The organism is Amorphus coralli DSM 19760, assembly GCF_000374525.1.
GTDB classification, from domain to species: domain Bacteria; phylum Pseudomonadota; class Alphaproteobacteria; order Rhizobiales; family Amorphaceae; genus Amorphus; species Amorphus coralli.
Map to the genome: position 1 here is coordinate 56,934 of NZ_KB894570.1, position 56,896 is coordinate 113,829.

Consider the following 56,896-nt stretch of genomic DNA (forward strand, 5'->3'; position numbering starts at 1 on the left):
GCGCGCGCAGGCGCGACGGACGAGATGACAGCGCCGGTCGGGACCAGTCCCGGCATCGAGGCGACAGGAACGGCAGTGGGTACGATGAACGAAGCGGTGCGCGAGACGAAGCGCGGCTCTGTGATCAAGGGCGCGACGGGCGACTGGGAGATGGTGATCGGGCTGGAGGTCCACGCCCAGGTCCAGTCCGAATCGAAGCTCTTCTCCGGCGCCTCCACCGCTTTCGGCGGCGATCCCAACAGTCATGTCGCGCTGGTCGACGCGGCCATGCCCGGCATGCTGCCGGTCATCAACGCGGAATGCGTGCGCCAGGCTGTCCGCACCGGCCTCGGCCTGAAGGCGAAGATCAACCTGTTCTCGCGCTTCGACCGGAAGAACTATTTCTACCCGGACCTGCCGCAGGGCTACCAGATCTCCCAGTACCAGTACCCGGTGGTGGGCGAGGGCATCGTCTATGTCGACATGCCCGACGGCTCCACCGTGGAGGTCGGCATCGAGCGCGTGCATCTGGAGCAGGACGCCGGCAAGTCCATGCACGACCAGCATCCCTCCAAGAGCTTCGTTGACCTGAACCGCTCCGGCGTCGCGCTGATGGAGATCGTGTCGCGCCCCGACATGCGCTCTGCCGATGAGGCCAAGGCCTACATATCCAAGCTGCGCACCATCCTGCGCTATCTCGGCACCTCCGACGCCGACATGGAGAAGGGCAATCTGCGCGCCGACGTGAACGTCTCCGTGCGCCGCCCGGGCGAGGGCTTCGGCACGCGCTGCGAGATCAAGAACGTCAACTCCATCCGCTTCGCCGGTCAGGCCATCGAGTACGAGGCGCGCCGCCAGGTGGGCATCCTGGAGGACGGCGGCACCATCGACCAGGAAACCCGGCTGTTCGACGCCCGCACCGGCGAGACGCGCTCAATGCGCTCCAAGGAAGAAGCGCACGACTATCGCTACTTCCCCGACCCCGACCTCCTCCCGCTGGAGATCGAGCAGGCGGAGGTGGACGCGCTCGCCGCCGCGCTGCCGGAGCTTCCCGATGCCAAGAAGGCGCGCTTCGTCGCCGACTACGGCCTGTCGCCCTACGATGCCGGCGTGCTGATCTCCGACAAGGCGTCGGCCGTCTATTTCGAGCAGGTGGCTGAGGCCCGCGACGCCAAGCTTGCCGCCAACTGGGTCGTCAACGAGCTGTTCGGCCGCCTCAACAAGGAAGGCCACGACATCGAAGACAGCCCGGTCTCCGCGGCGCAGCTCGGCGGCATCGTCGACCTGATCGCCGACGGCACCATCTCAGGCAAGATCGCCAAGGACCTGTTCGAGATCGTCTGGACCGAGGGCGGCGACCCGGCGAAGCTGGTGGAAGAGCGCGGCCTGAAGCAGGTCACCGACACCGGCGCCATCGAGGCGGCCGTGGACGAGGTCATCGCCGCCAATCCCGATAAGGTCGAGCAGGCCAAGGCCAAGCCGTCCATGGCCGGCTGGTTCGTCGGTCAGGTGATGAAGGCCACCGGCGGCAAGGCCAACCCGCAGGCGGTCAACCAGATCGTCAAGGCGAAGCTGGGGGTGGACTGAGCAATCCCAGGAAAAGTGGGAACCGGTTTTCCGTCCGGGATTGCGGTCTGATGATATCCCTGGCGCCGAATTCGCTGACGCTCACCGGCTCCGGGTGGGCGGCCTGACTGCCATCTGCGGGAACCGCTCCGATGACCATCATCTACATCGACGCCGATGCGTGCCCGGTGAAGGCTGAGACCCTGAAGGTCGCCGAGCGCCACGGCGTCGAGGTTGTCATCGTCTCCAATGGCGGCATCCGGCCGAGCCGCGAGCCGATGGTGAAGACCGTCGTTGTGCCGGAAGGGCCGGACGCGGCGGACATGTGGATCGCCGAGCGCGCCGGACCCGGCGACATCTGCGTCACCGGCGACATACCGCTCGCCGCCCGCTGCCTGGAGGGCGGCGCCCAGGCGCTGAAGCACAATGGCGAGGCCTTCACGCCCGCCAACATCGGCACCATGCTCGGCATGCGCGACCTGATGGCGGACCTGCGCGCCGCCAATCCGCTCGGCATCCCCGGCGGCGGCAAGCCCTTCTCCCAGGCCGACCGCTCCCGCTTCCTGCAGTCGCTGGAACAGATGGTGCGCCGCGCCAAGCGCGGCTGATGCGGCCCCCGGCCTTGACCCGCGCGGCCTGAACCATCCGCCCGTTCCCCCGTTGCCGAAGGGAACGAGGAGGATGCCATGTTCTTTCAGGCCTGGTCGGACATCGCCCACACGCTGGTGGTCGGCGTGATCGCCTACATCGTCATCGTCGCCATGCTGCGCATCAGTGGCAAGCGGACGCTGGCCAAGATGAACGCCTTCGACCTGGTGGTGACCGTGGCGCTGGGCTCGACGCTTGCCACGGTGCTGCTGTCCACCGATGTGAGCGCCGTGCGCGGCGCGGTCGCCATGGCGCTGCTGGTCCTGGCGCAGTTCGTCGTGGCCACCCTGTCGACCCGCTCGGAGGCCTTTCAGGCGTTCGTGAAATCGCGGCCGCGGCTGCTCCTGGAGAATGGTGTCATGGACCGGGCCGCCCTGCGCGACGAGCGCGTCGCCACCGAGGAGGTGCTTGCCGCTGCCCGTGCCGGCGGCTATGCGCGGCTGGAGGATGTAGGCTACGTGGTGCTGGAGACCGACGGCTCCTTCTCGGTGCTGCCACGCGGCGAGGCCGAGCCGACGGCTCTCGCCAATGTTTCAGGGAAAGGCGTCCAATGACCGACACCGCATCGCAGGCATCGCTCGGACCCGAGGTGCCGGGCTGGGAGGCCCGCCCGCGGCCGCCGCGGCTTGCCATGGACGGGCGCACCTGCCGGCTAGAGCCGCTGGAGCCGATCCGTCACGGTGCCGACCTCCATGCGGCCAATTCCGCCGACCGCGACGGCGCCATGTGGACCTATCTGCCTTACGGTCCGTTCCCCGACGAAGCGACCTACACCGACTGGGTGAAGGACGCGGCCCTGTCGGAGAATCCGCTCTTCTTCGCCATCATCGACCGGGCGAGCGGCAAGGCGGTGGGCGTTGCCTCCTATCTGCGCATCGATCCGGACAACGGCTCGGTTGAGGTCGGCCATGTCGCCTATTCGCCGGCGCTGCAGCGGACCGTTGCCGCCACCGAGGCGCAATTCCTGATGATGAAGCGCGCGTTCGACGAGCTTGGCTACCGCCGCTACGAGTGGAAGTGCAACGCGCTTAACACGGCCTCCATGCGGGCGGCGGAGCGGCTGGGCTTCACCTACGAGGGCACCTTCCGCCAGGCTGCCGTGGTCAAGGGCCGCAACCGCGACACCGCCTGGTTCTCGCTCCTCGACACGGAATGGCCGACCGTCCGCGCCGGCTTCGAGGCCTTTCTCGATCCGGCGAACTTTGACAACGGCCAGCAGCGCCGGAGCCTCTCCGACCTGATCGCCGAAGCGCGCGCCGGCGAGGGGGCATCGCATGGCTGACGGCCTCACAATCCGGCGGCTGGAAGCCGGAGACCGCGCCGCCTGGGAGCCGCTCTGGGAGGGCTACAACACCTTCTACAAGCGCACGGTTCCGGCGGAAGTGACCGACACCACCTGGCGCCGGCTGATGGCGGAGGGCGCCGATCCGGGCGGCTTCGGCGCGGTGGATGCCTCCGGGCGGCTCATCGGCTTCACCCACTACTTTTTCCACGGCTCGACATCGCAGATCGGCCCGTCCTGCTATCTTCAGGACCTGTTCGTGTCCGAGCAGGCGCGCGGCACCGGCGCGGGACGCGCGCTGATCGAGGCGGTCTATTCGGCGGCCGACGCCGCCGGCGCCGAGCAGGTCTACTGGCTCACCCAGACCTTCAACGAGACGGCCCGCCGGCTCTATGACCGGGTCGCCAGCGTCACGCCCTTCATCAAGTATCGGCGCTGACCTTTTCACAGGGGATGGGCTGGCCATGACCGAACGAGAGATGCCGCGGTTCGAGCCGCGCGATCCGGACTACGACCGGCGCCTGCGCGCCAGTTTCGCGCGTCAGGGCTTCATGGAAACGCTCGGCGTGGAGATCGCCCGCATCGCGCCGGGTGAAGTCGATCTTGTGCTGCCCTACAAGCCGGGGCTGACCCAGCAGCACGGCTATTTCCACGCCGGGACGACGACCACCATCGCCGACACCGCCGCCGGCTACGCGGCGCTGTCGCTGTTTCCCGCCGGCACCGGCGTGCTGACCTCGGAGTTCAAGGTGAACCTGCTCAACCCGGCGGAAGGGGAGCGGGTGGTGGCGGAGGGGCGCGTGGTGAAGCCCGGCCGCCGGCTGACCATCTGCCGGGCCGACGTCTACGGCGAGAAGGCGGGCAGGCCGGTGCATATCCTCACGGGCCTTTTCACCATGGTCTGCATCGAGACCCTGGAGGGCTAGTCACCGGCGGAATCCGCCTCGTCCCGGTCTCGGGCATAGCTGTGGGCGAGGCCGAACGGCGGCAGGAAGGCTTCGCGGCGCTCGCACCAGCCCTCGTAGGTGGGCACGAACCGGTCCGGCGCGTCGAACGTGCCGAGATGCACCTCGATCTCGCCGCCGCTCTTCGCAAACACCGACGAGCCGCACAGGGGACAGAAGTGTCGGCCCGCATACTCCCGCGTCTCTCCCTCGACCGACACCGACCCTGCGGGAAAGATCGCCGCGGCGTAAAACAGCGCGCCGTGATGCTTGCGGCAGTCCATGCAGTGGCAGATCCCGACCCGGTCGGGCTGTCCCGTCACGACGATCCGGACTTCGCCGCACAGGCAGCCGCCGCTTTCCTGCGCCATGCCAATTCTCCTCGCCGGTTGCGCGTGTCTCAGTTGGACCGGGCGCGGCGCGAAGATCAATCGCAGTCGTGGGTGGAGTGTAGGGGAGGATGGGACGGAGCCGCACATCGGCTCGAAGTCGCCGGCCGGAGCCGCTCGGTGTCGCGGCGCGGCCTTGAAGCGGGGCCGACATCGTCCGGAGCGGATCAGTACCTGCTGAACACCGCCCGCTCCGGACGATTGTCGTTTAGCCCACGCGTATGAAATCGGTCGAAACGGCCCCGGCGCAACCGCGGTTCGCTCGAGGTGTGACGTGCGTCACACTTTTTCTGCGGCGGGTGCGCCCCTTGCCACTTCCGGTCAGCCGACGGCATGCTGCCGGCAACCGGGTCCGGCCCGCTCTCCCTCCGCCGGCAGCCCGGACAAGCGGTTCGAGGAAAGCCCCATGCGCAACGATCTGCCCGTCTTCGATTTCGGTCTCGGCGAGACCGCCGACATGCTGCGCGACACTGTCCGCACCTTCTCCGACGACCGCATCGCGCCGCTCGCCGAGGAGATCGACCGCACCAACGCGTTCCCGCGCGATCTCTGGCCGGAGATGGGCGCAATCGGTCTGCACGGGATCACCGTGGAGGAGGAGTTCGGCGGCTCCGGCCTCGGCTATCTGGAACACTGCATCGCGGTGGAGGAGGTGAGCCGTGGCTCCGCCTCCGTCGGACTCTCCTACGGCGCCCATTCCAACCTTTGCATCAACCAGATCCGCCGTAACGGCACCCAGGCGCAGAAGGAGAAATATCTGCCTGGCCTGATCTCCGGCGAGCACGTGGGCGCACTCGCCATGTCGGAGCCGGGGGCGGGTTCCGACGTGGTTTCCATGCGCACCCGCGCCGACAAGCGCGGCGACCGGTACGTCCTCAACGGCTCCAAGATGTGGATCACCAACGGCCCCGTGGCCGAGACGCTTGTCGTCTATGCCAAGACAGATCCGGAAGCCGGGGCGCGCGGCATCACCGCCTTCCTGATCGAGAAGGGCATGGCGGGCTTCAAGCCGGCCCAGAAGCTCGACAAGCTCGGCATGCGTGGCTCCGACACGTGCGAGTTGGTCTTCGAGGACTGCGAGGTGCCGGAGGAGAACGTGCTCGGCACGGTCGGGCGCGGCGTCAACGTCCTGATGTCGGGCCTCGACTACGAGCGCGTGGTGCTGGCCGCCGGGCCGCTCGGCATCATGCAGGCCGCGCTGGACGTGGTCGTTCCGTACCTGCACGAGCGCAAGCAGTTCGGCCAGGCGATCGGCGAATTCCAGCTCATGCAGGGAAAGCTCGCCGACATGTATGTCGCGCTGAACGCCTGCCGCTCCTACGTCTACGCGGTGGCGAAGGCGTGCGACGCCGGCCGCACGACGCGCGAGGACGCCGCCGGCGCCATCCTCTACGCGGCGGAACAGGCGACGAAGGTCGCGCTGGAGGCGATCCAGTGCCTGGGCGGCAACGGCTACATCAACGACTACCCCACCGGCCGGCTGCTGCGCGACGCCAAGCTCTACGAGATCGGCGCCGGCACCAGCGAGATCCGCCGCATGCTCATCGGCCGCGAGCTCTTCGAAAAAAGCGGTTGAACGGGTCACCTGCGGCTGAGCCAAGGCGAAGGGGCCCGGTTCGCCGTCCGGCCTTCCGACCGAGAAAGCGCCTTGGCCTTACAGATTTGTAATTGGACTTTCATGCGCTTGGCTTAGAATAGAAACGCTTGGGTTGTGGTGGGGGCGCCGCGGCCTGTTGCCGATGAGTGTGCCGATCGCTGGCAGGAGCGTCGCGATCCGGACGCAGTCCGACGTCTTCAGGCTTGGGCGCGCGGGACCCTCGGGCCGGACTGGAATGGGGTGGGGGATCCATGACGACACTCAATGTCGATCTGACGAGTACGCTGCAGACAACGCTCGGCCAGGCCGGTGTCTGGGCCTATGCCGTCTACTTCACGGACGGGGGCTCAACTCCGAACTGGACGTCGCTGGTCGAGAACGGCGTAATTCAGAACGGCGGCTCGAGCGCGATCGCCCTGCCGGCGCCTTATGTCTCGGGCAAGGTCTACTTCCTGGTGGTCAGCGGCAATCCCGACGGCACCACCCCAAGCCTCGGGATCACCCGTGAAAGCGACATCAACTGGGATGCCGCCGCGGACAACAACTACCGCTTCGACAGCTTCGAGGTGACGCTCAGCGCACCCACGACCACGGCGGCCAACGACCAGGGCAACCTGACGTCGGTGAACGCCTTCGGCCTGCCGATGGGCGTCCAGGTCAACTATTCTGACGGGTCGACCGCCACCCGCGGCTACAACATTTCCGGCAGCAGCCTTTTCACCGACCTTGCAGCGCTGAGCCCGGGCGGTGCGACGCCGTCCCCCGAGCAGCAGGTCGTCTTCACCTATGATGGCGGAGCACTCGACGGTCAGAACCGCATGGGCATCGCGCCTTCAACGGCGCTCGGCGAATCCAGCGGCCCGGGCAGCGAGGCCTTCGCCGCCAGCCACTGGGACGCCTATCTCGACGACGTCGGCGCCATCGCCGACCAGATCCAGATCGCCGGCTTCTTCAACGGCGCCAAGGACGCCGACGATGTCTGGCACAATGGCGGCTTCTACAATTACACGCTGAGCTACAGCGCCAGCACCGACATCTTCACGCTGAATCCGGCCGACAACAGCGAGATCAAGGGGTCGATCCAGCTCACCAGCGCCGATCTCGCCAACAGCATCTACTCCACGCTCGGGACGATGGACATCCTGACCGCGTCCGGGAGCACGTTCCTGTCGGAAAACAGCGGCTGGAACGACCAGTGGGGCGCGGTGATGACCCAGGTCCTCACCGGCTTCACGGCCGGCTACTACGGGACCACCGGCACCTACTCCGTCTCCGGCCAGTCGGTGGACCTGAATCAGAACTGGAACTGGGATCCCACCTTCGCCTTTGGTAGCAACCTGTCGGCGAAATCCGACAACAACACCTTCGATCCCTATGCCAAGGTCTTCTTCGACAACAGCAATTCCTACGGCGCAGGCTATTCCGACAACCTGACGGCGCAGTTCGACGAGGGCGGGCCGCTGGTGTCCGTTGCCGATTCCGCCAGCGCCGACGTCGCCTCCATCGACATCACCATCTTCGACGACAGCGAGGATCCCAGCAGCTTCTACACCGACACGGTGATCTACAATCAGATCGCCGAGCCGGTCGAAGGCTGGCAGACGCCGGACCAGACGTCGGGGCTGAACTTCAAGCTGAACTTCAGCTACCTCGACATGGTGCTCGATCCGGACACCGAGCTGTCCATCGACATCTACGAGGAGAACGGCAGCGGCGAACAGGTGTGGGTAAACATCCCGCTCGACACGACGGCCGCCGATCCCTGGGGCATCTGGACCATCGTCAAGGACCAGGCCGACAGTGATATGCCGTCCTTCAGCGCCAGCATGTCCGGGCCGAGCCAGGGCACCGGCGAACTCCTCATCGCCGGGCTGCCGGCGGACGCTGCCGGCACCTACTGGTACCGGATCAACGTCGGGTCGGGCGACGACAAGAAGACGTTCAATCTCTACGCCAAGATCGCCGACAACGGGGGCTCGCCCGCCTTCGAGAACCCGGCCTTCGCCGGCCAGGAAGGCAGCCTGGCCATCGACGGGCTTGCGAAGATCGCCCCCCAGGCCTCCACGGCGGCGACGATCGAGACCTTCACGGTCAACTTCATCGACGGCGGCACCATCGCGGTCGACCCCGACCTGCTGATGCGCGACACCGACCGGGTGATGAATCCCAACCAGCCCAACGCGCCCGTGGCCGGCACGTTGGACGACGAAGCCTTCTCCGCGCTGGACGGGCAGACCACCGCGGCCAACGTTACCACCGTCAGCGCGACCGACGGCGATATCGCCTTCGCCTGGACGGGGCAGAACAATTCGGCCGGCGCGGCAGCCTCCTCCTGGATCAGCAGCTACACCAACAAGATCGGCGCCACGAACACCGCGCTCGTCTCGATCGCCGCGGCATCGGGCGTCGGCATCGCGCCGCTCGCGGCGGTGGCCGGCCTCGATGGCGGCTGGACGACAGGAACCACGCATCTCTCCAACGGCACCTACACCGTCACCATGGCCGAATTCGCCGCGTCCGACGGATCGTACGAGACACCGCTTGGCGGGGCGACCTACAAGAGCCAGGCGCTGACGGTCGAGGTGGACATTCCGGAGCTGGGACTGCTCGCCAACGGGGACGGCTCGCTTTCGCTCGACACGTCGGCCTCGTCCGTCGGGGGTAACTGGCTCGGCTTCCAGTCGGTGAACGCGGCGTCCCTGCCGGTCGGGACGACCATCCTGCTTTACGCGACGGATGCGAACGGCGTGCTGGTCGATCCGCTGACGGGAGAAACCGGAAGCGGTGTGTCGCTCCAGGACGCCATTCTCGGGTCCATTGGCAACGTCCGCTCCGACAGCGGCACGCTCCTGATGAACGGTACGACGAACGTCTATCTCGACGCCGACCATCGGCTGAAGTTCGCCATCATGTCCGAAAACGGTACCGTCACGATGGACGCGCCGGTGTCCATCGTCCCCGGCAGCGAAGGCGGTCACGAGATCGACGTCGGCGGATACGCGTTGACCGTCGAGGCCGACAACGACCTCTCCGAAGAAGCCGTCCTGGCATCGGCGCAGCGCCAGTTGCAGGAGGAGCTGATCTACGTCGAGACCGGCCAGCAGCTGCAGCTGGAGGTGAGCGGCAGCGCGGCCAACGTCAACCAGCTCGGCTTCGTCGAGTTCGACATCGATCCGACGACCGGTGAGTGGAGCGTCGACGGGGTCGCCTATTCCGACGACCAGGCCTTCACCGACGCGGTTCTGGCCAATCTCGACGGCGGCACGCTGCTGTCGGCCGGCGGCGGCGACTTCAACGAGACGCTGGTGTGGACCGTGCAGGGCGACAGCGGCTTCTACACGCCGGTGCTGATCACGCCCGGCGGCGAACTGTTCGTCATCGGCGAGGCCAACCCCGGCGGCAACGAGCAGATCCGCAGCTTCGGCAACAATCTGTTCGGCTTCGAGGACATGACCGAGGATGAGGGATCGGACTTCGATTACAACGACATGGTCATGCAGATCTCTCCCTACGATCCTGGGATGATCTGACGCGGTTCCCGGCGAAAGGGACAGGGTCACGAGCAATCGCAGGAAAAGTGGGTACCGGATTTCCGTCCGCGATTGCGGTGTAAGTGGCCAATCGCAGGAAAAGTGGGTGCCGGTTTTCCGTCCGCGATTGCGTTGAAAAGACAGCCCCTCACGCCGAGTTCGCTTGCGCTCACCGGCTTCGGGTGGGCGGCCTGACCAGCCGGCGCGTGGTCACGCGCTGGGCAGAGCAAAGCCAGGCGAAGTGAGCACCGGTTCGCCGTCGGCGATTGGGGCTCGACACTCGGCCGGAACTCTGACGATCCCGGGATTGACGCAGGCGTCTAGAAGATCCCGAACCACCAGGCGGCCAGGCCGAGGAAGGCCAGGAAGCCGATCACGTCGGTCAGCGTCGTCAGGAACACGCTGGAGGCCACCGCCGGGTCCGCGCCCAGCTTGTTCAGCACCATGGGTGTCACCACCCCGAAGAAGCCGGCGCAGAAGACGTTGAACACCAGCGCCGTGGCGATCACGCCGCCCAGCTCCGGATTCTGGAACCACAGCCCCGCAACCAGCCCGACGATGACCGCAACGATCGTGCCGTTGGCCAGCGCCACCAGGATCTCGCGGCCGATGACGCGCGCGGCGTTGCGGCTGGAGATCGAGCGCGAGGCCAGCGCCCGCACGGTCACCGTCATCGCCTGGATGCCGGCGTTGCCGCCGATGGAGGCGACGATGGGCATCAGGATGGCCAGCGCCACCATCTCCTGGATGGTGCCGTCGAAGACGCCGATCACCGTGGCCGCCAGGAAGGCGGTGGCCATGTTGATGAGCAGCCACGGGATGCGGGTGCGGGCGGTGTAGTAGACCGTGTCGGAGAGCTCGGCGTCACCGGCGCCGGTGAGGTAGCGGATGTCTTCCTCCGCCTCTTCCTCGATGATGTCGACGATGTCGTCGATGGTCAGCACGCCCACCAGCCGGTCGTTGTCGTCGACCACGGCGGAGGAGACCAGATTGTAGCGCTGGAACTGGCGCGCCACGTCCTCCTGGTCGTCGACGGCGCGGATCGTGTGGTGCGCCTCGTCCATGATCTCCGACACGCGCGTCGTGCGCGGCGTGCGCAGGAGCTTGTCGAGCGCCACGGTGCCGAGCAGCCGGAAGGCCGGATCCACCACGAACACCTCGTAGAAGGAGTCCGGCAGGTCCTCTTCCTCGCGCAGCGCATCAATCACCTGGCCCACCGACCAGAAGGGCGGCAGCGCCACGAAGTCGGACTGCATGCGCCGGCCAGCCGTCTCTTCCGGATAGTCCAGCGAGCGGGCGAGGCGGTGGCGCTTGGCGAAGGGGAGGCGGGCGAGGATCGCCTGCTTCTCGTCCTCCTCCAGGTCTTCCAGAATGTAGACGGCGTCGTCGGAATCGAGCGCGGCCAGGCCCCGCGCCACCGTGTCCGGCGGCAGGTTGGCGAGGATCTGGAGCCGGATCGGCTCTTCCATCTCCGTCAGCGCGGTGTAGTCGAATTCCTCGCCCAGTGTGGCGACGAAGCGCACGCGGGCCTCCGGCGCCAGCGCCGTCAGAAGCTCGGCGACGTCGACCTCGTGCAGGTCTTCGGTGAGCTCTTCCAGGCGCGTGCGGTCGCCGGCGTCGAGGGCGGCCTCGACCGCCTCCAGAAACGCGGCGTCGAGATGGTCGTCCTCGTTGCGGAACGGCGGACGCACGTCGGTCGGGATCTCGGCGGCGGCGGTGTCTGCCATGTCGCGCGACCCTCCTGGAGCAGCCCCGGTCCGGGGCGACATTCGGCCAATGGCCGGGGGGCAGGGGCCTCCCGGCGTTCTCGATCACTTCGATTGTGAGAGGATCGCTTCCCCAGTCCGAAGTGTAAGGCAAACGCGGTTCGGCTCGTATCGTTCGACCGAGCGCACCCCGGCTGTGAGGCGGGTTCGATCGCGCCGACGCGCCGACTGTTAGCCCATCGCTGCGGAATTAGAAATCGCCCAATGCGCAAAAGCGCGTTCCCGTCGGCGGATGCGGGAAGGGGGATGCGGCGGCGCAACAGGGGCGGGGCCGGACGACCGCGCATCACGCCTTTGGCGCCCCTTTATCCCAAACTCGCGCCGGAGCAGTGCGCCGGACGGCGTCCGCCGCCCGGCCGCTGATCCTACGCGTCGGTGGGGAAGGCCCGGCGGCTGTGTTGCAGCGTCACCCACTGGTCGGTGGTGAAGGCATCCACCGCCCATTCGCCGCCGAACCGGCCGAGGCCGGAATTCTTCTCGCCGCCGAACGGGTTGTTGGCGATGTCGTTGACCGGCTGGTCGTTGACGTGCGCCATGCCCGCCTGAATGCGCCGGGCGAAGCGGGCACCGCGCTCCAGATCCTGGGTGAACACCGCGCTCGACAGGCCGTGCTCGGTGTCGTTGGCGATGGCCAGCGCGTCCTCCTCGTCCCGGGCCCGGATGATCGGCGCCACCGGACCGAAGATCTCGCTGGCGGCGATGTCCATGTCGTTGGTGACGTCGGCGAAGACGTGCGGCGGGATCACCCGGCCCTGCGGCTCGCCGCCGGCCAGCTCGCGCGCGCCGGTGCGGCGGGCGCCGTCGATCAGCGTGGTGATGTGCGCCACCTGGTCGTCGTTGATGATCGGCCCGATCACGGTGTCGGGGTCGTTCGGATCGCCTGCCTTGAGGCCCCGGGCGCGCTCCCCGAACCGTTCGCAGAACGCATCGTAGACGGGATCGGCGACGATCAGCCGGTTGGTGATCATGCAGATCTGGCCCTGGTGCAGGAACTTGCCGAAGATCGCCGCGTCGACGGCGTAGTCGATGTCGGCATCCTCCAGCACGACGAGCGGGCTGTTGCCGCCGAGCTCCAGCTCGGTGCGCTTGATGATCTCCGCGTCGGCTGCCGCGCGCGCCACGCCACGTCCCACCGGGGTCGATCCGGTGAACGACAGCACTCGCGGCACCGGGTGCTTGGAGAAGGTGTCGCCGATGTCGGAGCCCGAGCCCACCACCACCGACAGGAGGCCGTCCGGCAGCCCCGCCTCCTCGAAAATTTTCGCGAGGATCAGTCCGCCGGTGACGGGGGTGTCGCTGGCCGGCTTCACCACGACGCCGTTGCCGACGGCCAGCGCCGGCGCGACCGAGCGGTTGGTCAGCTGCAGCGGCCAGTTCCACGGGCTGATGACGCCGACGACGCCCACCGGCTTGCGGTAGGCGCGACCTTCCTTGCCGGGAATGTCCGTGAGCAGGATCCGCCCCTCGACCCGGTAGGCGGCGATGGCGGCCTCCTGCAGGCCGGCGAAGACCACGTCGCATTCCAGCCCGGCCTTCATCCGGGTGGAGCCGGATTCGCGGATCAGCCAGCCGATGACCTCCTCCCGGCGCGCCTTCAGGATCTGTGCCGCCGCCTGCATCACGCCGGCGCGCACCGACGGCGGCTGCGCGGCCCAGTCCTCCTGAGCAATCGCCGCCGCCCGGTAGGCCTGGTCGACGTCGTCGGCGTCGGCCTGCGGGATCTCCAGCAGCGTCTCGTCGGTAAAGGGGTTGATGTCGGCGCGAGCCTTGCCCGTACTGCCGGCGCGCCAGCGTCCGGCGATGGGCATGGTGTCGAAGCCGCCATAGGCGGCCGGGGCCGTGTCGGATGAGGCATCCATGGCGGATCTCCGTGGAATGGGGGAAGGAAGGCGCACCGGCCCGGACGGGGTCCTGCCCGCCGGCCGGCGCGCCCGGAAGTCCGTCAGCGCTCGTCGTCGGGGAGCTGGTTGTCCTCGTGATCGTGGCGCTGCAGGCTCTGGGTGTACTTGCTGTCGAGCCCCCGCTGATCGGAGTGCTGAGCCTTGTCGCGGTTGGACAGGATCGCGTCCTCCTCGACCATGTCCTTGGGCAGGTCGGTCATGGCGCCGGAGCCGTCATTCTTGCCCTGAGCGCCGGGTCCCATGCTCTTCTTCGAGGCGTTTGCCATCGTCTCGCTCCATCGCTGGGTGGCGGGTCGGCACGGCGGCGCAGGGCCGCCATGCGTGCTGCGACCCCAACGCCTGCGAGCGGCCTCGGTTCGCCCTGGAAGCGATTTCGATTGCGTGATCGACGGGTGAAGCGGTCAGCCGGCCCGGGCGGGGCGGTTCGTGGCGACCCCACGCCGCAGGGACATGAGCGCCACCGCCAGCCCGGCGACAAGAACCCAGAAGGCTGGGCGGGGCTCGGGCTCGATCGTGAGGTTGGCCGACAGCACCGCCTGCCACGGAATGCGCGTGGCGAGCCCGTACCAGGCCGCCTCCACGACCGCGGTCGAGCCGGCGGCGAGCACCGCGACGAGCGCCAGGACGGCCGGCGAGGTGAGGGGCGCGCCGAGCCGGTGCGCGATCCGGTAGCCCGCGAGAAGCAGGAACAGCCCGGCCATGAAGGCTGCCTGGCCGGCGTCGAGCTTCGACTGCATGAAGAAATGGACGAGTGCCAGCGCGGTGCAGGCGTAGACGATCCGGTGCAGCGTCTGCCAGCGCGGCCCCAGGCGGCGGATCCAGGCATCGGTGGAGGTTACCGCCAGCGCGGTCAGACCGATCAGCGCCACGAAGCCGATGGTCAGGTAGACGCGCGAGGCGATCTCGGTGGCAATGCGCGCCGGATCCCAAGCCTGGTCGGCGCAGTAGAGCGCGAAATGGCCGACGAGATAGGCGTAGGCGGCGAGCCCGATGAGGCGGCGGACGGTGACGAGCCGGGCGCGGCCGGTGATGCGCCTGAGCGGCGTTATTGCGAGCGAGAGAATGAGGAACCGGACAGCCCATTCGCCGGTCTCGTGAATGGCCGCGGTGAGCGGCTTCGCGCCGAGCCCGCCAAGCGCCGCTTTCGCGACGAGAAGCACAGCGGGAACGAGGACGAGCAGGAAGCAGGCCGCGCGCAGCTTGCTGAAGCGGCCTGCCCGGTCGTTCCACGGCATGTCTGACGCTGAGACGATCATCGGCCGGCCATCAGCCCCCGGCTACGTCCGGTGAGCCGGTTCATCCTTGTTCGACTGTCAGGACGGGAAGGGTGCGCGGTTGAGGAAGCAGGCACATCATGGTGCGGCGCACCACGCCCCGTCGGCATCGCTCCGGCCCCTGTGGGGACGGTGGGCGCAGCGACGAATTCGAACAGGATCGAAGGAAGTAAATGGTGCGGTCGAGAAGACTCGAACTTCCACGGGTTGCCCCACAGCGACCTCAACGCTGCGCGTCTACCAATTCCGCCACGACCGCACACTGGCGCCGCTCCGGAGCGCGTCCGAAGCAGCGAGCGAGGTGGCATGTAACAAATCGGGAAGGGGGTTTCAAGCAAGGCGCGCGTTCCCCATGATGAGTTTGAAAAACTCCTGTGGGCGAAATTGGAAATGCGTAGCGTGAGCGAGGGCGCCGAGGCGCTTGTCGAGGGCATGAAGGCGGCGCCGGATGCGCCTGCGGTCGAATGGGTCATCGAGCCCGAACCTGTCGGCTACGAGGATGCGCTGGCGGAAATGGAAAACCGCGCGGCCGCCATCCACGAGGGGCGCGCCGCCGAGCGGGTCTGGCTGGTGGAGCATCCGCCGCTTTACACCGCCGGCACCAGTGCGCGCCTGGAGGATCTCGTCGATCCGGAGCGGTTTCCGGTGCATCAGGCCGGACGGGGTGGGCAATTCACCTATCATGGGCCGGGCCAGCGGGTTGCGTATGTCATGCTCGACCTTTCGCGCCGGTCCAGGGACGTCCGGGCGTTCGTGTTCGCCCTGGAGCAATGGGTGATCGACGCGCTGTGGGACTTTCATGTGCGCGGCGAGCGGCGGGCGGACCGTGTCGGCGTCTGGGTTCGCCGTCCGGAAAAGAGCGCTACGGCGGAAGACAAGATTGCCGCCATCGGCATCCGCGTGCGTCGCTGGGTGACCTTCCACGGCATCTCGCTCAACGTCGACCCGGACCTCGATCACTATGACGGGATCGTTGCGTGCGGCGTGCGTGAACACGGTGTGACCAGCCTGGTCGATCTTGGCAGGCCGGTTTCCATGCCTGACGTGGATCTCGCCCTGCGCGCGCGGTTCGAGGCGCTGTTCGGCCCCACGACCCGTGCCGACGTCGATCGCACGGCCTCCACCGCCGCCTGAGGCTGCCTGGCGGAAGGGCAATCGCTTCTCTCCCCGCAAGCAATCCATTGGCGCGCCTTCCTCCCGTCGCTATTGTTGCGCCGCACACAGCCTGTGCCGAAGCAGTTCAAGTCTCAGGGGAGGGACGCAGTATGGCCATTTCGAAGATCCTGGTCGCAAACCGGTCGGAAATCGCAATCCGCGTGTTTCGGGCTGCCAACGAGCTGGGTCTGAAGACGGTGGCGATATTCGCGGAAGAGGACAAGCTCGCCCTTCACCGCTTCAAGGCTGACGAGGCCTACCAGGTCGGCAAGGGCAAGGGCCCGATCGAGGCCTATCTCGACATTCCGGACGTCATTCGGATCGCCGTCGAGGCGGGGGCCGATGCCATTCACCCCGGCTACGGCTTCCTGTCCGAGAATCCCGACTTCGCCGACGCGTGCGCGGCGGCCGGCATCACCTTCATCGGCCCGACGCCCGAGACCATGCGGGCACTGGGCGACAAGGTGTCGGCCCGCGAGATCGCGGTGGAGGCCGGTGTGCCGGTGATGCCGGCCACCGATCCGCTGCCCGACGATCCGGCCGAGATCATGCGGCTTGCCGAGGAGATCGGCTTCCCCGTCATGGTGAAGGCGTCCTGGGGCGGCGGCGGGCGCGGCATGCGCGTCGTCACCGATCCGGACCAGCTCGTCGGCGAGGTCACCACGGCCAAGCGCGAGGCCAAGGCCGCCTTCGGCCGCGACGAGGTCTATCTGGAAAAGCTCGTCGAGCGCGCCCGCCACGTCGAGGTTCAGATCCTCGGCGATTCGCACGGCACCCTGGTTCACCTCTTCGAGCGCGACTGCACCGTGCAGCGCCGCCACCAGAAGGTCGTGGAGCGGGCGCCGGCGCCTTATGTGGACGAAGGCTCGCGTCAGCTTCTGACCGACTACGCGCTCTCCATCGGCCGGGCCGTGGGCTATCGCAACGCCGGCACGGTGGAGTTCCTGATGGATGCCGATACCGGCGCCGTCTACTTCATCGAGGTCAATCCGCGCATCCAGGTCGAGCACACGGTGACGGAAGAGGTCACCGGCATCGATATCGTGAAGGCCCAGATCCACATCGCCGACGGCGAACGGATCGGCGAGCCGGCGTCCGGCGTGCCGCCGCAGGACGGGATCGTGCTGCACGGCCACGCCATCCAGTGCCGCATCACCACCGAAGACCCCGAGGCCAACTTCGTCCCGGACTATGGCCGCATCACCGCCTATCGCGGCGCGACCGGCTTCGGCATCCGGCTCGATGGTGGTACGGCCTATTCCGGCGCCGTCATCACCCGGTTCTACGATCCGCTGCTGGAGAAGGTGACTGCCTGGGCGCCGAGCCCTGAAGAGGCCACCCGCCGGATCGATCGCGCTCTGCGCGAGTTCCGGATTCGCGGCGTCGGCACCAACCTGACCTTCCTGGAAGCGGTCATCTCGCACCCGACCTTCCTCTCGGCCAGCTACACGACCCGCTTCATCGACGAGACGAAGAGCCTGTTCGAGCAGGTCGGCCGCCGCGACCGGGCCACCAAGCTCCTGACCTACCTGGCCGACGTGACCGTCAATGGCCACCCGGAGGCCCGCAACCGGCCGGCGCCGGATCCGCAGGCGGCGAAGCCGGCCCTGCCGGAGTTCCCCGGCGCCGTGCCGGACGGCACCAAGCAGCGCCTCGACGCTGAAGGTCCCGAGGCGTTCGCCCGCTGGATGCGGGAGCAGGAGCGGGTGCTCGTCACCGACACGACGCTGCGCGACGCCCACCAGTCGCTGCTCGCCACCCGCATGCGGACCGTCGATCTGGCCGAGGGCGCCCGGGCCTACGCCCGCGGCCTGCCTCAGCTCCTGTCGCTGGAGTGCTGGGGCGGCGCGACCTTCGATGTCGCCATGCGCTTCCTTACGGAGGATCCCTGGGTGCGGCTTGCCCGCATCCGCGAGGCGGCGCCGAACCTTCTCCTGCAGATGCTGCTGCGCGGAGCGAACGGTGTCGGCTATACGAGCTATCCAGACAACGCGGTGCGCTTCTTCATCAAGCAGGCGGCGGACAATGGCGTCGATCTCTTCCGGATCTTCGATTCGCTCAACTGGGTGGAGAACATGCGCGTCGCCATCGACGCGGTGTGCGAGGCCGGAAAGATCGCCGAGGGCACCATCTGCTACACCGGCGACCTGCTCGATCCGTCGCGGCCCACCTACGATCTCGCCTACTACCTGAAGCTCGCGGAAGAGCTCGACCGGGCCGGCTGCCACATGTTGGCGATCAAGGACATGGCCGGTCTTCTGAAGCCGGCCGCCGCGCGCGAACTCATCCGGGCGCTGCGCGAGGTGACCGACAAGCCGATCCATCTCCACACTCACGACACCTCCGGCGCCTCCGCTGCGACGCTCCTTGCCGCCGTGGAAGCGGGCGTCGATGCCATCGACATGGCGACCGACGCACTGTCCGGCCTGACCTCGCAGCCCTGCCTGGGGTCCGTGGTCGCAGCCCTTGCCCGCACGCCGCGCGATCCGGGCCTCGACGCCGATGCCATCCGGCGGATCTCGTTCTTCTGGGAGGCGGTGCGCAACCAGTACGCGGCGTTCGAGGCGGATCTGAAGGCGCCTGCCTCGGAGGTCTATCTGCACGAGATGCCGGGTGGGCAGTTCACCAACCTCAAGGAGCAGGCGCGGGCGCTTGGCCTGGAGCACCGCTGGCACGACGTGGCCAAGGCCTATGCCGCCGTGAATGAGATGTTCGGCGACATCGTCAAGGTGACGCCATCCTCCAAGGTGGTTGGCGACATGGCGCTCTCCATGGTCGCCTCCGATCTCACCCCGCAGGACGTGCTCGATCCCGACCGCGACGTGTCCTTCCCCGATTCGGTGATCCAGTTCTTCCGGGGCGATCTCGGCCAGCCGCCGAACGGCTTCCCGGCCGCGCTGCAGTCCAAGGTCCTGAAGGGCGAGGCGCCGATCACTGAGCGCCCGGGTGCGCTGCTTGAACCGGCGGACGTTGAGGCAACCCGCGCGGAAGCCGCGGAGAAGGCCGGCCGGCCCATCGGCGATGCCGATCTCGCCAGCTACCTGATGTATCCGAAGGTGTTCACCGAGTTCGCCAAGGCCGAGGCCACCTACGGCCCGACCGACGTGCTGCCGACGCCGCTCTATTTCTACGGCCTTGCGGTCGGCGAGGAGGCGATGGTCGAACTGGAGCCGGGCAAGACGCTGGTGGTCCGGTGCCTCGCCATCGGCGAGACCGACGACGAGGGGCAGGTGCGCGTCTTCTTCGAGCTGAATGGCCAGCCGCGGACGATTCGCGTGCCGGACCGGGCCCACGGCGGCGGTGCGGCCGGCGCCAAGCGCAAGGCGGAAGAGGGCAACGACGACCACGTCGCCGCCCCCATGCCGGGCGTCATCGCCACCCTCGCGGTGAAGCCGGGGCAGACGGTCTCCGCGGGCGACGTGCTCCTGTCTATCGAGGCCATGAAGATGGAAACCACGCTGCACGCGGAGCGCGACGGCACGGTGGCCGAGGTGCTGGTGGGGCCGGGCGCGGCCATCGACGCCAAGGATCTTCTGCTCACCTACGGGGCATAATGCGGCGCTGTCTGGGGCGTTGATTAGCGATGCATAAATGCATCGCCTCCAGACTACATGCCGTCCGTCGGCCCGAGAGACTCGCAACGCGCGATTTTCGAGGGCATAGAATGGCGATCCTGCATCGGCGCGTTCCGGCGCGGGAGCCGTTCGAGTGTCAGTGCGAACTGAAAACTGGAAGTTGAGCCCGTGATGCGTAAGTCCTCCGTTGTCCTCGCCTCGATCCTTCTCGCCTCGGCGAGCACGGCCGCGATCGCGCAGGAGAAGCTCACCACCGAGCAGGCCGGCAACCGAGACATCGTGTTCGATCTCGGTGTCGGCGCCAAGGTTCAGCCCAAGTTCGCCAGCTCCGACGACTACATCATCCTGCCGTACCCGCTGTTCGCCATCAGCTACCTGCGGCTGCCCGGTATCGGCGAGGTCGTCTCCGGACCGAAGCGGGCCTTCTCGATCTACCCGTCGATCAACTTCGTCGGTGCGCGCGAGTCCGACGATGCGTCCTACCTCAGGGGCATGGACGACGTGGACTTCGCCTTCGAACTCGGCCCGGGCGTTGCCTACCGCTACGGCATGGTCCGCGGCTTCGTCGAAGCCCGCTACGGCTTCACGGGCCACAACGGCATTGTCGGCCAGGCCGGCCTCGATCTCGTTCTGAACCCGTTCGACCGGCTGCAGGTCTCTGCCGGCCCGCGCGTCGGCTTCGCCAACGACGAATATGTCGAGACCTATTTCGGCGTCACCAACGCCGAGGCCGCCAGCTCGCAGTTCGCAGCCTACGACCCGTCCGGCGGTTTCACCGATGTCGGCGTCGGTGCGCTGGTCAGCTACGACTGGACGGATACGGTCAAGCTGCATCTGCAGGCCGACTATTCCCGCTACATCGACGACATCGCCGATTCGCCGGTGGTGAAGGCCGGCAGCGAGGATCAGTTCACCGTCGGCATCGGCATCACCTACCGCTTCGGCGCCGATCTCTACGACTGATTGCGGCCTCTGGCGCCCTCCGGCGCCGGGTGAGCCAGCTTCATAATCGATCCTGTCGAACCCGGCCGCGCACTTGCGCGGCCGTTTGCGTTGGCGCGCGAGACTGCGCAATTTCGCGCAGGTCTGCGCGCGATCGCGCACCTCGTCCAAGCTGCGCGATTTCCGCATGGCGGCTGCGCGGAATTTTCCTCAGAAGAAATCTTGTGTCCTGATAGGCAATATGGTTCTGTGCGCCAACGTCACGAACCAACCTCTGGGCACCCATCATGTGCGGTATAGTCGGTCTCTACCTGAAGAACCCGTCGCTCCGGCCGGAGCTCGGCGCGCTGTTTGCGCCGATGCTGACGGAAATGTCCGACCGCGGACCGGATTCCGCCGGCATCGCGGTCTATCGCGACGCCGAGGCAGCGGAGCCGAAGGTCGTGGTCTTCCATCCCGACGAGGCGTTCGACTGGGACACCGTCGCCAGCGGCCTGGCCGCCCGGGTGGGCGACGCGGTCTCGATCGAGCCCGTTGCCAACCACGCCATCGTCTCCGGCGGCGCGTCGGCCCTGGCGCTGCGCGACGCCATCTTCGAGGCCTATCCAGACGTCCGGGTGATGAGCGTCGGAACAGCGCTGGAGATCTACAAGGACGTCGGCCTGCCGAAGGACGTGCTGGCCCGCTTCCAGGTGGGTGGTATGGGCGGCAGCCACGCCGTTGGCCACACCCGCATGGCGACCGAGAGCGCCGTCTCTACGGAAGGCGCGCACCCGTTCAACACGGGCGACGATCTCTGCCTGGTGCACAACGGCTCCCTTTCCAACCACAACGGCCTGCGGGAGTGGCTCTCCACCCACAAGGGCATCCGGTTCCAGACTGAGAACGATTCGGAGGTCGCGGCCGCCTACCTGACCTGGCGCCTGTCGGAAGGCGCGAGCCTGTCGGAGGCGCTGGAGGCGGCCCTCGTCGATCTCGACGGCTTCTACACTTTCGCCGTCGGCACCAAGGACGGGTTTGCGGTGCTGCGCGACCCGGTCGCGTGCAAGCCCGCCGTCATGGCCGAGACCGACGATTGGGTGGCCATGGCCTCGGAATTCCGGGCGCTGGCCGGACTGCCGGGCATCGAGGGCGCGACCGTCTGGGAGCCGAAACCCGCCACCGTTTACACCTGGGGACGTGCCTGAGACCATGGAATCCATCGATCTCGCCTCCACCACCACCCGCGACCTGAACGCTCGCCTGCAGAGCGAAGCGGATGGCTCCAACGCTGCCTTCGAGGTGCTGCATCCCGGTGGCCGCCATGCGCTCGCCTGCGGCCTGACGGCCCCGATCGCGGTCACCCTGAGGGGGCATGTCGGCTACTACTGCGCCGGCATGAACCAGAACGCGACGGTGACGGTCCACGGCAATGCCGGCGTCGGCGTTGCGGAGAACATGATGTCCGGGCTGGTCCGGGTGATGGGCGACGCGAGCCAGTCGGCCGGCGCCAGCGGCCATGGTGGCCTCCTCGTCATTGAGGGCTCGGCCTCGGCGCGGTGCGGCATCTCCATGAAGGGGATCGACATCGTGGTGAAGGGCTCCGTCGGCCATAACTCGGCCTTCATGGCGCAGGCTGGCCATCTGGTGATCTGCGGCGATGCGGAGGACGGTCTCGGCGACTCCATCTACGAGGCGGTGATCTACGTCTCGGGCGAGACCGGAAAGCTGGGTGCCGACTGCGAGGAGCAGCCGATGACCGCAGACGATCGCCAGACGCTGACCGAGCTGCTCGCCCGGTCCGGCATCGAGGCCGACCCCGCCACCTTCCGCCGCTACGGCTCGGCGCGTTCCCTCTACAATTTCAAGATCGACAATCTCGGCAGCTACTGACCGGCCGCCGCGCCCGCCTTTTCAGTTGAGAGCTGGCCCGGGCGACTGCCGCCCGCCAATGCTCCGGAAGGACGAACAATGACCAAGCCAGCGCCGCACTTGCGGGAATCCCACATCTTCGACCGGGCCGCGATCCACGAGATCCAGCGTGCCGCCCGCGAGGGGATCTACAAGATCAGGGGCTTCGGGGCGAAGCGCGCCGTGCCGCACTTCGATGACCTCGTGTTTCTCGGAGCCAGCGTCTCGCGCTACCCGCTGGAGGGCTACCGGGAGCGCTGCGGCACCGACGTCGTGCTCGGCGCACGCAATGCCAGCAAGCCGATCCACCTCGACATCCCCATTACCATCGCAGGCATGAGCTTCGGCTCGCTCTCGGCCAACGCCAAGGAAGCGCTGGGGCGCGGCGCCAACGAAGTCGGCACCTCCACCACCACCGGCGACGGCGGCATGACGGACGAGGAGCGCGGACATTCCAACAAGCTCGTCTATCAGCTCCTGCCGTCGCGCTACGGCATGAACCCGGACCACCTGCGCAAGGCGGATGCCATCGAGGTGGTGATCGGGCAGGGCGCCAAGCCCGGCGGCGGCGGCATGCTGCTCGGCCAGAAGATCTCGCCGCGCGTGGCGGAGATGCGCACGTTGCCCGAAGACATCGACCAGCGTTCCGCCTGTCGTCATCCCGACTGGACCGGCCCGGACGACCTGGAGATCAAGATCGAGGAGCTGCGCGAGCTCACCGGCTGGGAAAAGCCGATCTACGTGAAGGTCGGCGCCTCGCGCACCTATTACGACACGCTGCTGGCGGTGAAGTCCGGCGCCGACGTGATCGTCGTCGACGGCATGCAGGGCGGCACCGGCGCCACCCAGGAATGCTTCATTGAACATGTCGGCATCCCGACGCTGCCGGCGGTGCGGCTGGCGAGCGACGCGCTCAAGGAACTCGGCGTGCACAGGCGGGGCGTGCAGCTCATCGTATCCGGCGGCATCCGGACCGGCGCCGACGTGGCGAAGGCGATCGCGCTGGGGGCCGACGCGGTTTCCATCGGCACGGCCGCCTTGATCGCGCTCGGCGACAACCGGCCGGAGCTGGCCGAGGAGTACGAGAAGCTCGGCACGGCGCCCGGCTTCTACGACGAATGGCAGGCAGGGCGCGATCCGGCCGGCATCACCACACAGGATCCGGAGCTGGAGCAGCGCCTGGACCCGGTGGCGGGCGGCCACAGGCTGGCGAACTATCTGCGCGTGCTCACCCTGGAGGCGCAGACCATCGCGCGCGCCTGCGGCAAGAGCCACGTCCACAATCTCGAGCCGGAAGACCTGCAGGCGCTGACGCTGGAGGCCGCCGCCATGGCGCGCGTGCCGCTGGCCGGAACCGGCTGGATTCCGGGGCAGGGCGGCTTCTAGGGCCCGAACCGGGCCCGATTCCTGCATCCGTACACGAACCGAACCACAGACCGGCCCAAGCCGGCGGACCAACCCTTCCTTCCAGAGGACCCTTCGTCGATGACCGACCTGGACGCATTCGCCCGCGAGAAAGGCGTGAAATACTTTCTCGTGAACTTCACCGACCTGAGAGGCGTGCAGCGCTCCAAGCTGGTGCCTGCGCCGGCGATCGCCGGTGTGCAGAAGAACGGGGCGGGGTTCGCGGGCTTCGCCACCTATCTCGACATGTCGCCGGCCGATCCGGACATGTTTGCGGTGCCGGATCCCGACACCGTGATCCAGCTTCCCTGGAACCCGGAGGTCGCCTGGGTGGCCAGCGACCTCGTCATGGACGGCAAGCCCGTCGAGCAGGCGCCGCGACGGGTTCTGAGGCGACTTCTGGATCAGGCCGCTGCGAAGGGCTTTTCCATGAAGGCCGGTATCGAGGCGGAGTATCACCTGATCGATCCCTCGGGCCAGGATATCTCCGATCCGCGCGATACCGATGCCAAGCCCTGCTACGACCAGTCCGCGGTGATGCGGCGCTACGATGTGGTGTCGGAAATTTGCGACGCCATGATCGACCTCGGCTGGGGGCCGTACCAGAACGACCACGAGGACGCGAACGGCCAGTTCGAGATGAACTGGGACTATGCCGACGCGATGGTGACGGCCGACCGGCACGCCTTCTTCAAGTTCATGGTCAAGTCCATTGCGGAGGAGCACGGGCTGCGCGCGACCTTCATGCCGAAGCCGTTCGCCCACCTGACCGGCAACGGCTGCCACTCCCATGTCTCGCTCTGGGATGAAAGCGGCGCCAACCTGTTCGCCGGCGACGACCATCCGCTCGGCCTCTCATCCATGGCGCTGGCCTTCGTCGGCGGCCTCATGGAACACGCGGAGGGCATCTGCGCGCTGACGAACCCGACGGTGAACAGCTACAAGCGGATCAATGCCGCCGTCACGCTGTCCGGCGCGACGTGGTCGCCGAGCTCCATCACATGGACCGGCAACAACCGCACCCACATGATCCGCGTGCCCGATCCCGGCCGGTTCGAGCTGCGGCTGCCGGATGGTTCCGCCAACCCGTACCTGTTGCAGGCGGCGATCCTGGCGGCCGGCCTCGACGGTATCGAGAAGGGGACCGATCCGGGCGAGCCGCTGACCGACGTCAACATGTACACCGACGGCGGCTCGGTGGAGGCGCGCAAGCTGCCGCTCTACCTGATCGACGCGATCCGCGCCTTCGAGGCGGACGCCGGCCTGAAGGCGACGCTGGGTGAGGCCTTCTCCGGCTCCTACGTGAAGATGAAGATGGCGGAGTGGAACGAGTATTCCCGCCACCTGACAGACTGGGAGCGCCAGGCGACGCTGGACTGCTGAGGGGGGACCGACGGCGATCCTGAGACAACTCCGGGTCACGTCTTGCGGAAAGCCGGCGCGCGGCAGCGCGCTGGCTTGACCCGTTTGGCACTGAAGCGCGAGCTCGGGCCGCCCACCCGGCGCCGGTGCGCGGTAGCGAACTCGGCGCGAGGGGATTGTTTTCACCGCAAAGCCGGACGGAAAACCGCAAGACCACTTTTCCTGGCTTTGTGGGATCAGCCCGCGACCGCGGGCCGGCCGGTCAGGCCGCCCACCCGGAGCCGGTGAGCGGTAGCGAACTCGGCGTGAGGGGTTTTTACCGCAAAGCCGGACGGAAAACCGCAAGACCACTTTTCCTGGCTTTGCTTCAATCCCGGCTGTCCAGATGCTGGATGCGCCGCAGGTCGGGGAACATCTTCGCCCACAGCGCGGCGACGGCCATTGTGCCCGCGCCGCCCACGACCACCGCGCCGACGGTGCCGATCATCGCCGCCATGACGCCGGCACGGAACTCGCCAAGCTCGTTCGACGCCCCGACGAACACCATGTTGACCGCGTTGACGCGGCCGCGCACCTCGTCGGGGGTCCACAGCTGGATGAGCGTCTCGCGGACGAAGACGGACACCATGTCGAGGGCGCCCATCATGGCGAGTGCCACGATGGACAGCCAGACGGTTTCGGATAGGCCGAAGACCACGGCGAACAGGCCGAAGCCGAACACGCAGACGAACATCATCGCTCCGGCGTGGGAGCGGATCGGCCGCATGGCGAGGAAAACCGCGACGGTTACCGCGCCGATCCCCGGAGCGGAGCGCAGCAGCCCCAGCCCCCACGGCCCGAGGTCGAGGATATCGCGGGCATAGACGGGCAGCAGGGCGGTGGTGCCGCCGAGAAGCACGGCGAAGAGGTCCAGCGAGATGGCGCCGAGCACGATCTTCTCGCGGCGGATGTAGCTTATGCCTGCGACAACGGCCTTCCAGCTCACGGGCTCCCGGACCGTCTTCTGGTCCGGCTGCGGGATCAGCAGAACAAGAGCGGTGGAGGCGAGAAACATGACCGCCGCGGTGCTGTAGGCGGCGAGCGGTCCGACCCCATAAAGCAGGCCTCCGGCGACCGGGCCCACGATGGCCGCGATCTGCCACGCCGACGAGTTCCAAGCGATCGCGTTGGAGAGCTCGGAGGCCGGCACGAGATTCACCACAAGCGAGCTCTGCGCGGGATTGAAGAAGGCGCGCGCGGCGCCGAACACCACCAGGGCGGCGAAAATCGGCAGCACGCTGCCGGATCCGCTCAGGGTGAAGGCGATCAGGAAGCCCGCGCAAAGCGCCTCGACCGAGGCGGCGACCGCCATGATGGTGCGCCGCTTGTGCCGATCGGCCGCGTGGCCCGTGACGAAAACCAGGAGCAGGGCCGGGAGGAACTGCAGCAGGCCCACGAAGCCGAGATCGAGCGGATTGCGGGTGATGTCGTAGACCTGCCAGCCCACCGAGACACTGACGATCTGCACGGCGAAGGTCGAGGCGAAGCGCGAGGTCCAGTAGAGCGCGAAGCTGCGATGCCGGAAGGCGGCAAACCGGGAGGCCGGTCCGGCACTGGGGGCGGGGATTGCCATGGGATCGCTGCGGGAGGAGCCGAAAAGCCGTGTTTATGCGATCGGCCGGGCGCCGGCCAGTCTGCGCTGCGGCATCAGGCGTCGCCCGGCGAGGCGATGATGGACAGATAGCGCGCCGGCTTGCTCAGGAGCTCCGCCGGGCCGTGCGGGGCGATGGCGTCGAAGAACAGCGAGTCGCCGGGGCCGAGGCGGAAGGAGCGGTCGCCGTGCCGGTAGGTGACCTCTCCCTCCAGCATGTAGATGAACTCGACGCCCTCGTGCTGGAACTCGGTAAACATTTCCGAGTGCTCGGTGAGGGTGATCAGGTAGGGCTCCACCGACACGCTGGACCGGATCATGTGGCCGAGAAGCTGGTAGATGTGGCCGGCCCTGGTGCCGCGCCGATCGATCTCCAGGCCCCGTCCGGCCGGCACGTAAGAGACGTCGCGGCTTTCCTCGAAGGATCGGAAAAAGGTCGATAGCGGCAGGTTGAGCGCGCTTGCCAGCCCCGTCAACGTCGAGAGCGACGGCGAGATCTGGCCGTTCTCGATCTTGGAGACCATGCCTGGCGACAGGCCGGTGGCCTGGGCCAGGTCAGCCAGCGTCATCTGCAGCCGGGTACGCTGGCGCCGGACCTCGCGCCCGATATGGCGCTCGATGGAGCGGGACTTCTCGCCGTCCGATTTGTCCGCAGCCGTGGCCATCGTGCCCGGTCGATGCTCCGCTTTCGCCGGCTCAGACGGCTTTCGGATAGACGATCTTCGGCTTGCGCCGCCAGTTGGAGACGCACGGGATCTTGGTGCGGTCGCAGCGCTCGGCGTAGGTCCGGGCGATGTCGGTGACTTCCGACATCAGGCCCTTTTCCAGGGTGATCGGCGACAGGCCCATGCCGAGGAAGCGGTCATTGGTGACGTGGAGGTCATTTTCCTCCGCCTCGTTGCGCGGATTGGGCACGTACTCCACCGGAACGTCGGTCATGTCCGAGATCATCTCCGCCAGCTTCCGGATCCGGTGGGTCTCGGTCATCTGGTTGAGGATGTTGACGCGCTCACCGGCCTGGGGCGGGTTGTCGATGGCCAACTCGATGCACTTGCAGGTGTCGCGAATGTGGATGAAGGCGCGGGTCTGCCCGCCGGTGCCGTGCACGGTCAGCGGATAGCCGATGGCGGCCTGCATCAGGAAGCGGTTGAGCACGGTGCCGTAGTCGCCGTCATAGTCGAAGCGGTTGATGAGCCGCTCGTCCATCGAGGTCTCGTCGGTCTGCGTGCCCCAGACGATGCCCTGATGCAGGTCGGTGATCTTCACCCCGTCGTTCTTGTTGTAATAGTGGAAGAACAGCTGATCCTGGGTCTTCGTCATGTGGTAGATCGAGCCCGGATTGGCCGGGTAAAGGATCTCGTGATCGACGAGGTTCTCGCCGGTGTCGATCTTGATCTGGAGGTAGCCCTCCGGAATCTTCATGCCGGCGGTGCCGTAACCGTAGACGCCCATGGTGCCGAGATGGACCAGGTGGATGTCGAGGCCGGACTCCACGATGGCGCACAGCACGTCGTGGGTGGCGCAGAGATTGTTGCGCACCGTGTAGCGCTTGTGGTGCGGCGTCTTCATGGAGTAGGGCGCCGCGCGCTGCTCGGCGAAGTGGATAATGACGTCCGGCTTCTCGGTCTGAATGAGCGTCAGCAGCCGGTGATAGTGCTCCCCGACGGAAAAGGATTCGTGCCGGATCTCCTTGCCGGTCAGCTCCTTCCAGACCGCGAGACGCTCGCCGAGCGGGCGGATCGGCGTCAGCGATTCGACTTCGAGCTCGACGTCGATCTTCCTGCGCGACAGGTTGTCGACGATGACGACGTCGTGGCCCCGTTTCGACAGGTAGAGGCTGGTCGGCCAGCCACAGAACCCGTCACCGCCGAGGACCAGCACCTTAGCCATGTTGCATGCACCCGCTTGCCTGTCGCCTTGCCGCGGGCCCGTGGCCGCTTCGGAAAGGCGTTCATCTGTCTGCGTCCGACGACCGGAACCACGCCGGAGAAAGGGCGGCGTCCGGTCGCTGCCCCAGGGCTTCGAATCCGCCGGGGAGGCGGCGAAGTCCAAGCCCGGCGGGCCCGATATGGTTACGTGGCTTAGCGCATCCGCCCGAGCGATGCCAGCCGCAGCCAGAGCCTAGCGCAGGCCCGTGCCGGGGCGGAAGCGCGATGCCAGTTGGGCGGCGGCGCGCATGTCGGTTTCACGACGGTCCCGGCGGGCCATGGCCTCCGCGTCGGCGCCCCAGAGCTTGATGTTCCAGTCCTCGTCGACATGCGCCGCCAGCCAGGCCTCGTCGACGGTAAGGTGGCCCTCCCAGACGGCGAGCGCGACGAGGACCGAGCCGGTCAGCGTTGTCATGGAATGCAGCGCGGTCAGGGCGAACGGATCGGCAAGCGGCATGCGCGCGCGCACGGCGGCGAGCGTGGTATCCGGCTGGGTGACCGGCATGACGCCTTCCACCAGCATGAAACGGGCGCCGAGCGCCCCCTCGGCCCAGGCGAGAATCGGGTCCCACACCTCGCGCTGGCGGGCGACGAGCCCTTCCGGCATGTCGGCGCGGTAGCACAGCATGTCGGTCCCGGCGAAGGCGGCGATGTCGGCAGCCACCGCCTCGCGGGCGTCGGCGACGCCGTCGATGGCGGCGTTGAGGAGCCGTGTCATCGGCATCAGCGACGGGTTGATCTCGGTTTCCTGGGCGTCCCATTCGCGCGCAACGGTCGCGGCGATCTCCTCGTCGGGCACGGCGAGCGGCCGCTTGGCAGGCGTGCGCACGGGGCGGCCGTCCAGCGTGATCTCGACGCCGTCGTCGCTCGGCCGTGTCGACACCTGCTTGTAGAAGCGCTTCGGAAGTTCCGGCTGCGTGAGTTTCCTGGCAAGGCCGGTCGGGTCCGTGTCCTTCGGCGGGACGTCGTGATCGGGGCTCATGGGGCCGTCCTTTCAAGGCTGACGAGGCTGGCGACCGCATCCGGGATGTCGGCGGCCCGGTCGACGACCGCATCGGCGCCGGCCGGTGCCAGAGTCTCCACCGGGTGGTAGCCCCAGGAGACGCCGAGCGCCGCCACGCCCGCGGCCTTTGCCATCTGCATGTCAAAGGTGGTGTCGCCGATCATCACGGCGGCGGCCGGCTCCGCGCCGGTCTCCGCGAGCGCGTTCAGGATCATCTGCGGGTGCGGCTTGGAGGGCGCGTCGTCGGCGGTCTGGATGGTGACGAAATGACCGTGAAAGCCGAAGCGCTCGACGATCACGTCGACCCCCCGGCGTGACTTGCCGGTGACAAGGCCCAGGAGCACATCGTCGCGGGCGACATAGCCGGCGAGCACGCTGTCCACGTCGGGAAACAGCGGCTCATGGTGGATCGCCTCTGAGCGCAGGTCCCGGAAGGAATCCTTGTAGGCTTCGACGACGGTGGGAACGGAGCCGGCGAAATCCGGCCCGACCAGCTGGCCGATGGCCTGCGGCAGCGACAGCCCGACGATGCCGAGGATGGCGCTGCGAGGCGGCACCGGAAGGCGCTCCGCAACGAAGGCGCGTTCCATCGCGGCGACGATAATGTGCTGGCTGTCGACGAGGGTGCCATCGCAGTCAAACAGAACGAGGCGCGGACCCCCGTCGCTGCGGGGGCTCACTGCCACGTCCGGAATCTCGGAAAGGGTCACGGCTGGTCCTGTGGGTTCTGGGGCGGCAGCACCGGCGCATGTGCCGGAACCGGCTCGCCGGTGCCGCCACGCATAGACCCGCCGGCGGTCTCCAATCAATCCGGAGCGATCAATCCAGGGCGCGGCTTCCGGCCACCACCATGCGCGCGGCGATGGCGGCGTAATCCTGGCGCGTCACGGGGCCGTTGGCCTTGAACCAGAGATAGTGCCAGTTGAGCATGCCGAACAGCGACATGGTAACCGGCTTGAGGAGATGGCGCCGGGTCGCGAGGTCGGGGTTTGCTGCGGCAAGCGCTTCGGCGAACACGTCGACCAGCCGACGCTCCATCGCCTTCAAGGCATCCTGCTTGTCGGCCGGCAGTCGGCTCAGATTGTTGATCTGAACCTTGTGCTCGGCGTCGGCGTCCCGATAGGCCTCGAGGATGACGGTGCAAAGGCCAACCAGCCGTTCTTCTGGGTCGCCGCTGGCATTCACGTCCTCCACCGCGCCCACAAGGTCCTCCAGGTGGGCCTCGATGACGTCGAAGAGCAATTGCTCCTTGTTGGCGTAGTAGTGATAGAGGAGCGCCTTGGACACGCCGCAGGCGAGCGCGATCTGGCTCATCGACGCGCCGTCGAAGCCGGTGTCGGCGAAGGCCTGCGCCGCCGCCGCGAGGATCGCGTTCCTCTTGTCGTCGTAGTCGACTGCGCGCGGCCGCGCCATGCACTCGCTCCTTCACCTGCCAGGGCCTGCCGGCGGCAAACCATCAGTCAGCCGGCCATGTTCGGCCGCGTCAGTCCTTCGGCCGGCGGTCGATGACCCGCCTGGCCTTGCCCATCGAGCGTTCAATGCCGCCCGGATCGGCAACCACGATCCGCGTCGACACGCCGATGTTGTTCTTGATGTGCGCCCTGAGTTCGGCGGCATGGGACGCCCGGCTTGCCTCGTCGGCGACGTCCGGCCGGGCCTCCACATGAACGGTGAGCTCGTCCATGCGGCTTTCTCGCGTTACCTCAAGAACATAGTGGGGGGCAAGGCCGGCGCAGCGCAGAAGCTGCTCTTCCACCTGGGTGGGGAAGACGTTGACGCCGCGAATGATCAGCATGTCGTCGGAGCGGCCGGTGATCTTCTCCATGCGCCGCATGGACCGGGCGGTACCCGGAAGGAGCCGGGTGAGGTCGCGGGTGCGGTAGCGGATGATCGGCAGCGCTTCCTTGGTAAGCGAGGTGAAAACGAGTTCGCCCACCTCGCCGTCGGCCACCGGCATGCCGGTGGCCGGATCGATGACCTCCGGATAGAAATGATCCTCCCAGATGTGCAGGCCGTCCTTGGTCTCCACGCATTCGTTGGCGACGCCCGGCCCCATCACTTCGGACAGGCCGTAGATGTCGACGGCGTGAATGTCGAAGGCCTTCTCGATCTCCTGACGCACCGAGTTGGTCCAGGGCTCAGCACCGAAGATGCCGACCTTCAGCGAGGAGGCTGCCGGGTCGAGGCCACGCTGGCGGAATTCATCGAGGATCGCCAGCATGTAGGACGGCGTGACCATGATGATCTCGGGACGGAAGTCCTCGATCAGCTGGACCTGGCGCTCGGTCATGCCACCGGACATGGGCACGACGGTGCACCCGAGCTTCTCCGCGCCATAGTGGGCGCCGAGGCCGCCGGTGAACAGCCCGTAGCCATAGGAGACGTGGCAGATCATGCCCGGCCGGCCGCCGGAGGCGCGGATCGAGCGCGCCATCACGGTGGCCCAGGTGTCGATGTCGCGCTGGGTGTAGCCGACAACGGTCGGCTTGCCGGTGGTGCCGGACGAGCCGTGGATGCGCACGACCTTCTCGCGTGGTACCGCGAACAGGCCGAACGGGTAGTTGTCGCGCAGGTCCTGCTTGGTGGTGAACGGGAACTTCGCCAGGTCCTCAAGTGACGTCAGATCGTCCGGATGGACACCGGCTGCGTCGAAGGATGCGCGGTAGTGGGGCACGTTCTCGTAGGCATGGGCGAGCGACCATTTCAGCCGCTCCAGCTGCAGCGCCGCAATCTCGTCGCGCGAGGCGATCTCGATCGGGTCGAGAGTGTCCCGGTCCGGGCTCAGGTCCAGCATGGCGTGTCCTCCGAATGTGACGGGCGGCGCGGGGAGGATTGTGTCCCCTCGGCGCCGGCCGGAAAGCGATGGCGGGCGGCTATTGGGTTGCCGCTTCCGCGCTTGAACCTTCGAGCAGTCGGCCGGCGATGGTGCGCGACTGGCCACGGAATTCCGCGACCGCGGCGCCGGACTGGTCGGCAACGGTGATGTCGTAGATGCCGGACCGGCCCTCGCGCCACCGCTCTGCCGCCGTGGCCGTCAACCGGTCGCCGAGCTTCACGGGCTTCAGGAAGCTGATCGCGCAGGACTGGGCGACGGTGCGCTGATCGTAGGTGTTGCAGGAGAAGGCGAAGGCCGAATCCGCCAACAGGAACATGAAGCCGCCGTGGCAGATGCCGTGGCCGTTCACCATGTCCTCGCGGATGGTCATCGCGAGGACGGCCTTGCCGGGCTCGACAGAGACGATCTCCATCCCGAGCCCCTGGGAGGCCTTGTCCTCCGCCCACATGGCGTCGGCGCAGGCACGGGCTGTTTCGAGAGCATCCATCAGCCGGACCCCTGTCAGCCCTTGCGGCCGGTGAAGGCCGGCGCACGCTTTTCCATGAAGGCGCGGACGCCCTCGGCGTAGTCGGGATGCTTGCCCAGACCGCGCTGGGTGTCGCGCTCCAGGTCGAGCTGGGCGTCGAGATCGTTGGTCTCGGCGGCGTCCAGGAGCTTCTTCTGCATGGCGAGCCCATCGGTGGGGGCGCTGGCGAACTTCTCCGCCATTTCGGTGGCGGTCGGCATCAGGGCCTCGCCGTCGACGGCCTTCCAGATCAGGCCCCAGGCTTCGGCGGTGTCGGCGTTGATCGGCTCTGCGAGCAGGCACATGGCCCGGGCCCGGGCCGAACCGACAAGACGCGGCAGCATCCAGGTGCCGCCGGAATCCGGCACCAGGCCGATCTTGGCGAAGGCCTGGATGAACTTAGCGGTGCGCGAGGCCAGCACGATGTCGCAGTTGAGCGCGATGTTGGCGCCGGCTCCCGCCGCCGTGCCGTTCACCGCCGCGATGACGGGGAAGGGCAGCGCGTGCAGCTTGCGCACCAGAGGATTGTAGTAGGTCTCGATGGTGCGGCCGAGATCAGGTGCCTCGCCACCGGCTGGCGTCACCCGGTCGGACAGGTCCTGGCCGGCGCAGAAGCCGCGACCGGCGCCGGTGAGCACGACAGCGCGGCAGGAGAGGTCGGCTTCGGCCTCTTCCAGGGCGGCGCGAAGCGCCAGGTGCATGGCTTCATTGAAGGAATTGAGCTTGTCGGGCCGGTTGAGCGTGATCAGCCGGTAGCCGTCGCGAACCTCGGTAAGGACCGGGGTCTCGTCCATGGCGCGTCTCCCAAATCATCTGACGATCATCGGGGAAGGGCATACCACGCCGATCCCCGTGCCGCTTCTCTGTCCGAAAATCAGGACTTGACTGACCGGACGGTTAATCAATTAGTATGAGCCAAAAGCCGGGCTGTCAACGCGATCAGGATGGACGCGAGGGCCGGCGGATCGCCGGCGACGAGACCGGCGGCGACAAGGGAGAGACGCCATGTCCGAGCTGTTCGACCGCCACCGCGAGACCCTTCAGCGCGCCGTCGAGGCCGCGCACACGCGGGGCTACTGGTCGCCCTATCCGGAAATGCCGTCCGGCCGGATCTACGGCGAGACGGCCAAGGCCGATGGCGAGGCCGCCTTCCAGGCGCTGCTCAACGCACCGTTCGAGATCGATCAGCCGACCACCGGCGCCACCGTGGGCAAGGAGGAGAGCCCCTACGGCTTCGCGCTGGGCACCACCTATCCGGCGACCGATCCCGTCGCGCTCGTGGCTGCGGCCCGCGCGGCCGGCAAGGCCTGGGCGCAGGCCTCGGTGGAGACGCGGGTGGGGATCTGCATGGAGGTCCTGGACCGGATCAACAAGCAGTCCTTCCTGATGGCCAACGCCGTGATGCACACGTCCGGCCAGTCCTTCATGATGGCCTTCCAGGCAGGCGGTCCGCACGCCCAGGATCGCGGGCTGGAGGCCGTCGCCTACGCCTATGACGAGATGGCCAAGGTGCCGGGTGCCGTGCGCTGGGAGAAGCCGCAGGGCAAGCAGCCGCCGGCCGTCCTCGACAAGACCTTCAAGGTCGTGCCGCGCGGCGTGGCGCTGGTCATCGGCTGCGCGACCTTCCCGAACTGGAATTCCTACTCGGCCTATTTCGCCGACCTTGCCACCGGCAATGCCGTGGTGGTGAAGCCGCATCCGATGGCGATCCTGCCGCTGGCGCTCACCGTGCGCATCACGCGCGAAGTGCTGGCCGAGCAGGGCTTCGACCCGAACGTGGTGGTGCTTGCCGCCGATGAGCCGGAGGCGCCCATCGCCCAGTCGCTGGTGAGCCATCCCGATGTCGCGATCGTCGACTTCACCGGCTCGCGGGCCTTCGGCGAGTGGATCCGAACCAATGCCGCCGGCAAGCAGGTCTTCACGGAAGAGGCCGGCGTGAACTCGGTGGTGGCGCTGTCTACGGACTCTTTCAAGGGTCTGTGTGGCAACCTGGCCTTCTCTCTGTCGCTCTATTCCGGCCAGATGTGCACCGCCCCACAGAACATCTTCGTGCCGCGCGAGGGCATCCAGACCGATGACGGTCACAAGAGCGTCGACGATGTCGCCAAGGGTATCGCGACGGCGCTCGACAAGCTTCTCGGCGATCCCGACCGCGCCATCGGCATTCTGGGTGCGGTGCAGAATCCCGATACGCTCGCCCGGGTCGACGACGCCCGCGCGCTGGGCAAGGTCGTGCACGACTCCGCGCCGGTCTCCGGCGGCACGATCCCGGAAGGGGCCCGGACCGCGACGCCGCTGCTGGTACAGCTCGATGCGGAGGACGAGGCGGCCTACCTGGAAGAGCGCTTCGGACCGATCGCCTTCGTGATCGCCACCGACGATGCGGAGGACGCGATCACCCGGGCCGCAGGGTCGGCGCGGACGAAGGGGGCTATCACTGCCGCCATCTATTCCACCGACGAGAGCCAGATCGACGAGGCGGCCGCGGCCTTTGCCGAGGCCGGCGCGCCGCTTTCGGTCAACCTGACCGGTCAGATCCTGGTCAACCAGTCGGCTGCGTTCTCCGATTATCACGTGACGGGAGCCAACCCGGCGGGCACCGCGTGCCTGACCGACGCGGCCTTCGTTGCCAATCGCTTCCGCGTCGCCACGGTCCGCAGGCAGGGGGCCTAGATCTCACGACAACTGGGATCGAAAGAGCGCCGGAAAGAGTGCTCGACAGTCCAACCAAAAAATCCAACGGGAGGAAACGACATGACGAAGTTTCAACGCCTTGCACGTCTGGCCGCGGTGTCCGCCGCGAGCCTGGCGCTCGGACTGACGGCCGTCTCGGCCGCCGATCCGATCAAGATCGGTTCCGTGCTCGCGGTGACCGGCCCGGCGTCCTTCCTCGGCGATCCCGAGGATAAGACGCTGAAGATGTACGTGGACAAGATCAACGAAGAGGGCGGCGTGCTTGGCCGTCCGCTGGAACTGATCGTCTACGACTCCGGCGGCGACGCCAACAAGGCGCGCACGTTCGCCACTCGCCTGATCGAGGATGACGAGGTGGTCGCGATCGTCGGCGGCGCGACCACCGGCACAACCATGGCGATGGTCCCGCTCGTGGAAGACGCCGAGATCCCCTTCATCTCCCTCGGCGGTGCGGTGGTCATCATCGATCCGGTGAAGGAGTGGGTGTTCAAGACGCCGCACACCGACCGCATGGCCTGCCAGAAGATCTTCGAGGACATGAAGGCCAACGGCTACACCAAGATCGGCATGATCTCGGGCACCGGCGGCTTCGGCAAGTCCATGCGCCAGCAGTGTCTCGACGTGATCGGCGACTACGGCATCGAAGTCGTGGCGGACGAGACCTATGGCCCGTCCGATGCCGACATGACGCCGCAGCTCACCAAGATCAAGAATGCCGACGGCGTGCAGGCGGTGGTCAATCCGGGCTTCGGCCAGGGCCCCGCGATCGTCACCCGCAACTATCGCCAGCTCGGCATCGAGGTGCCGCTCTACCAGAGCCACGGCGTCGCCTCGAAGAGCTTCATCGAGCTTGCCGGTGACTCTGCCAACGGCGTCCGCCTGCCGGCCGCCGCGCTTCTGGTCGCCGACAAGCTGCCGGACAACGACCCGCAGAAGGCCGTCGTGGTCGACTACAAGACCATGTACGAGGACCAGACCGGCGAGGACGTGTCGACCTTCGGCGGACACGCCTATGACGGCCTGATGATCCTGGTCGAGGCGATCAAGAAGGCGGGCTCCGACGATCCGGCGGCGATCCGGGACGCCATCGAGGCGACCACCGGCTTCGTCGGAACCGGTGGCGAGGTCAACATGTCGGCGGACGACCATCTCGGCCTGGACGTCTCGGCGTTCAAGATGCTCGAGATCCAGGACGGCGACTGGACCATCGTCGGCGGAAACTGATTGCCCTTCACCATCCCCTGACCGTCGGCCGGAGCTGCTCCGGCCGACGGGTTTCGCCGGAGCTTCCGCTCCGGAAGCGACCGGCGGTCGCGCTCTGCGCGCGCCGTCCCTCGCGCCACCCGGGCTGATGCGATGGCTGAATTCCTGCAGTTTGCTTTTTCGGGGCTGACGGTCGGCGCGGTCTACGCGCTCGTGGCGATCGGCTTCACCCTCATCTACAACGCCTCCGACGTCGTGAACTTTGCCCAGGGCGAGTTCGTCATGATCGGCGGAATGGCGACCGTTTTCATCATGGCGGCGGGCGTCCCCATGCCGCTGGCGGCGGGCGGCGCCATCGTGATTGCGGTCGCGGTCGGGCTGCTCCTGCACCGGCTGGCCATCGAGCCCGCGCGCGGCGCGGACGCGGTGACGCTGATCATCATCACCATCGGCGCATCGATCTTCCTGCGGTCGGCCGCAAGCATCGTCTTCGACAAGCAGTTCCACACGCTGCCGCCCTTCACCGGCGAGACCCCGATCGTGATCGGTGGCGCGGCGATTCTGCCGCAGAGCCTGTGGGTGCTGGGCGGGGGCGTGGTCATCGTGACCATCCTGTGGGCCTTCCTGACCCACACAATCCTCGGCAAGGCGATCCTGGCCACCGCCGCCAACCGGCTGGCAGCCAAGCTGGTCGGCATCAACACCAGCTACGTGGTGGGCCTCTCCTTCGCAGTGTCGGCGGCCATCGGCGCCATTGCCGGCATCCTGGTTTCGCCGGTCACGCTGACCCGTTACGACGTCGGCACGTTGCTGGCGCTGAAGGGCTTTGCCGCAGCCATGGTCGGCGGCATGGGAAGCCCCATTGGCGCGATCGTCGGCGGACTGCTGATCGGGCTCCTGGAAGCGTTCGGCGCCGGCTACATCTCGTCGGACTACAAGGACGCCATCGCCTTCCTGGTGATCCTGGCGGTGCTGTTCTTCATGCCGACGGGCCTGTTCGGCCGCGCCAGCGTGGAGCGCGTCTGATGGGGCGGCTCTTCAATCATCCGCTCGCCGCGCCGGCCCTGATTGCGCTCATCGTGATCGCGTGCGGGTTCGGCCTCGGCTCCAATTTCTACCTGCGCGTGGCGGCGCTGGTCTGGATCTCGGCGCTTGCCGCCATCGGCCTCAACCTGCTGATGGGCTTTGCTGGCCAGGTCAGCCTCGGTCATGCCGGCTTCTTCGGGATCGGCGCGTACGCCGTGGCGGTCGGGCCCAACGTCCTGCCGGTGTCGCCGCTTCTGGCGCTCGTTCTCGGCATCGCGCTCGCCGCCGTGATCGCCTACCTGGTGGGGCGTCCCATCCTGAAGCTCAAGGGTCACTACCTGGCTGTGGCGACGTTGGGGTTCGGCATCCTCGTCTACATGGTGCTTTCGAACGAATCCGGCCTCACCGGCGGCCCCGACGGCATGCCGGTGTCGCGGGCCACGCTGTTCGGCTGGCGGCTGAAGGGCGTCGACACCTGGTACTGGATCACCGGCGGCGTGCTGGTGGTGGGGGCGTGGGTCGCCGTCAACCTGGTACGCTCGCCGACCGGCCGGGCGCTGCGCGCGCTGCACGATTCCGAGGTCGCCGCTCGCGTCGTGGGCGTTGACGTCGCCCGCTACAAGCTCGTGGCCTTCGTGGTGTCCGCGGTCTACACGGCGCTCGCCGGCGGCCTTCTGGCACTGTTCAACGGGTTCATCACGCCGGACGTCGCCGGCTTCATGCACTCCATCGAGTTCGTGGTGATGGTGGTGCTCGGCGGCATGGGGTCCATCGTCGGATCCCTGGTCGGGGCGGCGATCCTGATCGCGCTGCCGCAGGCGCTCTCGGCCTTCCAGGAATATGAACACCTGGCCCTCGGCCTGATCCTCATGGTGTTCATGATCTTCCTGAGGAAGGGCATCGTGCCCAGCCTCGTCGCGCTCGCGGGGAGGGGCCGATGACTGCGCTGTCCGTCCGGGATATCGGGATTTCCTTCGGGGGCGTGAAGGCGGTCGATTCCGTCTCCTTCGACGTCGAGGAAGGGTCGATCTTCTCCATCATCGGTCCGAACGGTGCCGGCAAGACGACGCTCTTCAACCTGATCTCGGGGGTCTACCTGCCCAAGGCGGGCACCGTGTCGCTGTTCGGCGAGGACGTCACTGGCGTTGCCCCGAACCGGCTGGTGGCGCGGGGGCTGTCGCGCACCTTCCAGAACCTGCAGATCTTCTTCCGCATGACGGTGGCGGAGAACGTCATGGTCGGGCGGCACCTGAAGGAAGCGCGCGGGATTGTACCGCACCTTCTCTCGCTTCCCTCCGTGGTGCGCCAGAACCGGGACAGCCGAACCGAGGCTATCCGCCTTCTGGATCGCATCGGGCTAGCCGGTCGGGCCGACGACCTGGCGGCGAACCTGCCCTATGGCGAACTGAAGCGGCTGGAGATCGCCCGCGCACTCGCCACCGAGCCGAAAATCCTGCTTCTCGACGAGCCGGCTGCGGGCTGCAATCCGAAGGAAACGGAAGACATCGAGCGCCTGATCGAGGCGATCGCCGCGGACGGGGTCACGGTGGTGCTTGTGGAGCACGACATGCGGCTCGTCATGCGCATCTCGAACCGTTTGCACGTGCTGGACTATGGCAAGACGCTCGCGTCCGGCACGGCGGAGGACGTGCGCACAAATCCGGAGGTCATCAAGGCCTATCTGGGAACCCATGGAGCGGAGGAGGCGGCCCGTGCTCGGCGTTGAGGACCTGCGGTCCGGCTACGGCCGCATCGAGGCGCTGCACGGCGTCTCGCTGGAGGTGAGGGCGGGCGAGATCGTCACCCTCGTTGGGGGCAACGGGGCCGGCAAGACGACGCTGCTCCGCGCCATCTCCGGCGTGCAGCCGGTTACCGGCGGCCGCGTCCTCTTCGAAGGGGCCGACGTGACACGCCTGTCGCCCCATCGGCGTGTGGAACTCGGCATCGCCCAGGTGCCGGAAGGACGGCAGATCTTCGGGCCGCTGTCGGTGGAAGACAATCTGCGGCTCGGCGCCTATCGAAAGACCCACGGCGCGGCGGAGGTCGGCAAGGATCTCGACAAGATCTTCGCCATGTTCCCGATCCTGGCGGAGCGCCGCCGCAATCCGGCCGGCGGCCTCTCCGGCGGCCAGCAGCAGATGCTGGCCATCGGTCGCGCGCTGATGGGCCGGCCAAGGCTGCTCCTTCTCGACGAGCCCTCGATGGGGCTCGCGCCGATCCTCGTCGACCAGATCCTCGCGGCCATCGTCGATCTCAGAAGCGAGGGCGTCACGGTATTCCTGGTGGAGCAGAACGCCTTCGCCGCGCTGTCCATCGCCGATCGCGGCTATGTCATCGAGACGGGAACCATCGCCAAGGAAGGCAGCGGCAAGGCGTTGATCGAGGACCCCGCGGTGCGCGAGGCCTATCTGGGGGTCTGATCGGCCTGAAGATCGGCGGTGATCTGAGCGAACACGGCTTCGAACATCTCCGGAGTCAGTCGGCGCGTGTTCGTGTTGTAGCGCGAGCAGTGATAGCTGTCGTAGATCGCCGGAACGCCATCGAGACGGTGAACGGCGCCGTGCGCGAACTTGTGGCGCGAGGGCTTGCCGCCGAGCCCCGCGATGGTCGCATCGTGGGCGATCTTGCCGAGAACGAGGATCGCCTCGATCCCGGGGCGCGCGGCAAGCGTCTCCCTCAGGAAGGAAAGGCAGGTGCGGATTTCCGCCGGCGTCGGCTTGTTCTGGGGCGGAACACAGCGCACCGCGTTGGTGATGGCGACACCGCGAAGCTCAAGCCCGTCGTCCGGACGGGCTCGATAGGTGCCCCGCGACAGGCCAAACTTGTCGAGCGTTGCGTAGAGCAGGTCGCCCGCATAGTCCCCGGTGAAAGGGCGCCCGGTCTGGTTGGCGCCTCTCAATCCCGGCGCTAGGCCGACGATCAGCAGACGCGCGTTGGGGTCTCCGAAGGTCAGAACGGGCGCATTGAACCAGTCCGGATGCGCGGCACGGTTGTCCGTACGGAAGGCAACCAGGCGCGGACACAGCGGGCAATCGAGCGGCGGCTCGGTGACGGATGTCCGACCCGGATCGGCGAAGCCCACCTTAGAGATCGTGGTCGTCGTCGGCCGGCTCGCGCGCCTGGCGGTCGGCCCGCTCCTGGGCCCGAGCGACGCGCTCGGCCGGATCGCGACCGATCTTGCCCTCCAGGGTGGTAAGGTCGAGGAAGTGGTCGGCCTGACGGCGGAGGTCGTCGGCGATCATCGGCGGCTGGGTCTGCAGAGTGGAAACGACGGAAACCTTGCGGCCGCGGCGCTGGATCGCCTCGACCAGACGCCGGAAGTCGCCGTCGCCGGAGAACAGGACGATATGGTCGACGTGCTCGGCCATCTCCATGGCATCGACCACGAGCTCGATGTCCATGTTGCCCTTGACCTTGCGCCGGCCGTTCTGGTCGTAAAACTCCTTCATCGGCTTGGTCACGACGTTGTAGCCGTTGTAGTCAAGCCAGTCGACCAGCGGCCGAAGGGTCGAATATTCCTGATCCTCAATCATCGCCGTGTAGTAATAGGCGCGGAGGAGGAAGCCTTTCGATCCGAATTCCTTCAGAAGACGGCGATAGTCGATGTCGAATCCGAGGGCCTTGGCGGTGGAATAAAGATTGGCGCCATCGATGAACAGCGCAATACGCTCGCGATCGTCAAACATGGGGTCTTTCTTCACGCATCTACAATGAATCTGAATACAGGTCGTGAAATTGTCGGAGGGCCGAGGGGAGGGGAATGTGCAAGTGTCTCGCCGCGCGACGGCCCTGTCTGTCAAAGTGATGCGGACTGTTCCGCCAGCATCGATTCGTCGCCCATATTCGGGACATATTGCACAATAGAATGTGTTTCAAGAACGGCGATTCGGGGCGCGTCCTACGCTCTCGCCGTCGTGAATGCAGAAATTGAAGCAAAATGGACGATGCCGCGCTCCGCTGTGCGGCTTTGTCTTGCATTTCCAAGAGCCGACCTGATATTCCCAGCGGCTTCCCGGACTGAGACAGGAGTTTAGGCAATGGCCCGCGTTACGGTCGAAGATTGCATCGACAAGGTCGATAACCGGTTTGAGCTGGTGCTGCTCGCCGCGCACCGCGCCCGGATGATTTCCAGCGGGTCCCAGATCTCCGTCGATCGCGACAACGACAAGAACCCGGTCGTGTCGCTGCGCGAGATCGCCGAGCAGACGGTCAGCCCCGGCGACCTGAAGGAAGAGCTGATCCATTCGCTGCAGAAATATGTCGAGGTGGACGAGCCCGAGGCGGAAGCCGTGCCAATGATCGGCTCCGACAGTGCCGCGGCAGGATCCTCCGAGGACGAGGTCGACCTGACCTTCAACAGCATGAGCGAAGAAGAGCTCCTCAAGGGTCTCGAGGGCATGGTGCCCCCGGACAAGAGCGACGATCTCTAAGCCGCTTTTCTGACGGCCCGCGCAGCCGTCCGGGGCTGACGCGGGGCGTGCGGCCCCGCCGTTCGGGGCAGTAAAATCATGATGCGTCAGTACGAGCTCCTCGAACGGGTGAACCGGTACAACCCGGCCGCCGACGAGGCGCTGCTGAACAAGGCGTACGTCTATGCCATGCACAAGCATGGCACGCAGGTTCGCGCGTCCGGCGATCCCTATTTCTCGCACCCGTTGGAAGTCGCGGCGATCCTGACCGATCTCCGCCTGGACGACGCGACCATCGCCGTCGCGCTGCTGCACGACACGATCGAGGACACCGACGCGACACGCGCCGAGATCGACGAGATGTTCGGTCCGGAGATCGGCAAGCTCGTCGAGGGCCTCACCAAGATCAAGCGGCTCGACCTGGTGTCGACCCGGGCCAAGCAGGCGGAGAATTTCCGCAAACTCCTGCTCGCGATTGCCGACGATGTCCGGGTGCTGCTGGTCAAGCTGGCGGATCGCCTGCACAACATGCGGACCATCCGCTACGTGCCGCCGCACAAGCGCATCGCCGTTGCCGAAGAGACGATGGAGATCTATGGCCCCCTTGCCGGCCGGATGGGCATGCAGGAGGTGCGCGAGGAGCTGGAGGAGCTCGCCTTCCGGGTCCTCAACCCGGAGGCCTACGAGGCGATCACCGCGCGGCTGGAGAATATGCGCACGCGCAATGCCAGCCTGATCCAGGACATCGAGAGCGACCTGACCACCCGGCTTGCCGAGAACGGCATGCAGGCGCGCGTCAGCGGCCGTGAAAAGCGGCCCTATTCGATCTTCCGGAAGATGCAGCGAAAGTCGGTGAGCTTCGAGCAGCTCTCCGATCTCTACGGCTTCCGCGTCGTGGTCGACACGATCGACGACTGCTACCGAGTGCTCGGGGTGATTCACACGACCTGGCCGACGGTGCCGGGCCGGTTCAAGGATTACATTTCGACCCCGAAACAGAACGACTATCGCTCCATCCACACGACCGTCGTCGGTCCGAGCCGTCAGCGAGTGGAGCTGCAGATCCGCACCCGCGGGATGCACCGGGTGGCCGAATACGGCATCGCCGCCCACGCGCTCTATACCGACCGCGAGGGCGGCGGTCGCAACATCGCCCGCTTGACCGCCGACAGCCGCGCCTACGAGTGGCTGCGCCACACCATCGATCTCCTGTCGGAAGGCGACAATCCGGAAGAGTTTCTCGAGAACACCAAGCTTGAGCTCTTCCACGACCAGGTCTTCTGCTTCACGCCGAAGGGCCGCCTGATCGCCCTGCCGCGCGGCGCCACGGCGATCGACTTCGCCTACGCCGTGCACACCGACGTCGGCAACACCTGCGTGGGCTGCAAGGTCAACGGCCGGATCATGCCGATCATGACCGAGCTGAAGAACGGCGACGAGGTGGAGATCATCCGCTCCAAGGCGCAGACGCCACCGGCCGCATGGGAAGCGCTTGCGGTGACCGGCAAGGCGCGCGCGGCGATCCGGCGGGCCACCCGCGAAGCGGTGCGGCAGCAATATTCCGGCCTCGGGCGGCATATCGTCGAGCGGGCCTTCCAGCGCAGCGGCAAGCCGCTCGGTACGGAAGACCTGGAGCACGCCGTCTCGCGACTGGGTCAGCCCGGAGTTGAGGACCTCCTGTCCGCGGTGGGGCGGGGCGAGCTTTCCTCCAATGACGTCCTGCGCGCCGTTTACCCGATCGACGTCGCGGAGACCGAGGCCAGACCGGCCAAGAAAGCGCCGGTGCGCAAGCCGAAGCCAGCCGCTTCGGAACAAGGGGGGTCGCTGCCCATTCGCGGCATCGAAGGCGACCTGCCGGTGCGCTTCTCGCCGGACGTTGGCGCGGTGCCCGGCGACCGGATCGTCGGCATCCTGATGCCGGGCGAGGGGGTGACGATCTACCCGATCCAGTCGCCGGCGCTGAAGGAATTCGACGACCAGTCGGAGCGCTGGATCGATGTGCGCTGGGATATCGACGAGTCCGATCCGCCGCGCTTTCCGACCCAGATCTCCGTGGCTGCCATCAACGAGCCGGGATCGCTGGCGCAGATCACTCAGGCCATCAGCGAGGCGGATGGCAACATCGACAACATCAAGATGCTCGCCAGGGGCAACGACTTCCACGAGATGATCATCGACCTGGAAGTGCACGATCTGAAGCACCTCACGCGGATCATTCAGGGGTTGAGGGCCTTGCCGGTGATCTCCGAGGCGCAGCGCGTCAACGGATGAACGCGGCCACTTGCGGCATCTGGGTGATTGGCGCGGCGGCCGCGATCACCTAAGGAAGACATGGAAACGGATTAAGGGGCGGAACGACATGACGCGGGACGAAGTGCTCGACATCTTTCGGGAGTGCGGTGCCATCCTGGAAGGGCACTTCGTGCTGACGTCGGGCCTGCACAGCCCGGTCTTCCTGCAGAAGGCGCGGGTCTTCCAATATCCCTGGAAGACGGAGATCCTGTGCAAGGCGCTGGCGGAGAAGATCCGCGCCGAGGTGGGCCAGGGCGTCGACATGGTGGTGGCGCCTGCCGTCGGTGGGATCGTGCCCGGCTACGAGACGGCGCGCCATCTCGGCATCCCCGGTGTCTGGGTGGAGCGCGAGCAGGGCCAGTTCCGGCTGCGCCGCTTCGAGATGCCGGAAAACGCTCGGGTGGTGATCGTCGAGGATATCCTGACCACGGGGCTGTCCATTCGCGAGACCATCACCGCGGTGGAGGCCCTTGGCGCGACGGTGGTTGCGGCCTCGGTGCTGATCGATCGATCCGGCGGCACGGTGAACGTGGGCGTCCCGCTGGTCTCGCTCGCCGACTATGCGGTCCCAGCCTATCCGGCCGACCAGCTTCCGCCGGAGCTGGAGGCCCTTCCGGCCGTGAAGCCGGGCAGCCGGGGCCTTGCATAAGGCGGTGCCGCTCGCCACTTCCGGACGGCAGGCGCAGGGTCAGCCGCGTCTAGCGCCTACCTTTGGAGGCGTCAGGCCAGACTGCGAAGGGCGCGAACCGGCTCGCGGCCGCCCCGAGTAAGACGTCGAACGAGCCGCGGGTGCGAAGTCCGACCATGCTGTTCAACCGTCGCGATAGACCACCGCTGAGGGAGCGGATGCGCGTGGCCCTGTGGCCGCGCCGCTCATGGTCGCGCTCTGCGACCTACTTCAAGAAGCGCGTCATGCGCCTGTCGGCCTCGCCTCACGCGATCGCCGCCGGAGTTGCCGCCGGCATCTTCGCCTCGTTCACGCCGTTCGTCGGCCTGCACTTCTTCCTGAGTTTCGTTGTGGCGTTCATCGTCGCCGGCAATATGCTGGCGGCCGCCCTGGGGACGGCGGTGGGCAATCCGCTGACCTTTCCCTTCATCTGGGCGGCGTCCTTCAAGATCGGTAGCGCCGTGCTCGGCGGTCATGCGCCGGGAACGGAGGCCTTCCTCAAGACGGAGATGTCGGCGGGGCTTCTCAGCCACTCCTTCGAGAAGATCTGGCCGCTCATCGTGCCGATGGTGGTCGGCGGTGCCATGCTGGGCCTCGTCGCAGGCTTGATCGGCTACTTCGTCACGCGCTACGCAGTCGCGACCTACCAGAAGGCGCGCAAGGCCCGGCTCGCGCAGCGGTCCAAGGCCGCGCGCGGCGCTTCCCGCTCCGGGCTGGGTCCCGAATTCTGACGTCTCCGATCGAGCATCCAACCATGAGCCCCGGTATGCAGCGTCCGCTTCGCCTTGGCGTGAACATCGATCACGTGGCCACTCTCCGCAACGCGCGCGGCGGGACAGCGCCCGATCCGGTGCGCGCGGCACAGGTTGCGATCGAGGTCGGTGCCCACGGCATCACCGCGCATCTGCGCGAGGACCGGCGCCACATCGTCGACACCGACATTGCCCGCCTGATCCGCGAGATCACGAAGCCGCTCAACCTTGAAATGGCGGCCACGGACGAGATGGTCGCCATCGCCCTTCACACGGCGCCGCATGCGGTCTGTCTGGTGCCGGAAAACCGGACCGAGCGCACGACAGAAGGCGGCCTGGATGTGGTTGGCGGGCACGCCCGGCTGGCCACGCCGGTGAAGCTCCTGCGCGACAACGGATCGCGCGTCTCTCTCTTCATCGAGGCGGACCGGGGACAGCTCGAAGCCTCACGGGACATCGGCGCTGCCGTGGTCGAACTGCACACCGGACGTTATTGCGACCTGGCGATTGCCGGGGAGACGGACGCCGCCAACGACGAACTGGCGCGGCTGTCGGAGGCAGCGGCCTATGGGGACGAGATCGGGCTGGAAGTTCACGCCGGCCATGGCCTCACCTTCGACACGGTCGGACCCATCGCCGCCATACCGGAAATCGCCGAGTTGAACATCGGCCACTTTCTGGTGGGCGAGGCGGTCTTCATCGGCTTCGCCGCGGCCATCGGCGAGATGCGACGACGCATGGATGCCGCCCGAGCCGGCACGGCGGAGAGTGTCCGATGATCGTCGGCATCGGCTCTGACCTGATCGACATCCGTCGCATCGAGAAGACGCTGGACCGTTTCGGCGACCGGTTCGTGGAGCGCGTCTTCACCGAGGTGGAACGGGCGCGCTCTGAACGGCGCAAGAATCGCGCGGCCTCCTACGCGAAGCGCTTCGCGGCCAAGGAAGCCTGCTCCAAGGCGCTCGGCACCGGTATCCGCATGGGCGTGAAGTGGCGCGAGATGGGCGTGGTCAACCTGCGCACCGGCAAGCCGACCATGCAGCTTCTCGGCAGTTCAGCGGTCCGGCTTCGGGAGATCACCCCGGTCGGCTATGAGCCGGTCATCGACCTCACCATCACCGACGACTGGCCGCTCGCCCAGGCCTTCGTGGTCATTTCGGCGCTCAGCGAGGCGGACGCCCGGGCGCTTGCCGCGCATACGGGCGCGGGGTCGCAGCAGTGAATGGCGCGTTGCGCCCCATCCGGCGAGCCGATATCAAGGCGCGGACGTCGGCAACCGATGTGCACAGCGTTTTAGGGACACGATGAGCGTGGCAAGCGACAAACCCGCGAAGCAAGGCGGCCTATTCGAGACCGTGAAGGTGGTCGTCCAGGCGCTGCTGATCGCGCTCGTCATCCGCACCTTCCTCTTTCAGCCGTTCAACATCCCGTCCGGCTCGATGATGGATACGCTGCTGATCGGCGACTACCTCTTCGTCAACAAGTACAGCTACGGCTATAGCCGTTATTCGTTCCCGTTCGGGATCGTGCCACTGTCCGGCCGCGTGATGGAGTCGGAACCCGAACGCGGCGACGTCGCGGTCTTCAAGCTGCCCGCCGACAACTCGACCGATTTCATCAAGCGGGTGATTGGGCTTCCGGGCGACAAGATCCAGATGATCGACGGCGTCCTGCACATCAACGGCGAAGCCATTGCGAAGGAGCGTATCGACGACTTCGTCGATACCGATCCGTCGGGCAACGAGATCCGCATCCCACGCTTTGTCGAGACGCTTCCAAACGGCGTCTCCTATCAGGTTCTGGACGCCGATCCGGACGGTTTCTGGGACAACACGCGCGTCTACGAGGTGCCGGCCGGTCATTATTTCATGATGGGCGACAACCGGGACAATTCCTCCGACAGCCGCGTGCTCAGCTACGTGGGCTACGTGCCGTTCGAGAACTTCGTCGGCCGGGCCTCCATCATCTTCTTCTCCATCAAGGATGAAGCTCCCGTCTGGCAGATCTGGCGCTGGCCCTGGGACGTGCGCTGGAACCGGATCTTCGACACCCTATGAGCGGCGGCGACCGCGAGGCGCTTGCCGGCGTCGAGGCCGTCCTCGACCACAGCTTCTCCAACCGCGCCCTGCTGCGCCAGGCGTTGACCCACGCCAGCGCGCTGTCGCCCGGAGACCTGCAGACCGAAAGCTACCAGCGGCTGGAGTTCCTGGGCGACCGGGTGCTCGGCCTGTGCGTGGCGTCGCTGCTGTTCCGGGCGTATCCTGACGCTGACGAGGGCGAACTCGCTCAGCGCTACAATCAGCTCGTGCGCGGCAAGACCTGCGCCGAGGTCGCCGCGGACTGGCGTCTCGACCGGGCCATGGTGATGGGAGCCGGCGAAAGCCAGAGCGGCGGCCGCAAGCGCACGGCGATCCTGGCCGACATCTGCGAGGCGGTTCTGGGCGCCCTCTATATCGATGGCGGTTTTGCTGCGGCGGAGCGGACGATCGAGCGCTACTGGGGGCCGAAGATGCGGATGGCGGCGCGTCCGGTGCGCGATGCCAAGACGACGCTGCAGGAGTGGGTGCAGGGCCGCGGCGCGCCGACACCGTCCTACCGGGAGGTGGAGCGCAGCGGGCCGGACCATGCGCCGAGCTTCACCGTGGAGGTTTCGGTCGCGGGACTGGCGGCAGGCATTGGTGCCGGGCGTTCGAAGCGCGAGGCAGAGCAGGAGGCGGCCACGGCCGTTCTTGTGCGCGAAGGGGTTTGGAACGATGAGCGAAACGGCGACTGAGACCGGCGAGGCGGCCGGCACAAGCTGCGGGATCGTGGCGCTGATCGGCGCGCCGAATGCCGGCAAGTCGACGCTGGTGAACGCGCTCGTCGGCATGAAGGTGTCGATCGTCACCCACAAGGTGCAGACAACGCGCGCGGTGGTGCGCGGCATCATGCTGGAGGGCGACACCCAGGTCATTCTGGTCGACACGCCCGGCATCTTTGCGCCCAAGCGCCGGCTCGACCGGGCGATGGTCCGCACCGCATGGGGATCGGCCCAGGATGCCGATCTCGTCTGCCCGCTGATCGACGCCAAGCGCGGTATCGACGAAGCCGCGGAAAAGATCCTGGCCGGGCTAGAAAACATTCACGGTCCAAAGTGCCTGATCCTCAACAAGGTCGACCTGGTGGACAAGACGGAGCTTCTCGGCCTGGCCCAGGAGGCGAACGCGCGGGCCAGTTTCGACGAGACCTTCATGATCTCCGCCCAGACCGGCAGCGGCATCGAGACCCTCAAGGCCGGGCTGTGCTCGCGCATGCCCAAGGGACCTTGGCTTTACCCGGAAGACCAGATCTCAGACCTGCCGGAACGGATGCTTGCGGCCGAGATCACCCGGGAAAAGCTGATGCTGCGGCTCCACGACGAGCTGCCGTACGCCTCCACTGTCGAGACGGAACAGTGGAAGCGCCTGCGCAACAACAGCATCCGCATCGAACAGACGATCTACGTGGAGCGCGAGAGCCAGAAGAAGATCGTGCTGGGGCAGGGCGGCCAGACCATCCGCGCCATTTCCCAGGCCGCGCGCGAGGAGATCGCCCAGATGGTCGAGCATCCGGTGCACTTGTTCCTCTTCGTGAAGGTCCGCTCGCGCTGGGCCGACGATCCCGAGCGCTACCGCGAGATGGGGCTGGATTTTTCCAACTAGCCGGCATCAGCCTGCCGGCCGGAGGCGGCTAGACCCATGGAGTGGCGGGACGAGGGGATCGTGCTGCAGGTGCGCCCGTTCGGCGAGACGAGCGTGATCCTCGACGTGCTGACCAAGGATCACGGCCGGGCCAGCGGCCTGGTGCGCGGTGGGCGGTCGCGGCGGATGCGCCCGAGCCTGCAGGCGGGAAATTCCCTCGATCTGACCTGGCGGGCTCGGCTTGATGACCAGCTCGGCAATTTCGCGGTCGAGCTCGGGCGGGCGCGGGCCGGCCTGCTGATGGAAACGGCGCTTGGCACCTTCGGCATCCAGGCGCTTGCGGGCCTGTTGCGCCACCTGCCGGACCGCGATCCGCATCCGCGCCTTTATGAGGCGCTCGATCTGGTTCTCGACCATCTCGACGAGCCGCATGCCGCCGGCGCCATCATGGTGCGCTTCGAGCTTGCGTACCTGGAGGAGGCGGGCTTCGGGCTCGACCTCACCGCGTGTGCCGCGACCGGCGTGACCGACGATCTCGTCTGGGTGTCGCCGCGCTCTGGCCGTGCCGTCTCGCGCGAAGCGGGCGCGCCCTATGCCGACAAGCTGTTGGGACTGCCGGGCTTTCTGGTGGACGGCGGGGTGGCCGGACCAGCGACCTTGGCGGACTTGCGCACCGCATTCGACCTGACCGGGCATTTTCTCGATGTCTGCATCCTGGGGCCGGTGGACAAGCGTTTGCCTGCCGCGCGCGAGCATTTCGTCTCGGCGGTTGCGCGCGGGCTTGTGGAGAGCGGTTGAAAGTCCAGCGAAGCTGCGGGTTTCACGCCCTTTCGCCTTGCCACCTCGACGCCGCGCGTCTACCCATCCAGCATGGGTGAAACACTGATTCCCGACGGCGAGGGCATCGAAGAGGTCGACCTGAAGTCGGCACTCGAAGAGCGCTATCTCGCGTACGCGCTGTCCACGATCATGCACCGGGCACTGCCCGACGTGCGCGACGGCATGAAGCCCGTGCACCGGCGCATCCTGTTCGGGATGCGGCAGCTGCGGCTCGACCCCGGCACGGCGTTCAAGAAGTCCGCCCGCGTGGTCGGCGACGTGATGGGTAAGTTCCACCCGCACGGCGACCAGGCCATCTACGACGCGCTGGTGCGTCTCGCCCAGGATTTCGCGGTCCGCTATCCGCTGGTGGACGGCCAGGGCAACTTCGGCACCATCGACGGCGACGGTGCGGCGGCCATGCGCTACACCGAGGCGCGGATGACGGCGGTCGCAGGCCTCATCCTGGAAGGCCTCGACGAGGACGCGGTCGACTTCCGCGAGACCTATGACGGGCTGGAGCAGGAACCGGTGGTGCTGCCGGGCTCGTTCCCGAACCTGCTCGCCAACGGCGCCACCGGTATTGCGGTCGGCATGGCGACCAGCGTGCCGCCGCACAACGTGGCGGAACTCGCGGATGCCGCGCTCCACCTCATCAAGCACCCGGACGCCGCCACCGAAACCCTCGTCAAGATGGTGCCCGGTCCGGACTTCCCGACCGGCGGCGTCATCGTCGAGGATCCGTCGGTGATCCTGGAGTGCTACAAGACCGGCCGTGGCGGCATGCGCGTGCGGGCCCGCTGGGAGAAAGAGGATCTCGGCCGGGGCACTTGGCAGATCGTTGTCACCGAAATCCCCTACATGGTCCAGAAGGGCCGGCTGGTGGAGCGCATCGCCGACCTGCTGACGGCGAAGAAGCTGCCGCTTCTCGACGACGTGCGCGACGAGTCGGCCGAGGATATCCGCCTCGTGCTGGTGCCGCGCTCCAAGACCGTCGATCCGGACCTCCTGATGGGGTCGCTGTTTCGGCTGACGGACCTGGAATCCCGTGTGCCCATGAACATGAACGTGCTGATGGGCGGCACGGTGCCAAAGGTCGTCGGCCTGAAGGACGCGCTGAAGGCCTGGCTCGACCACGTCAAGGACGTGCTCGTTCGCCGCTCGCGCCACCGGCTCGACAAGATCACTCGGCGCCTGGAAATCCTCGACGGCTTCCTGGTCGTCTATCTCGATCTCGACCGGGTCATCCAGATCGTCCGCGAGGAGGACGACCCGAAGGCGGAACTGATCAAGGCCTTCGATCTGACCGAAGTCCAGGCGGAAGCCATCCTCAACATGCGGCTGCGTTCGTTGCGCCGGCTGGAGGAGATGGAGATCCGCAAGGAGCACACCACTCTTACCGAGGAGAAGGCAGGCCTGGAGGCTCTGCTGGCCGATGAGGACGCCCAGTGGTCGCGCGTCGGCGACAAGGTGAAGGGGCTGAAGAAGACCTTTGGCCAGGATACCGATCTCGGCCGCCGCCGGACCAGCTTCGGCGAGGCCCCGGTGGTCACCGCCGACTTCGCCGTCGAGGCGATGATCGAGCGTGAGCCGATCACCGTCGTGGTGTCGGAGAAGGGCTGGATCCGGGCGCTGAAGGGCCATCTGCAGGACGTTTCGCAGATCGCCTTCAAGCAGGACGACCGGCTGAAGCGCGTGCTGCACGCGGAGACCACCGACAAGCTGCTGATCGTTTCCACCGCCGGCCGCTTCTACACGATCGGCGCCGACAAGCTGCCGGGCGGACGCGGCCACGGCGAGCCGATCCGGCTGATGGTCGACATGGAGCAGGGCCACGACGTGGTCGACGTGCTGGTCCATGTGACCGACCGCACGCTGCTGGTGGCCTCCACCGCCGGCCGCGGCTTCGTGGTGGCCGAAAGCGAGGTCGTGGCCAACACCAAGCGCGGCAAGCAGGTGCTCACCGTCGGCGCGACCGAAGAGGCATACCGCGTGGTGCCGGCCGCCGGAGACACGGTTGCGGTGCTCGGCGAAAACCGCAAGCTCTTGATCTTCCCGAAGGCGCAGATCCCGCAGATGACAAAGGGCCGTGGCGTGCGCCTGCAGCGCTACAAGGACGGCGGACTGGCGGACCTGAAGGTCTTCACGGCCGAAGAGGGGCTTACCTGGACCGACTCCTCCGGCCGCCGCCACGTGCGCACCATGGAGGAGCTGCGCGACTGGCTCGGCGATCGCGCCCAGGCCGGCCGCCTGCCGCCGCCGAAATTCCCGCGCGGCAACCGGTTCGATGCGAACTGAACCCTGACCTGCGGACTGGCTGAGCTCGTATCGGCTCCGTTTCGCCTCGACGGGGCGGCGTCCGCGTGCAAGGCTTGCGGTATTGGGGGCTGCGCGTCCGAGGCCAATCGATGATGCCGGGCGCGGGCCGATTGCAGGCGTGGGGTCCGGATGGCCGCGACCGGTCAAGCCTCGAAGCTGATACTGGCCGCCTCGCTGAGCGTGGTGGCGGGAATCGGTATCTGGGGTGTCGTCGACACCGAAGGCCTTCTCCGCATCGCGACCCTGATCGTCGAGCGCTACTTCGACAGCCGCGCATGGTTCGTCATGCTCACCGTCACGGGCATGCTGGTGCTGTGCTTTGCGCTCGCCTTCTCCCGCTACGGCGATATCCGGCTTGGCGCGGACGACGACCGGCCGGAATTCTCCACCGTCTCCTGGCTGACCATGCTGTTTGCGGCCGGAATGGGGGTGGGGCTCCTGTTCTGGGCGGTGGCTGAACCGCTCACCCATTTCGGCTTCGCGCGCGAGACGATGGCCGATCCGCTCGCCGCCAAGCAGGCAATGATCGCCACCAACTTCCATTGGGGCATCCATGCCTGGGCGATCTATGGCTCGACAGCGCTGACCATCGCCTATTTCAGCTTTCGCCGCGGTACCGCCATGCTGGTGAGCGCGCCGATCACCGATCTGTTCGCCGGCCAGGCGTGGGCGCGGGTCGTCGGCTCGCTCTCCGATTTCCTCGCCATCGTCGCCATTGCCATCGGGGTTGGCGGGTCGATGGCGATGGGCGTGTTCCAGGTGGCCGACGGCATCGACGTGCTGATGGGCGGCGACAAAGCGCCGGTCTGGGTGGTGGTGGCCGTGTTCGTGGTGATGGTCGTGTGCTATCTGCCGGCGCTGCTGGCCGATCTCGGCTCGGGGATGGCGCGGCTTTCCAACATCGCCATGGCGATCGCGCTCGCGCTGGTCGTGTTCGTTCTCCTGTTCGGGCCGACCCACACCCTGGCGAACTCCGTGGTGGCGACCTTTGGCGATTATCTCGCCGCGGTCGTCCCGAAAGGGCTCGACACCTATGCCTTCTTCGACGACGGGGCCCAGCGCTGGTTCAAGGACTGGACGCTGACCTACATGGTCTGGTGGATCGCCTGGGGACCGTTCGTCGGGGTGTTCATCGCGCGGATCTCCAAGGGCCGCACGATCCGCGAGTTCGTGCTCGGCGTGCTGATCGGGCCGACGCTGTTCTCGGTGGTCTGGTTCGGCGTGTTCGGCGGGATCGGCTTGTACGAGGCGCTGAACGGATCGGGTGCGCTGCTTGCCCAGACCGCGACCAACGTGGAAAGGGTCACGTTCGCGCTTCTGCAGCGGCTGCCGATGCCGCTCGTGACCATGACCGCGACCATCCTCGCCGCCTTCCTGTTCATCGTCACCAGCGTCGTCAGCGCAGCCTTCGTGCTTGGGACTTTCTCCACCGGCGGCGACCCGAACCCGAGTCGCCGCGTGCGGCTGATCTGGGGCGGGCTTCTGGCCATCGTGGGCGCCGCGATGATCCTCGCCGGGTCGGTCGACGCGGTGAAGAAGCTGATCGCGCTCGGAGCGCTGCCCTTCGTCTTCATCCTCGTGCTGTTGCTGGTCTGCCTGATCCGGGCTCTCAGGCAGGAGACGCTGGAGGACAAACGATGCTGACCGGCGATCTCGTCGACACGGTGCTGAACTTGATCACATTCGTGTTCATGGCGGCGATGATCGCTCTCGCGATGCGCTGACCGACGGGGAGGGGGATGGCGACGCCGCGACGGGATCTCGTCACTGTCTGTCTGCGCGGGGCAGGGCAGGTCTTCTTCATGGAAAACGCGGTGACGGGTGCGTTTTTTCTGGCGGCGATTGCTTACGCCTCCCATGCGACTGGCACCTGGGCGATCCTGGCGGGTGCACTCCTTGGGCTGGTGGTGTCGACCCTGACGGCCCGCCTGCTCGACTACGACCGCAAGACCATCGATGCCGGCCTTTTTGGCTTCAACGGCATCCTGGTCGGGGTGGCCGTTCCGAGCTTCCTTGCCATCACCCCGCAGCTCTGGGTCTGCGTCGTGGTCGGCGCCGCAGCGAGCACGGTCTTTGCGTCCGCGTTTTCTGCGACGCTGACCCGGCAGTGGGGCATTCCGGCCTCCACCGGACCGTTCGTCCTCACCGGCTGGCTGATCGTTGCTGCCGCCTATTCGTTCGGTGGGCTGAAAGTGGCCGCCGGGGCGCCGGAATTCGCGACTGATTATCTGCGTGGCGTGTCGGCGATGCCGGCTCCGATGGAATTCGGCCGGATCCTCCTGCGCAACATCGGCCAGGTCTTCCTTCTGGGGAGCGAGGTCTCCGGCGCGCTGGTTCTGGCCGGCATCCTTGTCGCCTCGGTGCCGGCGGGGATCGCGGCCCTGACCGGATCGGGGGTCGCAACGCTGGTGGCGGTGGGCATGGGGGCGGACCCCGTGCTGGTGAGCCAGGGGCTTTACGGGTTCAGCGCTGTTCTGACCGCGATTGCCGTTGGGGTGGTGTTCTTTCCGCCCTCGGTGAAGGGGGCGCTTTATGCGTCGCTTGCCACCGTGGTCACGGTGTTCGTGGAAGGGGCGCTCAACGTCATGGTCGCGCCAGACGGCATCCCGTCGTTCACAGCCCCGTACGTGCTCACCATGTACCTCTTCGTCGCCGCAGCGTCGGGCAGCGGAGGCGATGGCAACCGGGGCGCTGTTGACACCGATGCCAGCGCTGTCTAACCAGAACGGGTCAGGTCACTGACCGTAAGCGTCTAACGTCAAGCAACGCACTCATCGATCCTCATCGGTCGAAGTGCGTTTTTTTGTACTTTGACGATCGAGGAACAGCCCCGAGGCTCCGACCATGGCTTTCCTCTCGACGCCGGCAACGCCCCAGATCCGACTGTGGCTGCTCACCGCCGTCCTCTTCCTGTCCTATCTCTGCGTCGCCATCGCCCTTCCGATCGTCCCGCTGTTCGTGGCGGACCGGCTCGGTCTCAACAGCGCATGGGCGGGCCTCGCCGTTGGGATCTCGTTTCTCAGCACCGTCCTGACGCGCGGTTATGCCGGGAGCCTGTCCGACCGGATTGGGCCCAAGGTGTCGGTCGTCCGAGGTCTGACCTGCTATGCGTTCGGCGCGGCGATCTGCATGCTTCCGGCCTTGATGCCAGCTTCACCGATGACCGGCTACGGGATACTGCTCGCCGGGCGGTTGCTCGTCGGCCTGGGCGAAAGCCTCGTCGTCGTCGGCGTGATCGCGTGGGGTATCAGCATCGTTGGCCCGTCCCGGTCGGGCCGCGCCTTGTCGCTGCTCGGCGCCGCGCTCTACGGGGCACTTGCCGTCGGGGCTCCGATCGGTGTGTTTCTTGCCGATCGCAGTGGTTTCGTCGGCGCGATGGCGGCAAGCAGCGTCCTGCCGGTTCTGGGCCTGCTGGCGATCTGGCCCATGACGAAGGTCGTGCCTGTCCGAGCCGGCGACCGGCCGTCCTATCTGCGAGTGATCCGCCAGATCTGGGCGCATGGCCTGATCGTCGCCCTGCAGGGCATCGGCTTTGCCGCCATCGGCGCCTTTTTCGTCCTCAGCTTTCACGAACAGGGCTGGGCCAATGCGGCCCTGGGCCTCACGGCGTTCGGCGGCGGGTTCGTTCTGGTGCGGGCGCTCCTGGGGCATTTGCCGGACAGGTTCGGCGGCCTGCCGGTGGCCATAGGCTCGCTGGCGGTGGAGACGGTCGGCCAGGTGCTGATCTGGTTGGCGCCGGGACCGGAATTTGCTCTTGCGGGCGCGTTCCTGACGGGGCTCGGCTGTTCGCTCGTCTTTCCCGCGATGGGCCGCGAGGTCGTCCACATCGTCGCGCCGCACCTGCGGGCGACCGCGCTCGGAGGATATTCGGCTTTTCAGGATCTCGCCTACGGCCTGACCGGTCCGCTTGCCGGGCTTCTCGCCTTGCAGGCGGGCTATGACAGCGTTTT

At 67.0% G+C, this 56,896-nt stretch carries 51 protein-coding genes and 1 tRNA gene (1 of these 52 running past the window's edge); 35 read left to right on the forward strand and 17 right to left on the reverse strand.

Features of this window, described 5'->3' with window-relative positions:
• Positions 1-84: 84 nt before the first annotated feature.
• The 6 genes from gatB (at position 85) to C507_RS0100300 (ending at position 4,401) form a co-directional block, all read left to right on the forward strand.
• Entirely contained in the window at positions 85-1,566 is a 1,482-nt protein-coding gene (gene gatB, locus C507_RS0100275; protein WP_018697639.1) for an Asp-tRNA(Asn)/Glu-tRNA(Gln) amidotransferase subunit GatB, read from the forward strand.
• 131 nt (positions 1,567-1,697) lie between these two features.
• Positions 1,698-2,153, forward strand: a complete 456-nt coding sequence (locus C507_RS0100280) for a YaiI/YqxD family protein (RefSeq protein WP_018697640.1) — start codon at positions 1,698-1,700, stop codon at positions 2,151-2,153.
• Positions 2,154-2,231: 78 nt separating this feature from the next.
• Positions 2,232-2,747 carry a DUF421 domain-containing protein gene (locus C507_RS0100285; RefSeq protein WP_018697641.1) on the forward strand — a complete coding sequence of 172 codons (516 nt, stop codon included), beginning with the start codon at positions 2,232-2,234 and terminating at the stop codon, positions 2,745-2,747.
• Positions 2,744-3,475 (forward strand): GNAT family N-acetyltransferase, encoded by a 732-nt coding sequence (locus C507_RS0100290; protein ID WP_018697642.1) that lies wholly within the window; start codon positions 2,744-2,746, stop codon positions 3,473-3,475. The genes C507_RS0100285 and C507_RS0100290 overlap by 4 nt, the downstream gene beginning before the upstream one ends.
• A complete protein-coding gene (locus C507_RS0100295) occupies positions 3,468-3,914 on the forward strand; it encodes a GNAT family N-acetyltransferase (RefSeq protein ID WP_018697643.1) in 447 nt (148 codons plus the stop codon). Before C507_RS0100290 ends, C507_RS0100295 begins: the two co-directional genes overlap by 8 nt.
• Before the next feature lie 25 nt (positions 3,915-3,939).
• Positions 3,940-4,401, forward strand: a complete 462-nt coding sequence (locus C507_RS0100300; protein ID WP_018697644.1) for a PaaI family thioesterase — start codon at positions 3,940-3,942, stop codon at positions 4,399-4,401.
• Here the strand turns inward: C507_RS0100300 and C507_RS0100305 are convergent.
• Positions 4,398-4,790, reverse strand: coding sequence for a GFA family protein (locus C507_RS0100305; protein WP_018697645.1), 393 nt, complete (start codon positions 4,788-4,790; stop codon positions 4,398-4,400). The two genes, C507_RS0100300 and C507_RS0100305, sit on opposite strands and share 4 nt — an antisense overlap.
• Positions 4,791-5,214: 424 nt before the next feature.
• Between C507_RS0100305 and C507_RS0100310 the strand changes: the two genes are divergently transcribed.
• A complete protein-coding gene (locus tag C507_RS0100310) occupies positions 5,215-6,384 on the forward strand; it encodes an isovaleryl-CoA dehydrogenase (RefSeq protein ID WP_018697646.1) in 1,170 nt (389 codons plus the stop codon).
• A 272-nt stretch (positions 6,385-6,656) separates the two neighbouring features.
• On the forward strand, positions 6,657-9,935 hold the full coding sequence (locus C507_RS0100315; RefSeq protein WP_020608216.1) for a hypothetical protein: 3,279 nt from the start codon (positions 6,657-6,659) through the stop codon (positions 9,933-9,935).
• Positions 9,936-10,255: 320 nt separating this feature from the next.
• Here the strand turns inward: C507_RS0100315 and mgtE are convergent, their stop codons facing one another.
• The 5 genes from mgtE to C507_RS0100340 form a co-directional block, all read right to left on the reverse strand.
• The gene (gene mgtE / locus C507_RS0100320) at positions 10,256-11,662 is read right to left on the reverse strand and encodes a magnesium transporter (protein WP_018697647.1); all 1,407 of its coding nucleotides are present in this window, start codon (positions 11,660-11,662) and stop codon (positions 10,256-10,258) included.
• 404 nt (positions 11,663-12,066) lie between these two features.
• Positions 12,067-13,560, reverse strand: coding sequence for an aldehyde dehydrogenase family protein (locus C507_RS0100325; RefSeq protein WP_018697648.1), 1,494 nt, complete (start codon positions 13,558-13,560; stop codon positions 12,067-12,069).
• Positions 13,561-13,643: 83 nt separating this feature from the next.
• Entirely contained in the window at positions 13,644-13,868 is a 225-nt protein-coding gene (locus tag C507_RS0100330) for a hypothetical protein (protein WP_018697649.1), read from the reverse strand.
• A 135-nt stretch (positions 13,869-14,003) separates the two neighbouring features.
• Positions 14,004-14,858 carry a protein-methionine-sulfoxide reductase heme-binding subunit MsrQ gene (locus C507_RS19895; RefSeq protein ID WP_040400413.1) on the reverse strand — a complete coding sequence of 285 codons (855 nt, stop codon included), beginning with the start codon at positions 14,856-14,858 and terminating at the stop codon, positions 14,004-14,006.
• 192 nt (positions 14,859-15,050) lie between these two features.
• Positions 15,051-15,135: transfer RNA gene (locus C507_RS0100340), tRNA-Leu, on the reverse strand.
• Positions 15,136-15,266: 131 nt separating this feature from the next.
• On the opposite strand from C507_RS0100340, the gene lipB reads away from it, so the two are divergent.
• The 7 genes from lipB to glnT all read left to right on the forward strand — a co-directional run bounded on the left by lipB (position 15,267) and on the right by glnT (position 25,225).
• Positions 15,267-16,010: a lipoyl(octanoyl) transferase LipB gene (gene lipB, locus C507_RS0100345; RefSeq protein WP_018697651.1), complete on the forward strand. Its 744-nt coding sequence runs from the start codon at positions 15,267-15,269 to the stop codon at positions 16,008-16,010.
• Between the two features lie 131 nt (positions 16,011-16,141).
• Complete coding sequence (gene pyc, locus C507_RS0100350; protein ID WP_018697652.1) at positions 16,142-19,585, forward strand: pyruvate carboxylase; 3,444 nt, start codon at positions 16,142-16,144, stop codon at positions 19,583-19,585.
• Positions 19,586-19,777: 192 nt separating this feature from the next.
• Positions 19,778-20,569, forward strand: a complete 792-nt coding sequence (locus tag C507_RS0100355; RefSeq protein WP_018697653.1) for a MipA/OmpV family protein — start codon at positions 19,778-19,780, stop codon at positions 20,567-20,569.
• A 266-nt stretch (positions 20,570-20,835) separates the two neighbouring features.
• On the forward strand, positions 20,836-21,735 hold the full coding sequence (locus C507_RS0100360) for a class II glutamine amidotransferase (protein ID WP_018697654.1): 900 nt from the start codon (positions 20,836-20,838) through the stop codon (positions 21,733-21,735).
• Between the two features lie 4 nt (positions 21,736-21,739).
• Positions 21,740-22,420: a hypothetical protein gene (locus C507_RS0100365; protein ID WP_018697655.1), complete on the forward strand. Its 681-nt coding sequence runs from the start codon at positions 21,740-21,742 to the stop codon at positions 22,418-22,420.
• Between the two features lie 78 nt (positions 22,421-22,498).
• The gene (locus tag C507_RS0100370) at positions 22,499-23,824 is read left to right on the forward strand and encodes an FMN-binding glutamate synthase family protein (RefSeq protein WP_018697656.1); all 1,326 of its coding nucleotides are present in this window, start codon (positions 22,499-22,501) and stop codon (positions 23,822-23,824) included.
• Between the two features lie 99 nt (positions 23,825-23,923).
• Positions 23,924-25,225 carry a type III glutamate--ammonia ligase gene (glnT, locus tag C507_RS0100375; protein WP_018697657.1) on the forward strand — a complete coding sequence of 434 codons (1,302 nt, stop codon included), beginning with the start codon at positions 23,924-23,926 and terminating at the stop codon, positions 25,223-25,225.
• Positions 25,226-25,571: 346 nt separating this feature from the next.
• Here the strand turns inward: glnT and C507_RS0100380 are convergent, their stop codons facing one another.
• The 9 genes from C507_RS0100380 to paaG form a co-directional block, all read right to left on the reverse strand.
• Positions 25,572-26,810, reverse strand: a complete 1,239-nt coding sequence (locus C507_RS0100380; RefSeq protein ID WP_026318716.1) for an MFS transporter — start codon at positions 26,808-26,810, stop codon at positions 25,572-25,574.
• An 80-nt stretch (positions 26,811-26,890) separates the two neighbouring features.
• Positions 26,891-27,499, reverse strand: a complete 609-nt coding sequence (locus tag C507_RS19900) for a helix-turn-helix domain-containing protein (RefSeq protein ID WP_018697659.1) — start codon at positions 27,497-27,499, stop codon at positions 26,891-26,893.
• A 31-nt stretch (positions 27,500-27,530) separates the two neighbouring features.
• Positions 27,531-28,724, reverse strand: a complete 1,194-nt coding sequence (locus tag C507_RS0100390) for an NAD-dependent epimerase/dehydratase family protein (protein WP_018697660.1) — start codon at positions 28,722-28,724, stop codon at positions 27,531-27,533.
• A 231-nt stretch (positions 28,725-28,955) separates the two neighbouring features.
• The gene (locus C507_RS0100395; protein WP_018697661.1) at positions 28,956-29,744 is read right to left on the reverse strand and encodes an ATP12 family chaperone protein; all 789 of its coding nucleotides are present in this window, start codon (positions 29,742-29,744) and stop codon (positions 28,956-28,958) included.
• Positions 29,741-30,475 (reverse strand): HAD-IA family hydrolase, encoded by a 735-nt coding sequence (locus tag C507_RS0100400; RefSeq protein WP_018697662.1) that lies wholly within the window; start codon positions 30,473-30,475, stop codon positions 29,741-29,743. The genes C507_RS0100395 and C507_RS0100400 overlap by 4 nt, the downstream gene beginning before the upstream one ends.
• Before the next feature lie 109 nt (positions 30,476-30,584).
• Positions 30,585-31,178 (reverse strand): TetR/AcrR family transcriptional regulator, encoded by a 594-nt coding sequence (locus tag C507_RS0100405; RefSeq protein WP_018697663.1) that lies wholly within the window; start codon positions 31,176-31,178, stop codon positions 30,585-30,587.
• Positions 31,179-31,248: 70 nt separating this feature from the next.
• Entirely contained in the window at positions 31,249-32,559 is a 1,311-nt protein-coding gene (gene paaK, locus C507_RS0100410) for a phenylacetate--CoA ligase PaaK (RefSeq protein ID WP_018697664.1), read from the reverse strand.
• A 79-nt stretch (positions 32,560-32,638) separates the two neighbouring features.
• Entirely contained in the window at positions 32,639-33,088 is a 450-nt protein-coding gene (paaI, locus tag C507_RS0100415; RefSeq protein WP_040400415.1) for a hydroxyphenylacetyl-CoA thioesterase PaaI, read from the reverse strand.
• A 14-nt stretch (positions 33,089-33,102) separates the two neighbouring features.
• The gene (paaG, locus tag C507_RS0100420) at positions 33,103-33,900 is read right to left on the reverse strand and encodes a 2-(1,2-epoxy-1,2-dihydrophenyl)acetyl-CoA isomerase PaaG (protein WP_018697666.1); all 798 of its coding nucleotides are present in this window, start codon (positions 33,898-33,900) and stop codon (positions 33,103-33,105) included.
• A gap of 211 nt (positions 33,901-34,111) precedes the next feature.
• On the opposite strand from paaG, the gene paaN reads away from it, so the two are divergent.
• From paaN to C507_RS0100450, 6 genes are all read left to right on the forward strand, one after another.
• Positions 34,112-35,779 (forward strand): phenylacetic acid degradation protein PaaN, encoded by a 1,668-nt coding sequence (gene paaN, locus C507_RS0100425; protein ID WP_018697667.1) that lies wholly within the window; start codon positions 34,112-34,114, stop codon positions 35,777-35,779.
• Positions 35,780-35,860: 81 nt separating this feature from the next.
• Complete coding sequence (locus C507_RS0100430) at positions 35,861-37,024, forward strand: ABC transporter substrate-binding protein (RefSeq protein ID WP_018697668.1); 1,164 nt, start codon at positions 35,861-35,863, stop codon at positions 37,022-37,024.
• 132 nt (positions 37,025-37,156) lie between these two features.
• A complete protein-coding gene (locus C507_RS0100435) occupies positions 37,157-38,029 on the forward strand; it encodes a branched-chain amino acid ABC transporter permease (protein WP_018697669.1) in 873 nt (290 codons plus the stop codon).
• Positions 38,029-38,970 (forward strand): branched-chain amino acid ABC transporter permease, encoded by a 942-nt coding sequence (locus C507_RS0100440; RefSeq protein ID WP_018697670.1) that lies wholly within the window; start codon positions 38,029-38,031, stop codon positions 38,968-38,970. The genes C507_RS0100435 and C507_RS0100440 overlap by 1 nt, the downstream gene beginning before the upstream one ends.
• Entirely contained in the window at positions 38,967-39,755 is a 789-nt protein-coding gene (locus C507_RS0100445; protein WP_018697671.1) for an ABC transporter ATP-binding protein, read from the forward strand. The genes C507_RS0100440 and C507_RS0100445 overlap by 4 nt, the downstream gene beginning before the upstream one ends.
• Positions 39,742-40,449, forward strand: a complete 708-nt coding sequence (locus C507_RS0100450) for an ABC transporter ATP-binding protein (protein WP_018697672.1) — start codon at positions 39,742-39,744, stop codon at positions 40,447-40,449. The genes C507_RS0100445 and C507_RS0100450 overlap by 14 nt, the downstream gene beginning before the upstream one ends.
• On the opposite strand, the gene C507_RS0100455 is transcribed toward C507_RS0100450, so the two are convergent.
• Entirely contained in the window at positions 40,434-41,111 is a 678-nt protein-coding gene (locus tag C507_RS0100455; protein WP_018697673.1) for a uracil-DNA glycosylase, read from the reverse strand. The two genes, C507_RS0100450 and C507_RS0100455, sit on opposite strands and share 16 nt — an antisense overlap.
• Position 41,112: 1 nt before the next feature.
• Complete coding sequence (locus C507_RS0100460) at positions 41,113-41,715, reverse strand: LabA-like NYN domain-containing protein (RefSeq protein ID WP_018697674.1); 603 nt, start codon at positions 41,713-41,715, stop codon at positions 41,113-41,115.
• A gap of 351 nt (positions 41,716-42,066) precedes the next feature.
• On the opposite strand from C507_RS0100460, the gene rpoZ reads away from it, so the two are divergent.
• From rpoZ to C507_RS0100535, 14 genes are all read left to right on the forward strand, one after another.
• Positions 42,067-42,459 carry a DNA-directed RNA polymerase subunit omega gene (gene rpoZ / locus C507_RS0100465; protein ID WP_018697675.1) on the forward strand — a complete coding sequence of 131 codons (393 nt, stop codon included), beginning with the start codon at positions 42,067-42,069 and terminating at the stop codon, positions 42,457-42,459.
• A 78-nt stretch (positions 42,460-42,537) separates the two neighbouring features.
• Positions 42,538-44,709 carry a RelA/SpoT family protein gene (locus C507_RS0100470; RefSeq protein ID WP_026318719.1) on the forward strand — a complete coding sequence of 724 codons (2,172 nt, stop codon included), beginning with the start codon at positions 42,538-42,540 and terminating at the stop codon, positions 44,707-44,709.
• Positions 44,710-44,797: 88 nt separating this feature from the next.
• Complete coding sequence (pyrE, locus tag C507_RS0100475) at positions 44,798-45,379, forward strand: orotate phosphoribosyltransferase (protein WP_018697677.1); 582 nt, start codon at positions 44,798-44,800, stop codon at positions 45,377-45,379.
• A 197-nt stretch (positions 45,380-45,576) separates the two neighbouring features.
• Positions 45,577-46,128: a DUF2062 domain-containing protein gene (locus tag C507_RS19905; protein ID WP_018697678.1), complete on the forward strand. Its 552-nt coding sequence runs from the start codon at positions 45,577-45,579 to the stop codon at positions 46,126-46,128.
• A 35-nt stretch (positions 46,129-46,163) separates the two neighbouring features.
• The gene (locus C507_RS0100485) at positions 46,164-46,928 is read left to right on the forward strand and encodes a pyridoxine 5'-phosphate synthase (RefSeq protein WP_018697679.1); all 765 of its coding nucleotides are present in this window, start codon (positions 46,164-46,166) and stop codon (positions 46,926-46,928) included.
• Positions 46,925-47,371, forward strand: a complete 447-nt coding sequence (gene acpS, locus C507_RS19910) for a holo-ACP synthase (RefSeq protein ID WP_018697680.1) — start codon at positions 46,925-46,927, stop codon at positions 47,369-47,371. The genes C507_RS0100485 and acpS overlap by 4 nt, the downstream gene beginning before the upstream one ends.
• Positions 47,372-47,453: 82 nt before the next feature.
• The gene (lepB, locus tag C507_RS0100495; RefSeq protein ID WP_018697681.1) at positions 47,454-48,206 is read left to right on the forward strand and encodes a signal peptidase I; all 753 of its coding nucleotides are present in this window, start codon (positions 47,454-47,456) and stop codon (positions 48,204-48,206) included.
• Entirely contained in the window at positions 48,203-48,922 is a 720-nt protein-coding gene (gene rnc, locus C507_RS0100500) for a ribonuclease III (RefSeq protein ID WP_018697682.1), read from the forward strand. The genes lepB and rnc overlap by 4 nt, the downstream gene beginning before the upstream one ends.
• Positions 48,903-49,829, forward strand: a complete 927-nt coding sequence (gene era / locus C507_RS0100505; protein ID WP_018697683.1) for a GTPase Era — start codon at positions 48,903-48,905, stop codon at positions 49,827-49,829. The genes rnc and era overlap by 20 nt, the downstream gene beginning before the upstream one ends.
• A gap of 36 nt (positions 49,830-49,865) precedes the next feature.
• Positions 49,866-50,606, forward strand: a complete 741-nt coding sequence (gene recO / locus C507_RS0100510) for a DNA repair protein RecO (protein ID WP_018697684.1) — start codon at positions 49,866-49,868, stop codon at positions 50,604-50,606.
• 72 nt (positions 50,607-50,678) lie between these two features.
• On the forward strand, positions 50,679-52,925 hold the full coding sequence (gene parC / locus C507_RS0100515) for a DNA topoisomerase IV subunit A (RefSeq protein WP_018697685.1): 2,247 nt from the start codon (positions 50,679-50,681) through the stop codon (positions 52,923-52,925).
• A 150-nt stretch (positions 52,926-53,075) separates the two neighbouring features.
• Complete coding sequence (locus C507_RS0100520) at positions 53,076-54,590, forward strand: BCCT family transporter (RefSeq protein WP_018697686.1); 1,515 nt, start codon at positions 53,076-53,078, stop codon at positions 54,588-54,590.
• Between the two features lie 95 nt (positions 54,591-54,685).
• Positions 54,686-55,666 carry an urea transporter gene (gene yut / locus C507_RS0100530; protein WP_018697687.1) on the forward strand — a complete coding sequence of 327 codons (981 nt, stop codon included), beginning with the start codon at positions 54,686-54,688 and terminating at the stop codon, positions 55,664-55,666.
• Between the two features lie 124 nt (positions 55,667-55,790).
• Positions 55,791-56,896, forward strand: partial view of an arabinose transporter gene (locus tag C507_RS0100535; RefSeq protein WP_018697688.1) — the 5' portion only. Its footprint extends 97 nt past the window's final position; only the first 1,106 of its 1,203 coding nucleotides appear in the window; its start codon is at positions 55,791-55,793; its stop codon lies off the right edge, out of view.

Excerpts from the sequence above, each read along its gene's own strand:
- gatB (WP_018697639.1), top strand. The coding sequence starts at position 85 with ATGAACGAAGCGGTGCGCGAGACGAAGCGCGGCTCTGTGATCAAGGGC.
- C507_RS0100280 (WP_018697640.1), top strand. The coding sequence starts at position 1,698 with ATGACCATCATCTACATCGACGCCGATGCGTGCCCGGTGAAGGCTGAG.
- C507_RS0100285 (WP_018697641.1), top strand. The coding sequence starts at position 2,232 with ATGTTCTTTCAGGCCTGGTCGGACATCGCCCACACGCTGGTGGTCGGC.
- C507_RS0100290 (WP_018697642.1), top strand. The coding sequence starts at position 2,744 with ATGACCGACACCGCATCGCAGGCATCGCTCGGACCCGAGGTGCCGGGC.
- C507_RS0100295 (WP_018697643.1), top strand. The coding sequence starts at position 3,468 with ATGGCTGACGGCCTCACAATCCGGCGGCTGGAAGCCGGAGACCGCGCC.
- C507_RS0100300 (WP_018697644.1), top strand. The coding sequence starts at position 3,940 with ATGACCGAACGAGAGATGCCGCGGTTCGAGCCGCGCGATCCGGACTAC.
- C507_RS0100305 (WP_018697645.1), bottom strand. The coding sequence starts at position 4,790 with ATGGCGCAGGAAAGCGGCGGCTGCCTGTGCGGCGAAGTCCGGATCGTC.
- C507_RS0100310 (WP_018697646.1), top strand. The coding sequence starts at position 5,215 with ATGCGCAACGATCTGCCCGTCTTCGATTTCGGTCTCGGCGAGACCGCC.
- C507_RS0100315 (WP_020608216.1), top strand. The coding sequence starts at position 6,657 with ATGACGACACTCAATGTCGATCTGACGAGTACGCTGCAGACAACGCTC.
- mgtE (WP_018697647.1), bottom strand. The coding sequence starts at position 11,662 with ATGGCAGACACCGCCGCCGCCGAGATCCCGACCGACGTGCGTCCGCCG.
- C507_RS0100325 (WP_018697648.1), bottom strand. The coding sequence starts at position 13,560 with ATGGATGCCTCATCCGACACGGCCCCGGCCGCCTATGGCGGCTTCGAC.
- C507_RS0100330 (WP_018697649.1), bottom strand. The coding sequence starts at position 13,868 with ATGGCAAACGCCTCGAAGAAGAGCATGGGACCCGGCGCTCAGGGCAAG.
- C507_RS19895 (WP_040400413.1), bottom strand. The coding sequence starts at position 14,858 with ATGATCGTCTCAGCGTCAGACATGCCGTGGAACGACCGGGCAGGCCGC.
- lipB (WP_018697651.1), top strand. The coding sequence starts at position 15,267 with ATGCGTAGCGTGAGCGAGGGCGCCGAGGCGCTTGTCGAGGGCATGAAG.
- pyc (WP_018697652.1), top strand. The coding sequence starts at position 16,142 with ATGGCCATTTCGAAGATCCTGGTCGCAAACCGGTCGGAAATCGCAATC.
- C507_RS0100355 (WP_018697653.1), top strand. The coding sequence starts at position 19,778 with ATGCGTAAGTCCTCCGTTGTCCTCGCCTCGATCCTTCTCGCCTCGGCG.
- C507_RS0100360 (WP_018697654.1), top strand. The coding sequence starts at position 20,836 with ATGTGCGGTATAGTCGGTCTCTACCTGAAGAACCCGTCGCTCCGGCCG.
- C507_RS0100365 (WP_018697655.1), top strand. The coding sequence starts at position 21,740 with ATGGAATCCATCGATCTCGCCTCCACCACCACCCGCGACCTGAACGCT.
- C507_RS0100370 (WP_018697656.1), top strand. The coding sequence starts at position 22,499 with ATGACCAAGCCAGCGCCGCACTTGCGGGAATCCCACATCTTCGACCGG.
- glnT (WP_018697657.1), top strand. The coding sequence starts at position 23,924 with ATGACCGACCTGGACGCATTCGCCCGCGAGAAAGGCGTGAAATACTTT.
- C507_RS19900 (WP_018697659.1), bottom strand. The coding sequence starts at position 27,499 with ATGGCCACGGCTGCGGACAAATCGGACGGCGAGAAGTCCCGCTCCATC.
- C507_RS0100390 (WP_018697660.1), bottom strand. The coding sequence starts at position 28,724 with ATGGCTAAGGTGCTGGTCCTCGGCGGTGACGGGTTCTGTGGCTGGCCG.
- C507_RS0100395 (WP_018697661.1), bottom strand. The coding sequence starts at position 29,744 with ATGAGCCCCGATCACGACGTCCCGCCGAAGGACACGGACCCGACCGGC.
- C507_RS0100405 (WP_018697663.1), bottom strand. The coding sequence starts at position 31,178 with ATGGCGCGGCCGCGCGCAGTCGACTACGACGACAAGAGGAACGCGATC.
- paaK (WP_018697664.1), bottom strand. The coding sequence starts at position 32,559 with ATGCTGGACCTGAGCCCGGACCGGGACACTCTCGACCCGATCGAGATC.
- paaI (WP_040400415.1), bottom strand. The coding sequence starts at position 33,088 with ATGGATGCTCTCGAAACAGCCCGTGCCTGCGCCGACGCCATGTGGGCG.
- paaG (WP_018697666.1), bottom strand. The coding sequence starts at position 33,900 with ATGGACGAGACCCCGGTCCTTACCGAGGTTCGCGACGGCTACCGGCTG.
- paaN (WP_018697667.1), top strand. The coding sequence starts at position 34,112 with ATGTCCGAGCTGTTCGACCGCCACCGCGAGACCCTTCAGCGCGCCGTC.
- C507_RS0100430 (WP_018697668.1), top strand. The coding sequence starts at position 35,861 with ATGACGAAGTTTCAACGCCTTGCACGTCTGGCCGCGGTGTCCGCCGCG.
- C507_RS0100435 (WP_018697669.1), top strand. The coding sequence starts at position 37,157 with ATGGCTGAATTCCTGCAGTTTGCTTTTTCGGGGCTGACGGTCGGCGCG.
- C507_RS0100440 (WP_018697670.1), top strand. The coding sequence starts at position 38,029 with ATGGGGCGGCTCTTCAATCATCCGCTCGCCGCGCCGGCCCTGATTGCG.
- C507_RS0100445 (WP_018697671.1), top strand. The coding sequence starts at position 38,967 with ATGACTGCGCTGTCCGTCCGGGATATCGGGATTTCCTTCGGGGGCGTG.
- C507_RS0100460 (WP_018697674.1), bottom strand. The coding sequence starts at position 41,715 with ATGTTTGACGATCGCGAGCGTATTGCGCTGTTCATCGATGGCGCCAAT.
- rpoZ (WP_018697675.1), top strand. The coding sequence starts at position 42,067 with ATGGCCCGCGTTACGGTCGAAGATTGCATCGACAAGGTCGATAACCGG.
- C507_RS0100470 (WP_026318719.1), top strand. The coding sequence starts at position 42,538 with ATGATGCGTCAGTACGAGCTCCTCGAACGGGTGAACCGGTACAACCCG.
- pyrE (WP_018697677.1), top strand. The coding sequence starts at position 44,798 with ATGACGCGGGACGAAGTGCTCGACATCTTTCGGGAGTGCGGTGCCATC.
- C507_RS19905 (WP_018697678.1), top strand. The coding sequence starts at position 45,577 with ATGCGCGTGGCCCTGTGGCCGCGCCGCTCATGGTCGCGCTCTGCGACC.
- C507_RS0100485 (WP_018697679.1), top strand. The coding sequence starts at position 46,164 with ATGCAGCGTCCGCTTCGCCTTGGCGTGAACATCGATCACGTGGCCACT.
- acpS (WP_018697680.1), top strand. The coding sequence starts at position 46,925 with ATGATCGTCGGCATCGGCTCTGACCTGATCGACATCCGTCGCATCGAG.
- lepB (WP_018697681.1), top strand. The coding sequence starts at position 47,454 with ATGAGCGTGGCAAGCGACAAACCCGCGAAGCAAGGCGGCCTATTCGAG.
- rnc (WP_018697682.1), top strand. The coding sequence starts at position 48,203 with ATGAGCGGCGGCGACCGCGAGGCGCTTGCCGGCGTCGAGGCCGTCCTC.
- era (WP_018697683.1), top strand. The coding sequence starts at position 48,903 with ATGAGCGAAACGGCGACTGAGACCGGCGAGGCGGCCGGCACAAGCTGC.
- recO (WP_018697684.1), top strand. The coding sequence starts at position 49,866 with ATGGAGTGGCGGGACGAGGGGATCGTGCTGCAGGTGCGCCCGTTCGGC.
- parC (WP_018697685.1), top strand. The coding sequence starts at position 50,679 with ATGGGTGAAACACTGATTCCCGACGGCGAGGGCATCGAAGAGGTCGAC.
- C507_RS0100520 (WP_018697686.1), top strand. The coding sequence starts at position 53,076 with ATGGCCGCGACCGGTCAAGCCTCGAAGCTGATACTGGCCGCCTCGCTG.
- yut (WP_018697687.1), top strand. The coding sequence starts at position 54,686 with ATGGCGACGCCGCGACGGGATCTCGTCACTGTCTGTCTGCGCGGGGCA.